This window comes from Herbaspirillum chlorophenolicum (assembly GCF_001189955.1).
Lineage (GTDB): Bacteria > Pseudomonadota > Gammaproteobacteria > Burkholderiales > Burkholderiaceae_D > Herbaspirillum > Herbaspirillum chlorophenolicum.
On record NZ_LFLT01000015.1, the window covers coordinates 57672 to 109532 of the forward strand.

General features: G+C 60.5%; 35 protein-coding genes (1 of these 35 cut by a window edge). 30 read left to right on the forward strand and 5 right to left on the reverse strand.

The window, feature by feature from the left end; genetic code table 11:
• From AKL28_RS11400 to AKL28_RS11525, 26 genes are all read left to right on the forward strand, one after another.
• Positions 1–88: the end of a phage tail protein gene (locus AKL28_RS11400; RefSeq protein ID WP_050468262.1), read on the forward strand. 371 nt of this gene lie to the left of the window's left edge; the window shows 88 of its 459 coding nt (coding positions 372–459); its start codon lies beyond the left edge, outside the window; its stop codon occupies positions 86–88.
• 42 nt (positions 89–130) lie between these two features.
• Complete coding sequence (locus AKL28_RS11405; protein WP_050468263.1) at positions 131–595, forward strand: phage tail protein; 465 nt, start codon at positions 131–133, stop codon at positions 593–595.
• Between the two features lie 5 nt (positions 596–600).
• Positions 601–813, forward strand: a complete 213-nt coding sequence (locus AKL28_RS11410; RefSeq protein ID WP_050468264.1) for a DUF5908 family protein — start codon at positions 601–603, stop codon at positions 811–813.
• On the forward strand, positions 814–1497 hold the full coding sequence (locus AKL28_RS11415) for a CIS tube protein (protein ID WP_050468265.1): 684 nt from the start codon (positions 814–816) through the stop codon (positions 1495–1497).
• A gap of 4 nt (positions 1498–1501) precedes the next feature.
• Positions 1502–3286 (forward strand): type VI secretion system tip protein VgrG, encoded by a 1785-nt coding sequence (vgrG, locus tag AKL28_RS11420; RefSeq protein ID WP_050468266.1) that lies wholly within the window; start codon positions 1502–1504, stop codon positions 3284–3286.
• 43 nt (positions 3287–3329) lie between these two features.
• Positions 3330–3632 (forward strand): PAAR domain-containing protein, encoded by a 303-nt coding sequence (locus tag AKL28_RS11425; RefSeq protein WP_050468267.1) that lies wholly within the window; start codon positions 3330–3332, stop codon positions 3630–3632.
• Positions 3633–3642: 10 nt separating this feature from the next.
• A complete protein-coding gene (locus AKL28_RS11430) occupies positions 3643–4059 on the forward strand; it encodes a GPW/gp25 family protein (RefSeq protein WP_050468268.1) in 417 nt (138 codons plus the stop codon).
• A gap of 39 nt (positions 4060–4098) precedes the next feature.
• Positions 4099–7914 carry a baseplate J/gp47 family protein gene (locus AKL28_RS11435; RefSeq protein WP_082221454.1) on the forward strand — a complete coding sequence of 1272 codons (3816 nt, stop codon included), beginning with the start codon at positions 4099–4101 and terminating at the stop codon, positions 7912–7914.
• The gene (locus AKL28_RS11440; RefSeq protein ID WP_156226303.1) at positions 7886–8683 is read left to right on the forward strand and encodes a hypothetical protein; all 798 of its coding nucleotides are present in this window, start codon (positions 7886–7888) and stop codon (positions 8681–8683) included. Before AKL28_RS11435 ends, AKL28_RS11440 begins: the two co-directional genes overlap by 29 nt.
• A complete protein-coding gene (locus tag AKL28_RS11445; protein ID WP_050468271.1) occupies positions 8680–9015 on the forward strand; it encodes a hypothetical protein in 336 nt (111 codons plus the stop codon). Before AKL28_RS11440 ends, AKL28_RS11445 begins: the two co-directional genes overlap by 4 nt.
• 3 nt (positions 9016–9018) lie before the next feature.
• Complete coding sequence (locus AKL28_RS11450) at positions 9019–11553, forward strand: hypothetical protein (protein WP_050468272.1); 2535 nt, start codon at positions 9019–9021, stop codon at positions 11551–11553.
• A 4-nt stretch (positions 11554–11557) separates the two neighbouring features.
• Entirely contained in the window at positions 11558–16708 is a 5151-nt protein-coding gene (locus AKL28_RS11455) for a contractile injection system tape measure protein (RefSeq protein WP_050468273.1), read from the forward strand.
• Positions 16709–16782: 74 nt separating this feature from the next.
• A complete protein-coding gene (locus tag AKL28_RS11460) occupies positions 16783–18129 on the forward strand; it encodes an ATP-binding protein (RefSeq protein ID WP_050468274.1) in 1347 nt (448 codons plus the stop codon).
• A gap of 31 nt (positions 18130–18160) precedes the next feature.
• Positions 18161–21148 carry a hypothetical protein gene (locus AKL28_RS11465; RefSeq protein ID WP_050468275.1) on the forward strand — a complete coding sequence of 996 codons (2988 nt, stop codon included), beginning with the start codon at positions 18161–18163 and terminating at the stop codon, positions 21146–21148.
• Positions 21149–21210: 62 nt separating this feature from the next.
• A complete protein-coding gene (locus tag AKL28_RS23895) occupies positions 21211–23778 on the forward strand; it encodes an eCIS core domain-containing protein (RefSeq protein ID WP_231602401.1) in 2568 nt (855 codons plus the stop codon).
• A 29-nt stretch (positions 23779–23807) separates the two neighbouring features.
• The gene (locus tag AKL28_RS23900) at positions 23808–25442 is read left to right on the forward strand and encodes an eCIS core domain-containing protein (protein ID WP_231602402.1); all 1635 of its coding nucleotides are present in this window, start codon (positions 23808–23810) and stop codon (positions 25440–25442) included.
• Between the two features lie 86 nt (positions 25443–25528).
• Positions 25529–27670, forward strand: coding sequence for an eCIS core domain-containing protein (locus tag AKL28_RS25030; protein WP_231602403.1), 2142 nt, complete (start codon positions 25529–25531; stop codon positions 27668–27670).
• Positions 27624–29282, forward strand: coding sequence for a tetratricopeptide repeat protein (locus AKL28_RS11485; protein ID WP_169801838.1), 1659 nt, complete (start codon positions 27624–27626; stop codon positions 29280–29282). The genes AKL28_RS25030 and AKL28_RS11485 overlap by 47 nt, the downstream gene beginning before the upstream one ends.
• Positions 29283–29680: 398 nt before the next feature.
• A complete protein-coding gene (locus AKL28_RS11490; RefSeq protein ID WP_050468277.1) occupies positions 29681–30796 on the forward strand; it encodes a patatin-like phospholipase family protein in 1116 nt (371 codons plus the stop codon).
• Between the two features lie 145 nt (positions 30797–30941).
• A complete protein-coding gene (locus tag AKL28_RS11495; RefSeq protein WP_050468278.1) occupies positions 30942–32618 on the forward strand; it encodes a methyl-accepting chemotaxis protein in 1677 nt (558 codons plus the stop codon).
• Positions 32619–32824: 206 nt separating this feature from the next.
• On the forward strand, positions 32825–33370 hold the full coding sequence (locus tag AKL28_RS11500; RefSeq protein WP_050468279.1) for an iron transporter: 546 nt from the start codon (positions 32825–32827) through the stop codon (positions 33368–33370).
• A gap of 139 nt (positions 33371–33509) precedes the next feature.
• Entirely contained in the window at positions 33510–33851 is a 342-nt protein-coding gene (locus AKL28_RS11505; protein WP_050468280.1) for a cupredoxin domain-containing protein, read from the forward strand.
• Between the two features lie 166 nt (positions 33852–34017).
• Positions 34018–34890, forward strand: coding sequence for an FTR1 family iron permease (locus AKL28_RS11510; RefSeq protein WP_050468281.1), 873 nt, complete (start codon positions 34018–34020; stop codon positions 34888–34890).
• A gap of 7 nt (positions 34891–34897) precedes the next feature.
• Positions 34898–36286: a 4Fe-4S binding protein gene (locus AKL28_RS11515; protein WP_414735698.1), complete on the forward strand. Its 1389-nt coding sequence runs from the start codon at positions 34898–34900 to the stop codon at positions 36284–36286.
• Positions 36287–36433: 147 nt separating this feature from the next.
• The gene (locus tag AKL28_RS11520) at positions 36434–36775 is read left to right on the forward strand and encodes a zinc ribbon domain-containing protein YjdM (RefSeq protein WP_050468282.1); all 342 of its coding nucleotides are present in this window, start codon (positions 36434–36436) and stop codon (positions 36773–36775) included.
• Positions 36776–36859: 84 nt separating this feature from the next.
• Positions 36860–37867: a bile acid:sodium symporter family protein gene (locus tag AKL28_RS11525; protein WP_050468283.1), complete on the forward strand. Its 1008-nt coding sequence runs from the start codon at positions 36860–36862 to the stop codon at positions 37865–37867.
• Between the two features lie 90 nt (positions 37868–37957).
• On the opposite strand, the gene AKL28_RS11530 is transcribed toward AKL28_RS11525, so the two are convergent.
• Positions 37958–39007: an NADP(H)-dependent aldo-keto reductase gene (locus AKL28_RS11530; protein ID WP_050468284.1), complete on the reverse strand. Its 1050-nt coding sequence runs from the start codon at positions 39005–39007 to the stop codon at positions 37958–37960.
• 222 nt (positions 39008–39229) lie between these two features.
• Here AKL28_RS11530 and AKL28_RS11535 point away from each other — a divergent pair, with 222 nt between their 5' ends.
• Complete coding sequence (locus AKL28_RS11535) at positions 39230–40492, forward strand: MFS transporter (protein WP_050468285.1); 1263 nt, start codon at positions 39230–39232, stop codon at positions 40490–40492.
• Between the two features lie 24 nt (positions 40493–40516).
• Here AKL28_RS11535 and AKL28_RS11540 read toward each other — a convergent pair whose 3' ends face one another.
• Positions 40517–43723 carry an EAL domain-containing protein gene (locus tag AKL28_RS11540; RefSeq protein WP_050468286.1) on the reverse strand — a complete coding sequence of 1069 codons (3207 nt, stop codon included), beginning with the start codon at positions 43721–43723 and terminating at the stop codon, positions 40517–40519.
• Positions 43724–44283: 560 nt separating this feature from the next.
• Between AKL28_RS11540 and AKL28_RS11545 the strand changes: the two genes are divergently transcribed.
• Together AKL28_RS11545 and fghA are read left to right on the forward strand one after the other, a co-directional pair.
• Positions 44284–45390, forward strand: a complete 1107-nt coding sequence (locus tag AKL28_RS11545; RefSeq protein ID WP_006463992.1) for an S-(hydroxymethyl)glutathione dehydrogenase/class III alcohol dehydrogenase — start codon at positions 44284–44286, stop codon at positions 45388–45390.
• Between the two features lie 14 nt (positions 45391–45404).
• Positions 45405–46256 carry an S-formylglutathione hydrolase gene (gene fghA / locus AKL28_RS11550; protein ID WP_050468287.1) on the forward strand — a complete coding sequence of 284 codons (852 nt, stop codon included), beginning with the start codon at positions 45405–45407 and terminating at the stop codon, positions 46254–46256.
• Positions 46257–46345: 89 nt separating this feature from the next.
• Here fghA and AKL28_RS11555 read toward each other — a convergent pair whose 3' ends face one another.
• The 3 genes from AKL28_RS11555 to AKL28_RS11565 form a co-directional block, all read right to left on the reverse strand.
• Positions 46346–47911 carry a DHA2 family efflux MFS transporter permease subunit gene (locus AKL28_RS11555; RefSeq protein ID WP_050468288.1) on the reverse strand — a complete coding sequence of 522 codons (1566 nt, stop codon included), beginning with the start codon at positions 47909–47911 and terminating at the stop codon, positions 46346–46348.
• A gap of 36 nt (positions 47912–47947) precedes the next feature.
• Positions 47948–49180: an HlyD family secretion protein gene (locus tag AKL28_RS11560; RefSeq protein ID WP_050468289.1), complete on the reverse strand. Its 1233-nt coding sequence runs from the start codon at positions 49178–49180 to the stop codon at positions 47948–47950.
• A 121-nt stretch (positions 49181–49301) separates the two neighbouring features.
• Entirely contained in the window at positions 49302–50810 is a 1509-nt protein-coding gene (locus AKL28_RS11565; protein WP_050468290.1) for an efflux transporter outer membrane subunit, read from the reverse strand.
• A 285-nt stretch (positions 50811–51095) separates the two neighbouring features.
• Between AKL28_RS11565 and AKL28_RS11570 the strand changes: the two genes are divergently transcribed.
• Positions 51096–51710, forward strand: coding sequence for a TetR/AcrR family transcriptional regulator (locus AKL28_RS11570; RefSeq protein WP_050468291.1), 615 nt, complete (start codon positions 51096–51098; stop codon positions 51708–51710).
• Positions 51711–51861: the final 151 nt, after the last annotated feature.

A 51861-nucleotide genomic window follows, 5' to 3' on the forward strand; every position in this document is an offset into this window, starting at 1 on the left:
CGGCACCGATCTCAAGGCCGAAGGCAATGAAGTCGCCATCGAAACCATTGAAATCGTGCACGAGGGTCTGACGATCGCCAATAGCTGACGATCGCCCGGTACGAACGCAGCATTTTCGTGGGTTAAGCGGATGTCTTCTTTGTTTTCGAATGTTTATCCGCCATCGGCGTTTTATTTCAAGGTGGTATTCGGCGCCACGCTGGGCTTGACCGACACGTCCTTTCAGGAGGTGTCGGGCATGTCCGCGGAAATCGAGACCGAGACCGTCGTCGAAGGCGGCGAGAATCGTTACGTCCATACCTTGCCCAAAGGCGTCAAGCATCCTTTCCTCGAACTCAAGCGCGGCATTGCACCGCTGACCTCGCCCCTGGTGGTCTGGTGCAAGTCGGTGTTTGAACTCGGCTTCATGGCGCCGGTGGTGGCTCAGCCTATCGTCGTGCAACTGCTGGACGAAAAGCAGTTGCCGCTGCGCGTATGGTCGTTCGCCAATGCCTATCCGGTGAAGTGGGAAGTGGAAAACTTCGGTTCCACCAAGAACGAAGTGGCAATCGAGAAGATTGTCTTGAGCTACACGTATTCAAACAGGCTGATATAAGAACCATGTCGATCGAAATAAGACAGTTGAGCATCAAGTCCAATGTGACGCAGCAAGCCGATGGCGGCAGCGGTTCCGGCACAACCGTCGGCCGGCCTCGTGCCGGAGGCTGCGGAGGGTGCGGCGATTCGGAAAACAGCGAGGAAGCCCGCAACGACATGCTGGCCGCATGCAGAGAGATGGTGCTGGACTTGCTGAGCCGTTCGCGGGAGCGGTAAATGGGCATCTCTACCGGCCTTAAGAAAAAACTGAGCATCGCCGCGTGCAAGGTCAGCGATGAGGCCATCACCGTCGATACCAGCCAGCCGATGTTTGAAGCCCTGATCAATCCGGCAGGGTATAAACGTCAGCTAAGCATCGCTTACAACAAGAAAAAGACGCTGGGCCAATATGGCGCCTTGCCCAAATTCAGCGCCATGTGCGAAGAGAACCTGACGCTGGAAAACCTGGTGCTCGACGGCACCGGTGTGGTCGAGCTGGTCGGCATGAAAAGCGTCAAGGAAATGATCAACACCTTGTTCGCCGTGACCAAGTACGATGGGCAGAAGCATGAGCCGAGCTATGTGCGCGTGTTGTGGGGCACGTTCATCTTTTTCGGGCGCATCGAAACGATTTCCATCGACTACACCATGTTCAAGCCCAGCGGCGAGCCGCTACGTGCCAAGCTCACCCTTGCTTTCGTCGGCTGGATGAGCAACAAGGAAAGCAGCCTGCGCGCCAACCAGAGTTCGCCCGACCTGAGCCACCTGGTGGAGGTGACGATGGGCGATACGCTGCCGCTGTTGTGCAGCCGCATCTATAACGATCCGTCGTATTACCGCGAAGTCGCCCGCATCAACAATCTCACCAACTTCCGCAATCTCGAGCCGGGTCTGGTACTCCGCTTCCCTCCGCTGGTCTGACACCATGGCCGACTCTCCCAAACTCAACACCAGCGAGGTGCTGAAGATCACCATTACCAGTGACGGCAGCCTCATCGCAGACACCATCAGGATTATTTCCGTGGAGGTGAACAAGGCCGTCAATCGCATTCCGACTGCGCGCATCAGCATCCTCGACGGCGACATGCCCAAGGACGATTTCCCGGTCAGCAACCTTGATGTCTTTGCTCCCGGCAAGGCTATCGTGATCAGCGCCGGCTACGGCAGCAAGGTCGCGGTGGTATTTCAGGGCGTTGTGGTCAGGCACGGCATCAAGATCAGCAACAACAACGAGGCCCGCCTGCAGATCGAATGCAAGCACAAGGCGGTGGCGCTGACCATCGGCAAGAAGAATGCCAATTACGTCGATCTCAAGGACAGTGACATCATCAGCAAGCTGATCTCGCCATGCGGCGCCAGCGCCGATGTCGCGGCGTCCGATACCCAGCATAAAGAGATTGTCCAGTACTACAGCAGCGATTGGGATTTCCTGGTTTCGCGCGCCGAGGCCAATGGCTTTCTTGTGATTCCCGACGACACCAGCGTGATCGTCAAGCCGCCGCAGACCAGCGCTGCGGCCGTGCTGAAAGTGACTTACGGTATCGACCTGATGGCATTCCAGGCCGATATCGATGCGCGCACCCAGTTGCAAAGCGTGGTGGGCGCCGCCTGGGACCCGGGCACCCAGGCCGTGGTGCAGCAGACGGCCAAGCCGGCAAGCTTGTATGAACAAGGCAACCTGAAGGCCGACGACCTGGCTAAAGTGGCGGGGCCGGCGACATACCGGCTGCAGACTGCGGCGCCGCTGGAGAGCGACGAGATCAAGGCGTGGACGGCGGCACGGCAAATGAAGGCGGCGCTGGCCAAGATCCGCGGCAAAATGAAATTCCAGGGCAATGCAAACGCCAAGCCCGGCACCATGATCGAACTGGTCGGCGTGGGCAAGCGTTTCAGCGGCAAGGTGTTCGTCAGTGCGGTCAATCATGAGATCAGCGACGGCAACTGGATCACCGAGGTGGAATTCGGCATGGCGCCGGAATGGTTCAGCGAGCAGCACGGCGGCGATGCCCTGGCTTCGGGCCTGTTGCCCGGCGCCGGAGGATTGCAGATCGGCGTGGTGCAAAAGCTCGACGCCGATCCCGAAGGGCAATACAAGATACAGGTGGCTATTTCAGTGCTCCAAACGGAAACGGCGGGAGTCTGGGCCCGGCTGGCCAGTTTTTACGGTTCGTCCGGGGTCGGGGCCTTTTTTATCCCGGAGATCGGCGATGAAGTGGTGATCGGCTATTTCAACAATGATCCATCGCATCCGGTGGTATTGGGCAGCCTGTATAGCAGCCAGCGCAAAATGCCGTATGAACTCACTGCCGACAACTACACCAAGGCGTTGTGGACCAAGGGCTTGCTCAAGGTAGTGTTCGACGACGAAAAAAAGGTCATCACCATCGTCACGCCGCAAAACAACACCATCGTCCTGAGCGACGACGCCAAATCGATCTGCCTGACCGACCAGAACAGCAACAAGATCGAAATGAACACCAGCGGCATCTTGCTCGACAGTCCCAAGGACATTGTCATTAACGCCAAGGGCAAGGTCAGCATTTCAGCGGTCGCCAATATCGAAAGCAGCGCACAAGCCGATATCAAAAGCGAAGCCCTCAACATCAACAACACCGCCAAGGTCGGTTTTGTCGCCAAGGGGTCGGCCACGGCGGAGCTTTCCGCCAGCGGGCAGACGACCGTCAAGGGCGCCATGGTGATGATCAATTGATGCAGGCGTTGTCCACCACGGATAGAATTTTCAGGAGTTTTTCATGCCGCTAGCAGCCAGAATTACCGACATGCACGTCTGCCCGATGCAAACGCCGGCATTTCCGGCGCCGATTCCGCACGTCGGCGGGCCGATCATCGGCCCCGGCGTGCCGACCGTCCTGATCGGGAAATTGCCGGCTTCGGTGGTGACCGACAATTGCGTTTGCGTCGGTCCCCCGGACTCCATCGTGATGGGATCGAGCACGGTCATGATCGGTGGCAAACCGGCCGCCAGGATGGGCGACAGCTGCGCGCACGGCGGCCAGATTGCGATCGGTTGCCCGACGGTCATGATCGGCGGATGAGGAGCCGGACGTGAACCTCAACAAATCCTTTCTCGGCACCGGCTGGAGCTTTCCCCCGCGCTTCGGCAACCGCGGCGAAGTGGCCATGGTCGAGGAAGAGCGCGACATCCACGAAAGTCTTTTCATCATCCTGTCCACCACGCCCGGCGAACGCATCATGCAGCCGACCTTCGGATGCGGCCTCAAGTCGTATGTGTTCAGCGAACTCAACGAAAGCGTGGTGACCGAGATGCGCGACGCCATCGAACGCGCGATCCTGTTTTTCGAGCCGAGGATCACGGTCGATGCCATTGCCATGGACGAGAGCGGCATCTCTGAAGGGCGACTGGATATCCTGATCGACTACACGGTGCGCGGGACCAATACCCGCAGCAACATGGTCTACCCCTTCTACTTTCTGGAGGGCAGCAATGTGCCCGACAAATAAGCCGGCGCCAGGGCGCTTCGGGCCGTCGATGGTGAGTCGATGAGAAACCTCATCATCAGGGATGGAACCAGCCAGACAATGCGCGCTTTGCCGGCATTGCAGGACGGCTATTTCAATCTCGATGAAATGTCGTTCCACGACTTGTTGACGATGGTGGCCGAATTCGCCTCCCTGGTGTGCTTCTACAATGCGGAAAACCAGCCGGACGGCGACTGGAAACCATTTTTTCACGCCGACGAAACGGTGGTGATGAGCCGGATCCTGGCGTTTAATCTGGCCGGCGCCGTGGCGCATTTCGACGACTGGTGGCGCGGTACGCCGGAACATACCGGCATCGGCGCAGACGGCCGCAATCATGCACAGGATATTCAAGCCTTGCCGGTGACATATCTGGCAACGACGATCGACGGCTGGTACGTGGCGATGCTGGAAGCGCAAAGCGAAAACGGCCTGGCCCTGCGCACGCTCATCGAGAGCGTCATCGTGCAACTGCGCTCCGACAAGTCCGGTTTTCTGGATTCGTTGCGGCAGGAGGGCGTCAGGTTGCCGCTTGCGCCCCTGTGGTGGGCAGACACCGATGCGGCCATCGTGCCGGACGGCGGGCGGCGCCCGCAGGCCTTGCTTACCAAAACGATGGTGCGCACCGACTTCCATGCCTATCTCAAGGCTATCGAGATGATCCGCAAGGAAGCGCGGGCGCGGCTGCCGGCGTCGCTGCTAAGCCAGCAACACGATCCGGCGATCGGCATGCTGATCGCCTTTGTCCGGCAATTCCAGAAACTCAAAGTCAAACTGAACCGCTTTACCCAAAACTACCTGGATTTTTATTACGACAAGATGCTCGGCAGCGTGCCGCAGCCGGTCGCGCCGGACCGCACCTGGGTCGTATTGACAAAAAGTCCGGCCGTGCGTGAAGTGCTGGTGCCGGCGCAGACCGGGTTTTTGGCGGGTCTGGATGAGGCCAGCCGCGACATCGTCTATGCCTCGGCCAACGATCTGGTGGTCAACGATGCGCGCGTGATTGCGCTGCAGACCGTGTATTTCGATCACAACCGCTATAGCGCCCCGGAAAACCGCCTCAGCGACGATCGGCCGGCGGCAGCCGCAACGAATGGAACAACCGCAACGGTCGCAACAACCGCAACAACCGCCGCCCGTACCTGGTCGACCGCCGCCTGGTTCAACTCGCCGATGATCGAAGGCGTCATGGCCGACCTGCAGCAAGCCTATCCGATCCTGGGCGCGCCCAAAAACAGCAGTGTGCAAAATACCTTCGCCGACGCCCGTATCGGTTTTGCGCTGGCGAGCAAGGTGTTACTGCTCAAGGAAGGGCTGCGCAAAATCAGCGTCACGATTGCATTCGACGATGACATGCTGGCGCAGCGCCTCGCGCGTCTGGTGCCTGTCATGTGCGAGGACGACGGCAGCGGCGACGCCGCGCTGGACGAGATCCGCCGGCAAGACGTCTTCCTGAAGGTGTTCCGGCGCATCTTCCAGGTCGCCGTCACCGGCGAACACGGCTGGCTGGAGATACCCGACTACTTGCCGGCCTACGACGACCGGGCGCTGACGCTGAGCTTTGAGCTGCCGCCTCAGGAACCGTCGGTGGTGGCCTACGATCCCGCATTGCATGGCGAGCAGTATGCCGTCGCAACGCCCATGATACGGTTCATCATCAATCCCGGCGCCTACCTGTACCCTTACGGCATGTTGCGCGACCTGACCATCAGCGGCGCGCATATCGACGTGCAGGTCAACGGTTGCCGCGACCTGGTGCTGCAAAACAATATCGGACAATTGAGCGCAGCAGCGCCATTCGCGCCATTCGGCCCCTTGCCGAAACTCGGCAGCTATCTGGTGGTCGGCAATACCGAAATGGCGGGCAAGCAGATTTCGGAATTCAGCGTGGAAGTCGAGTGGGCCGACCTGACCAGGCTCAACGGCGGCTTCGCCACTTATTACGACGGTTATGAAGTCGAGGTCGCCAACGACGACTTCCTGGCGACCGTAGGCGTGCTGGCCAAAGGAAGCTGGACGCCGGCCGCCGAACAGACGCGGCCGACGGTGCAATTGTTTCGCGCCGATGTGCAACCGGGGCAGGGCGAGCGCCTCAACAACCGCGTGACCTGGAACTGCAATCGGGTCGCCCATCTGTTCGAGCCGGACAGCGGGGTATCCATTAAAAAACCGCTGACCTACGGCCCTGGCGCAAAAAACGGCTTTTTCAAATTCACGCTGGCGTCGCCTGCATTCGGCTTCGGCCATGAGACATATCCGCATCTCCTGTCCGCGACGCTGGTGGCGAACGCCCGCACGAAACGGCTACGGCGCCAGCGTCCGGTGCCGCGTACTCCCTACACGCCGCAGATCAATTCGATCTCGATCAGCTATCGCGCCGACAGCGCCATTCATATCGACCGCAAGACAGTCGACGGTTCCGAGCACGACGACCAGTTCATCCATCTCTACCCGAGCGGTTGGGAAGCGCTCGGCGTAGCCAGCTATCCGGCTGCGGCCTTGCTGCCGCGCTTCGATTTTGCGGGGAATTTGTATATCGGCATCGCCGCGCAGGCGCTGAGCGGCCAGCTCACGCTGTTTTTCCAATTGCGGGAAGACTCGCTGCCTTTGCCGTCCGATGCACCGTTGCTGCGGCAGCCGGGCGGCATCGAAGCCGGATTGCACTGGTTTTACCTGTCCGGCAATGAATGGAAAACCTTGCCCAAAAACGCGCTGATCTCCGACGGCACGCAGAATTTCATGACGTCGGGCATCGTCACGCTGCTGCTGCCGGCCGATATCGGCGCGGACAACAGCGTGATGCCGGCCGGTTCGTACTGGCTGCGCGTCAGCGCCGATCACGACCTGGAAAAGTATTGCAGCCTGTATGCCGTTCATGCCCAGGCGGTAGAAGTGCGGCGCGGCGCCGATGTGTCGCCGCAGGTGCCGATGGTGTTGCCGGCAACAGCCATCACCCGCAGCCTTAAACCTTTGCCGGGCATCACAGGAATCGGGCAACCGGTTGCATCCACCGGCGGCCGTGCTGCGGAGACGCGCGCACAGTTGCGCACGCGCGTGAGCGAACGGCTGCGCCACAAGGATCGGGCCGTCTCGGCGGCGGACTACGAGGCCTTGATCCTGCAGTATTTTCCCGAGGTCTACAAAGTCAAATGTTTCGCCAATCTGGCAACCGACCGTGGCCCGGATAATTGCATCCGTCCCGGCCATGCGCTGGTGGTGCCGTTGCCGTATTGGCCGGCGGTGACGCATCAGGATCAGATGCCCATGCTCAACGGCAATCTGATGCAGGAGATCCGTCAATTCCTGCAAGAGCTTGCTTCGCCGTGGAGCAGTATTTCGGTGGAAAACCCGGTCTACGAAAAAATACAGGTGCGCTGCAAGGTCAAGTTTATCGGCGGCATGAGCAACGGCCACCATATCAATCAACTCAATCGGGAGATTTCGGATTTCCTTACTCCCTGGCAGGATGGGCGCGGCTATCGGACGCATTTCGGCTGGCGCATCCGGCAGCACGACCTTGAGGCCTTCATCGGCGACTTGCCTTATGTCGAGAGCCTCTCCGGATTTTCCATGTTGCGTATCGCTTCTTCCGATACGGTGACTTACTCATTGTTCGATACGGCTGCTGCGCCGGACGTCACCGACGACCATTGCGCCGACATCACGCCGCTGTGCCCATGGAGCATCGCCATTCCGGCGGTGCGGCATGCCATTGAGGCGATCGACGACAGCCTGCTGCACGATCCGGTGCGTACTGCGCTCAGTAATCTGGAAATCGGTTCAACCTTCATCATTCCAAAAAACGAAAATGACCAGCAAATCAATGGCGCGGCGTAATCGCGATACGCTAAGAAGCAAGTTCAAGGATGGTGAAATGCCATCGGCATCGGCTTTTTCGGAATTGATCGATTCCATGCTCAATATCGTCGATGAAGGCTTCGACAAGACGGCTGCGGACGGCTTGAAAGTGTCCCAGCTGAACCAGGGCAAGCTGTTGAGTTTTTACCAGAATATAGATATCAAGAGCCCGATCTGGTCGATCCAGCTCGATGGACCGGGGGGCGGCCTGACTTTCGGCAATGGCGCCAATGCCAACGTACTGACCTTGCGCCAGCTCAAAGTCGAGCGCGACGGCGAAGTGAGCGACGGCGATTTCGAACTGGAGATGGCGGGGCGCATCGTCGCCGACGGCCGGCGTGGCCGTGCCGGCCGCCTGAGCGTGCCGGCCGATGGCCGATGGCACGATATCACCGATACGCTCAAGGGCTGCAATGCCTTTGAAATCACCGCAGGCGTGGGCAAGCCTAACAGCGGCAAGTATGCCCTGATGCATGCCTTCGCGATCATGACGTTCAACGGCAAGAGCGAAATCGACTACCGGCAGGCGCATTTCGGCAGCAAATGCAATCGCCTGCAACTCCAATGGGTGCCCGACCCCGATGGCGCGCGCCATGCCTATATCCTGCAAATGCGGGTGGGATGCCCGTACGACAACAGCCGCAATGCCAAGGAAAAGACCTGGGTGTCGTACTACCTGACCAATCTGTGGTTCGATCCATTGATGGAAGACTGCGCCCGCGATCCGGAGCCGAAGGTGAAGTCATGAGCGGGATCGCGGCGCCTGAAACGATGCAAATCGTCCTGACGGCGGAGCAGGGCAATCTGGTGATCGCCGCGCTGGCGGAGTGCCCGTTCAAGCTGGTCTACGAATTGATCGGCAAGCTCAATCGCCAGGCCAACGATGCGGGTGGACGGGCCGCTGCAGGCAAGTACGCCTGCCTGCTGACGGCGGACGAACTGAAGCTGGTCCTCAATGCGCTGGGCAACCTGCCATACCATCAGGTGCATGCGCTGGTGCATGCCTTGCAATTGCAATTGAAGGTGGGGCCGGAGCGTGTTGCCGGGGGGGCCAAAAAGCGCCCGAAGGGAACCCGCTGACCGATGAAGACGCCCGATTACATCGATAAACTGGGGCCGGATCCTGACGGTCTCGATTTCGATGCCTTGAGAAAGGCGGGCATTGCCATGCTGCAGGAGTTATGCGGCGAACGCTGGACTGATTACAATCTGCACGACCCTGGCGTCACCATCCTGGAACAGTTCTGCTACGGGCTGACCGATCTCGCATACCGCTCCGAATTCGCACCGGAAGATTATCTTGCCGGGCCGTTCGGCAAAATCGATTTCACACGCCACGCCCTGCATCAGGCCGACAGCATCCTGCCCAGCCAGGTGCTGACTGCGGACGATTACCGCAAGATCATTTACGACCGCATTCCAGAAATAGAAGATGTATGGCTGGCTTCGGCCGATGGCGACGGCAACGATGCCGGGCCGGCCGTGGCCGGGCTGTACCGGATATCGCTCAAGATCAGGGAAAGCCTGCAAACCGATCTCGGATCGGACGAACAGGCTCGGTTGGAGGCGAGCGTGAAGCAGCGGGTCATCGAAGTATTCAATGCGCACCGCAACCTCGGCGAGGATCTCGGCGAGATCGTCATTATCGGCACCCAGCCGGTGTTTCTGTGCGGCGATATCCAGATTCACAGCCTGCGTGATCCTGCGGCGATCTTTGCGGATATTTACTTCCGCTGCGCGCAGCAAGTCGTTTCCGGATTCCGTACCGAACGCTACCTCGACGCCCGCGATGGCGGCGCCTCTCTGGAAACCCTGTTTTCCGGACCGAAGACCGTGCACGGTCGCATCCTCAGTACCGGATCCGATACGCCAGGCGCGCCGACTCCCATTGCCAGGCTGATTTCGCTGGTGCAGTCGGTCGATGGCGTCACGCACGTCCAGCGGCTGGCGCTGTGCGATGAGAGCGGTCGGTTGGTCGCGGGCGAAAGCGCCGACGGCAAGGTCTTGCGCTTGCGTTTTCCGGATAAGGCGCAGAGCACTTTCCTGCGCCTGCATTTCGCCAGCGGCGGAATCGGCCACTATGACGTGCCATCGGTCGCGAAGAGCACGCAGTTACAGGCGGAAAAAGCGCAGATCGTGCTGGACGATGCGCGCATTGCATTGCGCAAGGCGCGTTTTGAATTCGATACCGTACGCAATACCGTGCAATTGCTGGAGCAGATCGTCCCGGCGCCGCAAGGCGTGCATCGGGCACTGAACGAGTATTACTCGATCCAGCATCAATTTCCTGCCATCTATGGCATCAACCGCTACGGCGTGCCATCGTCGGCGCCGCTGGCGAACAAGGTCAGCGCCCATCAGCTGAAAGCCTACCTGTTCATGGCCGAGCAATTGATGGCCAATTACCTGGAGAACCTGCAGGCGATTCCCCAGGTGTTTTCCATCGACGATCTCGGACAGACGTACTTTTCCCAGGTCATCGACAACCAGGCCTTGCCGGATATAGCAAAACTGTACGTCGATGCGCCGCCGCAGATCGGCGCCATGCTGGCGCGCATCGTGGCCCGCATGGACAAGCCGGAAGACCGCCGCAGCCGCCTCATCGATCTGCTGCTGGCCATGTACGGCGAAGAGTTTTCGCAAAAGTCCCTGCGCCGCTTCAATTACTACGAAGAGCGCCATACGGCGCGCTGGCTGGTCGACAACAAACTGGCGTTCCTGAAGAATATCGCCGTCCTGAGCCGCGACCGCGCCACTGCTTTCGATTACACCAGAGGCGCGACCCGCGCAGACGGCAGTCCCAACCGTCCCGGCCTTCATGCCAAGATCGCGATTCTGCTGGGCTTGCCGCCGACGCCGGAGAACGATGAACTGAGCGGGCAGTTGTTGCACTACAAACTGCGCCTGAGCACTGCCGGGCTGTCGCCGGCGGAATACGAGCGCGCCGCCGCGCATCTGGCCTTGCTGGCGCGCAGCGAAGACGACGGACGCCACGCCGCGCCGAATGGCCAAGTCCTGCCTATGTCCTTGCTGACACAGGGCGTGCGCCTGGAGAACTATATCCTTGAACAGAACGGCGGTACGGTCCATGTGCATTTTCAGACGCACGACAGCCGCCTGGGTATCGTCAAGCTGGGCAGTTATGACGACATGGCCGACGCCGATCTCCAGATGCAGCAATTGCGCGGTTTCATCCGCCATCTCAACATGGCGTCGGAAGGGCTGTTCCTGGTGGAACACCTGCTGCTGCGTCCGCGCGCGCATGGCGCCAATGATGCAGGCAAGCCGGCAGATGATGCTTCGCCAGATTTTTATGCCAGCCGCATCAGCGTGATCTTCCCCGGCTGGTCCGCACGTTTCAGCGATCCGGATTTCCGCAGCCTGGCGCAAGAAACGGTGTGCCGCAATTTGCCGGCGCATTTGTATCCGGAGTTCTATTGGCTCGATTTCGTTTCGATGCGCGATTTCGAGCAGCGCCATCGGATCTGGCTGGACAGCTTACGCAAAGTCATCGGCGATGCCCGAACTGGGCTGGAACGCCTCAATACGGCCTCGGCCAGCCTGACGAAATTCCTCCAGCGCCATCGCGGCGCCGGCGACTTGACGTACTGGGTGTGACGGGATGAGCGCCAGACACCGCATTGACGAGTTGTTGTTCGATATCGCGTTTTCCTCGCCGACGCTGGAAATGACGCAGGCCGATGCATTGCGCGCCCTGGTGGTGGAAAAGTTGCTGCCGGTGATGGGGCAGGTGTTTGATGAATATGCAGACAGCGATGTCGTCTGGCAGATCGACGCGCTGGAGATCGACGTCGGCAACGTGAACGAAGCCGATTTCCCGGCGGCGTTGGCGGAAAATCTCAGGATGGCGCTGGAAAAAGTCTTGCAGGGCGATGTCGCGAAACCGCCTGCGGCGCGCCGTATCCCGCGTAGCCGGGCGGATGTGGAAATGCTGCTGGCTTTTCTTGCCGACGGCACGTTGCCGTGGCAACTGGAGAGCGGCGCTTCCGATGGCGCCGCTTCGGCCGGCGCCGCCGCAGCGATCCATGAAAGCTTGCTGCAACGGGTATTGCAGCATAGCGCCGACGTATTGTTGCCGGCCTTGCGCGCATCATCCCGGCGCAGCGTGCAAGTGGCGCGGTTGGCGCGCCAGTTTCCTGCGGCGCAATTGCAGGCTTTGTTGCAGCATCTGGTTCCTGCCGACGCCGATGTTCTGATACGGCATATCGCTGCGTTGCAGGCATTGCTGCAAGAGGCGGCATTGGAGCGTTCCGCGTGGAGCGAGGCCATGTACGCTGTGTGGGAAGAGATTTTCGCTGTGTGCCTGGAACAGCAGGGGATAACGCCATCTGCGGCTGCCATCCTGCAGTCGGCGCTGGTCAAGATGGCGGCGCAACGACAACAGGCCGTTTTGCAGGTGGCGCGAGAATTGACTCAGCGCATCGAGGCGCGTCGCGGCGGCTTTCCCCAAAACGAGATGGATCGTGCGCTGGCTGTCGTGGCCGATGGCACCGGCACCGGACGGACGACGGCTGCTTCAGCGAACCTGCCATCGGACGACGGATTGCCGGTGATGTGGCGCACGCTGGCTGCGCAACGGTCCGACCTCGGCTTATTGAGGCATCTGATCGGTCAATCGTCTCCGGGCATGTTGCAGGCGTCTCTGAAGTACTTCAACCCGCGCCATGCCGACGCCGCGATCGGACAGCTCGAGACTCTGGAGCGCCTGTTGGGCCGAACCGGTTTTGCTCGCCCGGCAGTCGCGCAGGCGCTGTCCACGGCCTGGGAGAACGTTTTTAGCGTCAGCCTAGTACCGTCGCCGTCTCCGCAGCCGCCTCGCCTGGCGCAGATTCTGGAGCATGTGGTTGCGACCCTGGTCTTTGCACTACCCGAACCGGAGCGGCAAACACGTCCGGCAATCTTGTCGCAACTGCATCAGACCGCCGTATCGGATGGTCGGATGCAGGAGCTGGCTGCGGTCCTGTCGACATTGCAGGATGCGGACAACGTTCGAACTGATGCCGAGGCTCACGCACGCGGCAGCACCGGCAATAGCGACGCCGCATTGATGATGGAAAAATCGGCGAACGACGCGATTCCTCCGGAGGAACGAGCCGGGATGGCATACGAGCCGCCGTCCACCGCGGTCACGGTCAGGAATCAGGTGATTGCAGCGCTGATGGGCGGCAATGCGGGCGATATTTATGACGACTGGCGTACGTTCCGTGATAGCCGGCCGGAGTTGTTGCGTTCTGCGATTTTGCACTACAGCGGCTATGGCGAAATTCGGGAAAAAATCGCTTCGACTTTTCCGCTTTCCTTGCTGGCCGATATGCTGGCCTTGCTGGCGCCGCAGGCTGCGGAATTGACGGAGCATGTCTGGGCCGATCCTCAACTACGTGCATGGCTGGACGACGAAGTCCCGGATGGCGCGGCGCGCTGGAACAACTGGCGGCGAAACTGGTGGCGCGGTGCGATTGCGTATCTGCTGCAGGCGGCGCGTGCGCAGGAGCAACCTGCAACGGTTGCATTCGATGCCACGGCGGCGCCATCGGCGTTCGACATGTCGGCATATCTTGCCGCAGGTATGGAAAGTGCCGCGCCTGCCGATGAGCATCTGGCAGATTATCTGGCGCAACTGCAACTGCCGGAGAGGGCGGCTGGCATGCCGATGCAACATGCGCAAAGACATGAAGAAGAAAAAGACAGCGGGGACAACGCCGCGCACTCCAGGCATCTTCCGCATGATGCTCTCGGCAAGCCTTTCTTGAATGAGCGGCGCAAGGCTGTAATCGGCCTTGTGGAAGAGATTGCCAATGACGGAAATTCCTCGTCGCCCCGGCAAGAAATTCCACAACAACCGTTGCCATCGCCAAGCTCGCTGCCGGTCGACTCGCCGTCACTGGCGCAATTGTTCGAAGCGATTCGCGGCGGCGCGCAACCGTCGCAACGGTGGACATTAAGCGTAGCGCAACTGAAACAACTGCTGCATGAGGCGGTGAGCGAGCGGTCCTTCTTCCAGGCCATTGTCGACCATGCGAGCGTTGCGCGCGATCCGCATACGTATTACGTTCAGGTTTTGCATGCGCTGGCAGAGAACCGGATCGTCGATCTCGAAGCGTTTGCTGCAATCGAAGGGGGGGCATCGCCGTTGCCAGAGACCACGATGGCATCGAGCGGATCGGCCGCATTAGACGGATCGGATGAAGCCAAGGCCGTTTCCATACCGCATGAACCGGAAAATATCGGCGAGCGGGACAAGGCGAAATTGATCGGCCGTCTTGCCAAAGCATTGATGAAAGGAGACCCGGCCCCGCTCTATGCCGACTGGGATGTCCTGCTGCGCAAACATGCGCCGCTGCTGCGCGAGGCATTGCAGCATTACGCCATCCGCGACGATATCCTTGAACGCATCGCCTTGTCTTTTCCGGAAAGCATGCTCTACGACATGATCGCGCTGCTGGCGCCGGCAGCGGCGCCGATATGGTCGCTGTTGCGCGATCCGGAAACCTGGGCTGCGGCGGAGCATGAAGGAGAAGGGCAGAATTCCGCAGTCGATATGATCGCAACGGATAAATCGCTCGCACATAATGTTGCCGTGTTCAAAGCAGAACAAATCGAGAGCGGAGAAATTCCAGGAGCGGCCATGCCGGCCGATTTCTTTGATTGGAAGCGGAAATTATGGCAAGCCGGCTTGCGCCATGTATTGATCCGGGCACAGGAAGAGAACAATCCTGAGAATCCAGCAGCCGGGGAAAATTCTTTGCAGGAGTTGCTGAAGGACATGGAAAAAGATGCGACTGCCGAGCCGTTTTATGGACGTCAGGCAGAAACCTTTTTTGCCATGCTCGCACGCGATGCGGCGCTGAACCAGCAGGCTTGGCAACGCCGTTATCTGGCCAGCTGGCAGAAGCTGGCGGCTAAGTCGCAAGCATCAGGCATCATCGCAGCCGTTCCAGAAAATGAAGAAAATGCGGTACACGCAGCTGTCATCGGCATCACTGCAGAGCCGGGCCATCCATCCCCGACAACGGAAAAAACGGCGACTATCTCCGACAATCTTGACGATTTGCGAGAGATTCTGTTGCATCACCACCGGTTGACGGTGTCTGGCGAGTCCTCTTTATTGATGTCACGAGAGAGTATTCCCGAAGAGGTCGGTATCGATCTTCGGCAGCGCTTTGCACGCCTGAAAAATGTCTCCCTTGGCGTCGGCATGCCGATGGCGGCGGCCGACCTGGCGCGCGTGGTGGAAGCGTTCATTGCCGCTCATGGCGAAACCGCAATTGAGCAGCAACAGACATTCATGCAGGCGATTGCTGCGCAGGCCCCGCAAGCTGCCGGGCGCAGCCGTGAACGCTATTTCCGCTCGGTGTTGCATGCACTGTTGCATGAACAGGCGTTGGATCTGGAGGCGATTGCGGAGAGGAGCGTCGAAGGAAAAATCCTTCCGGAAGATGAAGGCGGCACCGGACCGCATGCAGCGGTGGAACACATGGCAGGGCAGAGGCAGGTTGAAGAGGGCATGCCGGCGGCTGGCGTACATACTGCGGCATCCACGGAATCGGCAGCAGCGACCAATGCCGCCGAACTACGGGGCCCGGTAGAAACTGTCGCGGACAAAGGTCAGGCATACATTGATTTCCTGCTTTCCCCAGGATTCGGCTCCGGCGCAGGCGCCACCCCGGACGGTCTGGCCAACTGGCTGCCGCAGGTTCTCGAAACGGGAGCGCCGATGTTTGTGCCGGTTCTGGCGAAGTTGTCCGGCAATCCGGCTGCAGTCGAGCGTTTTCTCGCGTTGTTGCCGGCCGCCTCGCTTCCTTCATGGTCATCGTGGTCGCATTTGTTCGCCCTGGCCCCGCATTCGCCGACGCAGTTGCAACGCATGCGACGCTACGCCGGGGATGTTGCCGACATGTTTTCCGAATTCAACCGGCAATTGGCGGCCACGCATCTGGCGCGCCTGGAGTGGGCTTTTCTGTTGCCATACCTGTTTGCGGTCGGGCGCGTATTTGAGCCTTCGCGCTTTGCCGGCGAACTGCTCGACTTCCTGGCGCATCGGACCGGTACGCCGGTTTCATCCGCATTGACAGCTCGTCTGCGCAGTCAAATGGGCATCGCCGTCGATGTGCCGCCTACAGGCGCCGGCCGTGGAGCTGCACCCCATGTTGCGGTCGCCGGCGCGGCCGTCAGCACTGGTGCGGACAAGCGTGGCGAGGCTGCGCATGTACCGGCTCCTGCTGCCGGAGAAACCGCTTCTTCAGCTACCCATGCGGAAACGTTTGTGCCCAATGCCGGCGTAGTGCTTTGCTGGCCGTTTCTGTCGCGGGTATGGGCAACGCTGGGATTGACGCAGGCCGATGCCTTCGTCGATGAGGCTGCGGCACAGCGGGCGGCGCTGCTGCTGCAATTCATCGCATATGAGCAAACAGCCGCGCCGGAGTATCAGTTGACGCTCAATAAATTGCTCTGCGGTGTTCATTCGAAAACGCCGATGATATGCGAAATCGAAGTCACGACAGCGGAGAGCGAACTGATCGAGCAAATGCTGTCGGCCATGATTGCGCACTGGAAGATGCTGGGCAATACATCGATTCGCGGCTTGCGCGAGACCTTTCTGCAACGGCCCGGCTATTTGTCGCTCAAGGAGGATGGCTGGCACTTGCGGGTGCGCAGTGGACCTTTCGACATGTTGATGGAAAAACTTCCCTGGAGCATTTCCACGATCCGCTATCCGTGGATGGAAAAGCTGTTGTGGGTGCAATGGGTGTAGTCAATGAAATGGCGGCAATGGCGGCGTTGAAACAACGCTGAAATCGCCGGGGCGAGATAAAAAAAGGGAACGGGATGGATGCGTTGACGGCGAATGCAAAGAGTCTGGAGCGAGAAATCGCCTGGTTCAGCGAAGTGCTGGCCACGCGCTTCCACGGCTATTTCATGCATGAAGGCGGTCCTCATGAAATCGAACGGCACCAGCCGCCGGATGTGAGCGATGATCCTTCGATGTTTGCGGGGGCGGTTCGCGAATACGGCATGAATTTCGACGAACGCATGGTCCTGATTCTTACGCTGCTGCCGCATATTCGTCCGCAGGCGCTGGATTTGCTGTTTACGGCCAACAAGAATACCGAGCGCAGCTATACCGAATTCGGCGGCTGGAAAGGAAAGAACCACGCCGGGCTGTTGCCGACTTGCGAAACCGCCGCGTTCATCCTGGCCGGAGACGATCTGGCGCGGCGTTTTGAAGTGCTCAAGCTATTTGATGCCGATCATTTCTTTACCCGCCAGTCCATCCTGAAACTGGAGCAACGTCTCGATGGCGAGCCCTTCCTGAGCGCTTCGCTCAACGTGGAGAACGACTTCCTGGACCGCTGCACGTCGGGGCTCCAGCACAAGCCCGACTATAGCGCCGGCTTTCCGGCCAAGCGCATCACTACGCAACTGGACTGGTCCGACCTGGTGCTGGCGCCCGAAGTGCTGGAAGAAATCGAACACATCAAGATTTGGCTCAAAGGCGGCGCCGCCGTGATGCAGCGCTGGCATCTGGACAAGAGCGTCAAGCCCGGTTACCGCAGCCTGTTTTACGGACCGCCGGGCACCGGCAAGACCTTGACGGCGACCTTGCTCGGCAAGGCGGCGGATGTCGATGTCTATCGCATCGACTTGTCCAAGATTGTCTCCAAGTACATCGGCGAGACTGAAAAGAACATGGCGAATGTGTTCGACCAAGCGCAGAACAAGAACTGGATTCTGTTCTTCGACGAAGCCGATGCCCTGTTCGGAAAACGGACGGACGGCAGCAGTTCCAACGACCGCCACGCCAACCAGGAAATCGCCTACCTGCTGCAACGGATAGAGGATTTTCCGGGTGTCGTGATCCTGGCAAGCAATCTCAAGAGCAATATCGACGATGCATTTGCGCGCCGCTTCCAAAGCGCCATTTACTTTCCGATCCCGGACGGTTTGCAGCGCCTGCGTTTATGGCAAAACATTTTTCCGCAGCGGCGCCATCTGGCTGACGACGTCAACCTGGAGGATCTGGCGGAAGAGAACACCCTGTCCGGCGGCGCGTTGCTCAACGTGGTGCGTTATGCCGCCATGCGCGCGGAGCGGCAAGCGCGCGACAAGGTGAGCAAGGACGATCTGCTGCGCGGCGTCAAGAAAGAATTTATCAAGGAAGGGCGGACGATCTGACATGAGGATTTCTTCGATAGCTCGGTACGCCATGACGGCGGCCATTGTGCGCTTGATCGTCGTTGCCGGCTGCATGCTGCTGCCGGCTGTGACCGGCAACGCCGCTCCGGCTGCGGATGATGCCGCCGTTGCGCCAGGTATGCCAAGTGCGCCGGTTGCGCCGGTTACGGCCAAAACCCCCGTCAAAGCCCAAACGAAAGCATCTGCAAGCGCCAAGCAAGAAACGGCGCGCCCTCCGTCATGGACGGACAGCAAGCAGATGACGCCGGAGGCGGCCCGGCTGATCGTCAGCAAAGTGGCCTTGCAGCCCGCCGAGCGAGACGGGCCGGCGGTGCAGCTGTTGTCGCAGGATGTCCTGAAAAAATTCACGCCCGCATTGCGCAAGCAGATACAGCAGGCCTTGCTGGAAATCTATGCGGAAGATCCCGCCTACATGCTGGCGTATCGTGAAAGCACGATGCCGCTCTCGGACAATATCGTCGGCCCGATCACCTTGTCATGGCTGAATCGCTTCTGGTTCGAATTCAAGATGGAGCCGTCCGGCAACCTGACCAATGCCTCGGTGGCCGCGCTGTTGCACTTTGCCGCCACGGTCAAGGCGCATCCGGAATGGAAAACCGACCTGATCAGCACAGACCTGGGACATTGGATCGACGGCTTCGATACCGAGGACAGGGCGCGCTATTACCAGATTCGCCTGGCCGGCACCGACGAGCAAATCATCGCCATGCTGCGGCTCTATCACTACGAAACCGACAATACCCGGCAACCGGCGCCGGATCCGGACCGGGCCTTGCTGACCATTTACAGTTACAGCCTGACGGAGAGCGACTTCAAACTGCTGGCCTCGAAGTCGCAGGTGATCGCAAAATTGTCGGCGTTGCAGGACGTGGTTTATCTGAACGAACCCTTGTTCGACGCCGCCGTGCTCGATGCGCTCAAGGATCTCGGAGCACAGGCCGAGTCCTATCTGCCTGCCGCCAGGCTGGCGGCGCATGAGCAAAGTTACCGTCTTACCCTGGGCTCGCTGCAATTGCTCAGGGACGGGAAGGTCGTGCCTGATGCAATCATCAACGAACTGGAGAAACTGTCCGGCACTTATCCCAACGAGGCATTTTTCAGCGAAGCGATCCTTGACGCGACGGCAACAGTCAATGAACCCATCGACCAGTACATGCCGGAGATCGTCAAGGCGGCCGAGTCCAGCACGACGTATATCCTGACGGCGCGCGCGCTGGCCGAGCTGAGCGCCAACCGCAAGAACGAGCCGGTGCCGCAAGTGATCCTGGACATGCTCAAGGGATTGCAAGGCCTCGACTATCCGCAGCAGTGGCTGTTCGACAAGGCCGTAATGGCGCGCTTGCGCAACGGCGTGGGTGCTTGTCCGAGCGGCACGCCGGGCAATGCAAGCTATCGCCGCAAAGTGTCGGCAGAGCAGATGAAGCAGCTTGAGACGGCGATCAGGGATCCCAACCTGTTCGAGCAACTTGACAAGCTGTGGCAGGACAAGGCATGCAGCCCGGCTGAAGCGCTGGCCATGCCGCAGCAGATCGAAGCCTTGTACATCAAGTATCGTGCCTCGATCCGGGAGACCGCGCGCAAGAAGCCGGCCTATGATCCCAAAAAACGCGTGCTGTGGGATGGCGACGGTTGCGGTTGCGTGCTCGACGAACTGGATGGGGAAGTTTACGGTTTTTATCCATTCTGGTTGGCCGGCGCCCGGCAAAAGGTGGATTTCAGCACCTTGTCGCGCATTGCCTACTACGGCCCGACCTTCGACGACAGCGGCGTGCTCCGGCAAGCCAACGACGGACGCGATTTTGTTGCCGCGACAGAGAACGGCGACCTGACGCAGAACGATTTCGTCAACATCGCGCAACGCCACCAGACTGCCGTCGACTGGGTGATCCAGCGCAATGACTGGCGCTCCTGGAGCAAGATGGACAAGGACCGCAAGGAGCTGGTATTCCAGCGCCTGACGAACAACATCGTCAAGCTGATGTCAATCAAGCTCAATAGCTGGAGTGCAACCGTATCGAGCCACTTGCCGTTCGGAGACCGTTTTGTGCCGACCAATGGCGAGGGCGTCACCTTGTTCTTTGACGGCTATCCAGACGACGAAGTATCGGTCGGCGTGTTCAACAAGTTCGTCGACACATTGCGCACCCGGTTGCGCCAGGCCCGGGCCGGCGACATCATCAACGTGATGATGCGGCACTCGGCGCTGGGCAAGGGCGTCTACGACTATTCCAATCTCTATAACCTGATCGCCACCGCCGCCGCCAATCGCAGCGTCGATTTTCTCAAAGCGGTGGAGCGCGATCAGGACAGGCGGCCGCATTTCCTGGTGTTGCTGGAAGAGGAGACCAGCGACTCGAAAAAACAACTGCGCTTGCGCATGGAGAATTCCCTGCATGGCGAGCAGCGCGCGCTGGTGCTGCGTCAGGTGGTGCCGGTGATTACCTTCGACCATGACAACTGGCAGCAACTGCAAGACGACATCATCTATTTCAAGGACAACTTCGGCGGCATCGGTTTCTGGCCGATGTCGATGACGTTGCCACCCGCCGCAGGCGACAAAGCCGCGCTGATTGACGAAGTCCTGTCGACCACGGCCGGCGTGCAACAGTGCGACCTCACCCGCGACATCAGCCAGTGCATCGCCGATTTTTACCAGTACGTACCCGGTGCGCAGGCCTCTCCGGTTTGCAAGACCGTATGCGAAAACCTCTACGCTTTCCGCATGGCGACCAAGCTGGCGTTCATGCTGCTGGTCGCCTGCGCAGCGCTGTATTACTGGTCGTGCCTGTGGCGCGAAACCATGGCGCGCTACCGTCACGCGCCGGCGCTGATCGTCGCGGCAGTGTGGATCTTGCTGGCCATGGCCTTGCTGTTCTGCGACCCGTTCCTGCGCTGGCTGGCACGGGGATACATGATTCCGATTTTTCTGGTGCTGTTCATTATCGGGTTGATTTCCTGGTATCAGTATCTGTTGAAGGCGCGGGATGAACAGCCTTGATATAGAACCGTTCGATTTAGCATATTGACTATAAGAACGAAAAACCTGCAAAGGGAGTCGTGATGAAAACCGACGCGTTGATAAAAAATCAGAATGCGGCCGATACGGCACAGAAGCACGCGATTCAGCCGGCCGGTTTCGTCGATCGGCGTCCCGCCGCGGCCGCACAGCGCAAGCTGGCGGAGATGGCTGCCGGGAGCGGCCGAAGCATACCGTTGGGAGCGACCGGGGGCGGCATCGCGCAGCGCTTGGAAAATCTGGAAGAAGAGGAAGCGACGACACAGGCCAAATCCATCGATGCCCATGACAGTTCGGGGACGGTTCCAGCAATGGGGGGAGGCGCAGGGCGCGCCAACGATACGGGCCTTCCGGATAAGCTCAAGGCGGGCGTCGAGTCGATGTCAGGCATGTCGATGGATCACGTCAAGGTTCATTACAACTCGGACAAGCCAGCCCAGCTTAACGCACATGCTTATGCGCAGGGTAGCGACATTCATATTGCATCGGGGCAGGAGCGGCATCTTCCGCATGAGGCGTGGCATGTGGTGCAGCAGATGCAGGGCCGGGTGCAGCCGACAATGCAGGCCAAGGGCATATCGGTTAACGACGACGACCGGCTGGAAAGCGAAGCCGATGCCATGGGGACTCGCGCAATGCAATTGCAATCCGCGGCAGCGCCGTCAATGACATCGGGCACGAGCGCCGTACCGCTGACGTCGGGCGTGCGGCAACTGGCGAAACAAGACGTGATTGTCAACGGCATCACTCATCTGGTGCCGCTTAGCGGCGGCTCGATTTTCGAGGGAACCAGCGGCCCCGAGGTCGGTAATGGTGAAACGCTGGCCATCGATATCGATGATCCGATCTGGTCGCGGCGCGGCCCCAACCAAGAGATGGAGGGCAATCGCAGAGAGGACCGCCATGCAGAGCAGAAATACGCCTGGTATCCACTGTATTCCGAGAGTGCTTCCAATTATCAGCACGATGGCTGGCTGCATTTGCGCGATGAAACTTTCACCAAGGCCGATGCGCTGTCGCCGCCGATACCGGAAGGGCAGGCCGACGGGCGCCGCGCGCGTGCCGCACCTGCCGCTCCGCCTGAAACCTTCGATCCGTCCAACGTACCGGCTTTTATCCATCAGCAGCGCAACTATCAGAATTACCTGAGTGAACGCTTTTCGATGCAAAGCATCATGACCTCGCACCGTAGCGTAGGCTTCGAATATGAATTCGGACAACACAATCTGGGGCCGGATATCCCGTCCCATATTCCCTTGGCCAGATCGGCGCCATTTTCCCGTCTGTTTCCATTGAACTTCGAATTGGAAACCGATTCGGGGGCAGTGGTCGAGATCGGCATGCCGCCGTTTCTGGTGCCGAACGCCACTGACGGCGGGCCGGATAAGTCCAAGATAGAAGCGATCGATACGACACTCAAAGCGGTGATGGGCGCCTTCGGCAAACAATATGTACCGGTAGCGGCTCTCTTGCCGCGACTGGAGGGAGAAGGCCTGGGTCAATCATGGCAACCGGCTCAGGTGCTGGCGCATGGCGGCACTTATGCGGCGATGGCCTTGCAAGCCCCCGGCCCCGGCAAGCTGCAAGGAGGAAAAGTCTATTCGCAATTGAATATCACACTGACCGGCGAGGAAAGCGCCCGCTTCATTTCGACGGTGCGTAAAGTGATGAAGCCAAATTCCACGGAAGCGGGAATATTGGGACGCGCGTTCGGAATTTTGGACGAAATGGCCGAAAAAACATTCGGCGATCCGGCTCTGGCAACACATCTGAACAAAGCGCTGGCGAATACGCTCGCCATCCCATCGATCCTGCTGGGTACCAGCGGAAAAGCTGGAAAGTTACCGGACGATCTTGATTTGTCCTCCACGATCAAGGAATTGTATTCGCTCTGGATTAAGGATTCCGTGCCCAATATTCTGGCGACGACGGCGACGGACCCGGCCGCATTGGCCGCATTTGCTCCTCATGCGGCGCAAGTAGTACTCGGCCTGCTGCCAGACGTAATGGCGCCATTGCGCAGCCTGCCGTTCGAAAACGATGAAGAAACCGGTGCATGGAGAACCCTGGCGGGGTATGTTGCACAGAATTCCTTTTGCTACGCGGATTATGCGACCTTGGTGGGAATGGCGGCACCCATCCCCGCCGCAAGGACGGGCGACATTCTGGTCAGCGCTTTGGCGTTGCGCAATATGATGGTCGACGACGGCACAGATGCCTTTACTCCAGCCGAGGAGGCGGATCCCAGCGGCGGCGGTGCGCTGGAACGCTATAAGGCGAGACTAGAGGCATTCAAACTCTTGGTCAAAACGCGTAGCGACACGGTGCTCGGCGTCAAGAAACAATTCTTTGACGACATAGAAAAGCAAGTCCGCGATGAAATAGCAGCACTACTCGCATTGATAGGGACGCCGCGCGTCGTGCGCTCGCCGGCAACCAGGTTCGGCAACGAACAATTCGGCAGCGGCACCGGCGTGCGTAAGGACACCCATATCCCCCGCCCTGTCACAGAGGAATCCAGCAGCGGCCTCCGGCATTCAGTGGCGGAAGTGCGCAGCGATCCGGCGATGGCCTTGTTCTATAGCGATCGTTGGGATAAGCCAGGGTCGTAAATCTGATTTTCTTGCGTCAAGGAGAAACCATGCGAACCTATTCATGGAAAAGCAAGTCGAGCGAAACGCCTGCCGGAGGCAAACGGACGCGTATCGTCGATAGCAATTTCCATGATCGCCGCGACAGCGCGGTCGCACAGCGTTCGCTGATGGAGATGGCGCGAGACAGCGAACGCGCGCTGCAACGCAAAGAGAATGACAAAGCAAGCGACCAGGATGATGAGAAGGGCACCGATGCGGGTGGATTGATCAGCATGATGCCGGCGGTGACTGTGCAACGGCAAACGGGGGGAGGTGCGGAAGGGGGCGGTGGAGCGGCCGAGCATCGCAACGACACGGGCCTGCCGGACGGCTTGAAGTCAGGCATCGAGTCGTTGTCAGGCATGTCGATGGATCATGTCAAGGTTCATTACAGCTCGGACAAACCTGCACAGCTCAACGCACATGCGTATGCGCAGGGCCGGGACATCCATATTGCACCCGGGCAGGAACAGCATCTTCCACATGAGGCATGGCATGTGGTGCAGCAGGCGCAGGGAAGGGTAGCGCCGACTATGCAGGCCAAGGGCGTGTCAATCAATGACGACCATGCCTTGGAGCACGAGGCCGATGTTATGGGAGCGCGGGCTCTGCAAGCAAAGCCAGAGCACGGCAATTCGTCATTTGGCGACAGGCGCGTAGTTGGTATTGCACAGATGGCCGGGGTGATTCAGGCAATTAGGGGAACCGTAGCTACAGCGCAAGGCGAACGCGTCAATTTGGTCAGTCGCCATGACGGCACGTTTCTAGACCGGAAGACGGGAAGAATCTTTACGCAGGATTTGAACAATCCTGCCATTTTCCATCTACAAGCCGACGATGTTTTACCTATCGATCAAGGCATCGAGCAAGATGGGGAAGAGGAAGAGGGCGGCATGGAGCAAGATGGTGCCGACATGGAGGAGGAAGAGCCGCAGGGGCCGCTGCGCGCTGCATTCCTCAACGCGCGCCATGCCATTGAACAACATCTCGGTCGCGGCCTGACGGGCCAGGAATGGGATGTAATTGCCGACCACGCCGCCGATGCCATTAATAACATGCGCACATACGGATTGAATCCGGTCACGGAATTGTCCGGTCCTAACGGCGCCTCGTGCATTCCGACATCAGACTGGATATATTCCCTGCTAAGACATGGTCCACAAACTCAGCGCGGTAATGCGGGCGACACCACGACCACGGCGGAAAGATTGGATGCATTGGCTACCGCTATCGAGAATGAAGCGGCAAACAGTATCTACCAGGTGGTATTCAATCCAGCTCATCACGGCTTCGTTGTCGTGATCGTCGGCGACCTGGCGGAAGTTACCCAAAGCTTCGCGAATTCAGAATTGCTGGGGACCAACCTGGAGAACGAGAATTTTACGTTCACGCGCGCCCAAGTGGCGGCTCACCTGCGTAATTTTCTTGATAACGACGAAACCGCAGAAGCGCAAGAAGCGATGTTCGAAGGCCGTATCGATGGCGGTGAGGACGAGGAGACTTATCTTCCGATTCATCCGATTGCCCAGATGCAGTTGAGCTGGAACCGATCCTCGTTGCGCGCCGATGCAGCAACAGCCATCCAAGGTGAGCTAAACACGCGGGCTAATGCATTGTTCCCGAGAGCACACGGTCAACGTTAAACCCAGGGCTTCATTTGTAGTAGTTCGGACTTGATAGACTTGACGACGAGCAATGCTCCTTCCGGTTCAATTGATCAAAGATAGGTATGGCCGAATCCAGCACAAAAAATAAAGCCAATTCATCTCAGTCCGGCAATCAAGTAGCCGACGGGAAGGCTGTTTTCCTGGAAGATAACCGGTCCGCTGCCGCACTCCAGGGGAAGTTTGCCCAAACACTGCCTCAGGCAACGTTTGTGGACAAACGGCCGGAGGCGCTCCAGCTTAGGTCAATCCGCGAGATGATGGATGGCAGCCAGCGTATTGCACAGCTGCGTGCGGCCGGTGCGCCGATGGAGAACAGTTCCCGCTCCAAACGGGATGCCGCCTTCGGCGCCATGACGCCAATGAACAATGACGTTGCACAAGCAAAAACGCTTGGCGAAGATTCAACGCAATCAACTCAACAGCCTGCGCCAAAAACAAACAACACAGGCTTGCCCAATCAGCTTAAAGCCGGCGTCGAATCACTTTCCGGCATGAGCCTGGATCACGTCAAGGTGCATTACAACTCATCCAGGCCTGCGCAACTGAATGCCCATGCGTATGCGCAAGGAAGCGAAATCCATCTTGCGGCGGGGCAGGAAAAACATCTGCCGCACGAGGCCTGGCATGTGGTGCAACAGGCGCAGGGCAGAGTCAAACCGACCTTGCAGATGAAAAGCGGCACGCCTGTCAACGACGACAAGGGGCTGGAACGAGAGGCGGATATCATGGGGCAGCAGGCGCTGGCGGCAGGCTCATCCCCGGCAACAAATGCTCGCGTAGTACAAGGCGCCGGACTTGGCATGCCGGTGCTGCAGCGTTTTTATGTGGAATGCAGCGCCACGGATGAGGGCGCTAAAAGTGCGGAGGATACGGACGGGGGAGAATATTACTATCGCTGGCAGGAAGGCGAGCGTGATCCTGATCGATATGTTACGAGCAGCAGAAACAATATAACCGGCTGGAAATTTCGGAACTTGTATCGCTATCAGCCGCCGGATGAAAAGAAACCGGAACCGGTGGAGGCTCCGGCGAAAGCCCCAGCAGCGGTGGCCGGGGCTGGGGTGAAGCTCACCAAACATGATCGGCGACGGCTCAGAGCGGAAGCCGCAGCAGCGGCTGCGGCTGCGCCAGCGGCAGCAGAATCGGCGCCATTGGCTGCGGCGTCTGGAGAGTCTTCTGGAGCTTCCCCTGCTGCCGCCCCCGCACGGGCGGAGGTGGATGACGCGCCAGCTCGCGCGGAAGCAAAGGCCGTTGTCGAGACGCCGCAGGCATCTCCCACGCTTCCCTCCGGAGCGGAGGCGGCGGCAGGCGATTCGGCGTCTGGGCAAGCATCGGCGGAAGCGTCAGCTCAGAGCCAAGATGTAGAGCCGTTTTTGGCCGGAAAGCCTGCCGTTGTCCCAGCTGGTTCCAAAATCGGGGGAGCGGCAAAGAAACCAGACAGAAGAGCAGCCAAACGGGAAGCGAAAAAGGAGAAAGACCAGGAGAAGCAAGCGCGAGCAAAGGTAAGAGCTGCAGAAAGAGCTGCGGAGAGAGAAGCGACAGATCAAGAGGCCGCAGATAAAAAGAAGAAAAAAGAGGCTGGACGAGCTGATTACGAAAAACGTGAGAAAAAGAAGGAGATAGCAGTACAGGCGGGCACGCGCAATACGCTGAAAACAATCGAAAAGAAGTGGCTAATGGAAGGCGATGGATTTGATGTGGTCACCTCAGGAGGCGGCGCAGGAATGCTTCTTCTCACAGGACTGAAGTATGAGATAAAGGACGAAAAAAGAGCGGCGCATATCTCCTTGCCGCCTGATAAAAGCGGATTGGGTTATGTCTCCGAAGGGCATTTGAAGATTGAAGGCGGACGCAGTGACGGGATTTTGAATCAATACTTTTTTTCGGTTGATGAATCAGGCGGAATAAGAAAAATATCCAATTCGCTGAAGGTGCCTACGAAGAATCCAGGAAAGTGGGCAGATTTGGGTGAGGACGGCAACGCAATATGGAGCGACCTTGAAAAGCGGATGCGACGCCTGATCTTCACGGTCGAGAAGAACACCGCTGAGGAGCGTGATTCAGCCGCCGCCGGGGCCCCCGCAGCCGCTGCAGCAGCCCCGGCTGCCGCAGCATATGGAGGCGCGGCCGACGACGACGCTGCCAGCGGCACTGCCGATGTCGATCGTGATGCAGATGCAGATCGCGACGCCGATGACGCTTAAAACGACTAATGGCGCTTCCATAGCCCCTGCGGACGCCCCCGATATGAGCTGGCATGTGCTGGAACATGCGCGGCCTTTTTCCGCGTCCTTACTATGGCAACTGCAACGCCGTTATTTCAGCGAACGCGGCGCAAGCGCATGGCGGCAAGGAGAGGTGCCGCATTACATCACCAGCAATCCGACTATCGCACAGGCATATGCCGAAACCGTGTTCGCCTTTTATCAGGACCGCCAGCGCCTGGCGCCTGCTGCCGAGCCATTGACCATTTGCGAACTGGGAGCGGGGTCGGGGCGTTTTGCGTTTCATTTTTTGCGTCATCTGGCGCACTTGTGCGCTTCGACGACGGTACCGCTGACGGAGTTTCGTTACGTGCTGACCGACTTTACGCAAAGCAATCTGGACGCATGGCGCAACCATCCGCGTTTTCAGGCGTGGATCGATGCAGGCTTGCTGGACATGGCGCTGTTCGATGTCAATCGTCCCGATACGCTGACGTTACAGATCGAAGGTAGTTCATTGGCGACAGACAGCTTGCAGCATCCGCTGGTGGCAATCGCCAATTATGTGTTCGACGGCGTTCCGCAAGAGTTGTTTTATTTTCAGGATGGCTCGTCCTACGGCTGCGAGATGGCGCTGCTCACGCAAGGCGACCCGTCCGATATGGACGTCACAACGCTGCTTGATCAGGTGCAGCCACACTACACTTATGCGCCGCTCAGTGTTGCGCCTTGCACGGAAGCTGCCGCGCAGGCCTTGTTTGAACATTACCGAACCACGCTGGCGCGGGCGCATGTTTTGTTTCCGCTGGCTGCCTGGCGTTGCCTGACGTTGTTGCATTCGTTCTCGCGCGGCGGATTGCTGCTGCTGTCTGCGGATAAAGGGCAATGCAGGCAGGAGGCGATCGCACTGAGCGCGCCACCGTCCATGGCGCGCCATGGATCATTTTCATTAAGCGTGAACTATCATGCTCTGCTCAGTTGTGCCGAGTCGGTCGGCGCTTTGGGCTTGCGCCCGCCGCATCCGCATCGCAGCCTGGCGATCATCGCCTTGCTGCTGGTACCGGCTCCGACGCAGCATGTGGCCACTTGTGCTGCATATCAACGCCATTTGGCCGAATTCGGCCCGGACGATTTTTATACCCTCGCCAGTTTTCTGGCGCGGGGCATGCACAACATGGGGATCGCTGAAGTGTTGGCGTACATGCGCTTCAATCGTTTCGATGCACATCAACTGGCGCGAATGATGCCGCGTCTGAAGCAACTGGCGCCCGAACTCGGCAGCGGGCATTTCCACGATCTTAAGAAAATGTTCGAGCGCTGCTGGGAAGGCTATTTTCCGCTGGGCGAGGAAAACGATCTGGCATTCGATATCGCTTGCTTGCTGTATGAGCAGAATGACTTTCTCGGCGCGCTGACCTACTTCGTGCGTACCGAGGATATCTATGGCTGCAATCCCGGCGTCTTGTACAACATGGCCGCCTGCCATCAGCAACTGGGGCAGTACCGGCAGGCGCGTGCGCTGCTTGAGCAGGTATTGCAGCTCACGCCGGATAACGAGGGGGCGAGGACTTTGCTCGCGGACTTGCAGGAAGATGCAGCTCCCGATGTGTGAGTAGCGCGCAACCAAGCGTGGCGCCGCAATGGTCGGAAAAGTAAAAGTGAAATCTTGCTGGCGTTTCAGGCCAATAGATTGAAAGCGCGTCCACTGGAAATGCTGCAGTGCAAGATGATCTATCCGACTTTCCTTACGGCATGATTACAAACCATTGGTCTTACCGGTGAACGATCGTTCACTTTTCCTTGTGGGCTATGCCAGGCCAAGCTTATTAAATTTCTGAATGCCTGATATGCGGGAATAAAATCGCCCGCCCCGAGAATCATAAATTGCTTTGCGGCTATATTTGCGACGTACGCGATAGTTACGTCGGGAGGCAATGACTCCCTAAGCAACTTCATGCAGCGCGATGGTGGGGAAACCTGGCGGGCAAACGCGCATACAGGGGGATTTTCATGGGCAATTCGCAAGGGCAGGGGAAAAAGGCTCTGGTGATCGGGGGCGGTGCGCCGAATTCGACGCTGATCGCCGGGGCATTGGCGGCATTTCTTTCAGAGGGCGTCGAGTTCGACGTCATTTCAGCGTCCGGCGCCGGGGTCCTGATGGGGCTGCTTTACACCGCGCCGCGCGATGCATCGCCGCGTGAAGCGCTCATGCGCTGGGCCGAGGTTGGTGTGGCCGACAGCATCTACAAGCTGTTCCCGGTCAACTACAAGGTGTTCAAGAAGCCCGGATCGCAAGCCGAAAGCTACCGCGATTCGATGATGGCGCAGCTCAAGACCTTGCCCAGCATGGGGGTGAATCCGTTCGCCGAGATCTTCACCCACCATTTTGCTGAAGCCTCGGCCAAATGGAACGACTGGATGCATCTGCTGATGTCGGCCTTGTCGCCATCCGATCTCAACTCGGGCAGCCTGGGCCTGTGCGCGCACCTGCCATTCCTCGAGCAATCCATCGACTTCGACACCGTCGCCAGGATGGGGCCGGAGTTCTACATCAACGCCTACAACATCGACCGCCACCGCATGCAGGTCTGGGGCAAGCGCGAGATTACCGCGGCCCATGTGCGGGCATCGCTGTCGTTTCCCTTTCTCTATGCGCCGACCGAGATCGATGGCGAGAACTACATCGAAGGCGCGGCGCTGGATACCCTCAACTTCAATCCATTCATTCCGGGCGCCAACGGCGAGCCGCCGCTGCACGACGATGTCGACACGCTGGTTGTGCTGGACATCCTGGGCGAGGATCGCCTGATCAGGAAGCCGCGCAATCTTTACGATGCCTGGGTGCGTTCCATCATCACGCCGCTGGTCAAGATTTCCAAGGCCGAGCAGCGTCTGTTCGAACTCGAACACAATACGGACCCGGCCACCGGAAAGCCGCGCCGCAAGATGCTCAAGGTCGACCTGATGAAGGATGTGCCGCAGCAGCATTGGCCGGAGATATTGGACTGGTCTTCTTCCAACATGCAACTGCTGTTCGATGTCGGCTACCGCGCCGGCCTCGAATTCTGCCGTACGCACGGCGATGCGCTGGGCGTGCAGGAGAGGGCGGCGCCGCTGGCAGCATAAACGGCATCCTTGCCGACCGCCGGAAGTTCAATCGCGCAAGGCGGCATAAGAACCGGCCAGCGCCTCAGGCATGGCGAGTGCGGAGACAAAAACGGCTCCGGGACGCATTCCTGGTTTTACTCACTTATTTCATGGACTTTTTATCATGACGATCACCAAGCGCCTGATCATTACTTTATCGACAGCCTTGCTAGCGCTGCTGTTCGTCGGCGTCGACGGCCTGTGGCAATTGCAGCGTGCCCAGCAACGGCTGGATACGATCCAGAACCGCATCATTCCCGGCATCGAAAGCCTCAATGCCCTTAAGGGCTTTATTGCCGATTCGCGTCTGGCCGGCTATCGCCTGTCGGTGTTTGCCAACCTGCCCGACAAGACCACCCTGCAAAAGGCAGTCGATGCAGCCAATAAATCCCTGGATGACGAATTCGCACGCTATGACCGCGAGCGCGTGTTCAACGATGATGACCGCAAGCTGATGGAGATCGACAAGGCCAACGTCGAAGCCTACCGCAAGGCGCTGGTGCCGTTCTTCGCCGCCGCTTACGCAAATGACATGGACGCCGTGCGCGCCACGCTGGAAGCCGGTACGCCGCTGGCCCTTACTGCCGCCGCGGCCAAGAAAGGCATCGACGACCACATCGTCGCCAGCGGCAAGCTGATTGCTGCGATACGCACCGAGAGCGACGAGGCCTACGCCTTCGCCTTCCGTACCATGGTGGCGGTGATCGTCGTTGCGGTGCTGCTGACCGCATTGCTGGGCTTCCAGACGCTGCGCCATGTGAGCCGCAGCCTGTTCCGGATCCAGAACACCTTCGAGCATGTCAGCCAGACACTGGACCTGTCGCGTCCGGTGCCGGTCGAGCGCATGGATGAAATCGGCCGTACCGCCACCGCGTTCAACAAGCTGCTGGCGCGCATTGTGGAAGTGGTGACCACCACGCGCAGCTCGACCGATTCCGTTACCGTTGCCGCACGCCAGATCGCGGCCGGCAATGCCGACCTTTCTTCCCGTACCGAGCAACAGGCGGCAGCGCTGGAAGAGAGCGCATCGAGCCTGGAGCAGTTGACTTCGGTCGTGCAGCAAAACACCGAGAATGCGCGCGAAGCCAACAAGCTGGCGCTGTCGGCATCGAACATCGCTTCGCAAGGCGGCGATGTGGTGCGCCAGGTGGTCGAGACGATGAACTCGATCAACGACTCCTCGCGCAAGATCGTCGACATCATCGCCGTAATCGACGGCATCGCTTTCCAGACCAACATCCTGGCGTTGAACGCAGCCGTGGAAGCCGCCCGTGCGGGCGAGCAGGGCCGCGGCTTCGCGGTGGTGGCTTCCGAAGTGCGTTCGCTGGCGCAGCGTTCGGCGGCAGCGGCGAAGGAAATCAAGATGCTGATCGACGACTCCGTCGACAAGGTCGGCACCGGCAGCAAGCTGGTCGAGCGTGCCGGCGTCACCATGAGCGAGATCGTCGACAGCGTCGAACGCGTCACCCAGATCGTGGGCGATATCGCTTCGGCCAGCGAAGAGCAGAGTTCGGGCATTTCGCAAGTCAACCAGGCGGTTTCGCAGATGGATCAGACCACGCAGCAAAATGCCGCACTGGTGGAAGAGGCGGCCGCTGCGGCACAGGCGTTGCAGCAGCAGGCAGAGACGCTGGAGCGGGTGGTGGGCGTTTTCAAGCTGGATGCCAACCGCCTGGCCAATCCAGTCGCCGCGGCGCCGGTCATGGCGCGCAGTTCCATCAACATCACGCCGCAAAGCGCACGCATCAAGAGCGATGCTTCCAATGTGAAAAAGCTGGAAATGGAGTTGGAGGAGTTCTGATCCAACCAATTGGCTGAGGGACAGAAACGAAGCAATCCATTGTTCCTGCAGCAAGAAAAAGCTCCTCGATGAGGAGCTTTTTTCATTCTGGGAAGGACATTCGGCAATCGGGTCGCCTGGTTTCCATCCGGACACGCAGCGGCTATTTATATAATGATATAATTAATGCTAATCATTATCATTTGATTGACCAGGAGAACACTAAGATGATTGGTATCAAGAAACTCGCTGTTGCCGCCGCCTTGATGGCATGTACCGCAGGTGTGGCCATGGCCGCCGAATACCCGATCGGCAAGCCGCAGATCCAGAACGGTTTCGAAGTCAATGCCGTCTACCTGCAACCGGTCAAGATGGAGCCGGACGGCATGATGCGCAAGGCGGAAGAGTCCGATATCCACCTGGAAGCCGACGTCCGCGCCGTGGCCAAGAATCCTAACGGTTTCGCCGAAGGCGACTGGATGCCTTACCTGGTAATCAAGTATGAGCTGACCAAAGCCGGTTCCACCAAGACCATCAAGGGCGACATGATGCCGATGGTCGCCAACGACGGCCCGCACTATGGCGACAACGTCAAGCTGGAAGGCCCGGGCAAGTACAAGCTGAAGCTGACCATCTCCTCGCCGGCTGCCAATGAGCATGCCCACTTCGGCCGCCACGTCGACAAGGAAACCGGCGTCGGCCCATGGTTCAAGACGTTTGAATTGACTTACGACTTCACCTTCGCCGGTATCGGCAAGAAGGGCGGTTACTGATCCGTGCCGGTTCTGTGACGGGGGGAGCTTCCTGTCGCCGGACCGCGCGGTGCCGTAATTGTGCTGTATCGAATACCGGCTGCCTGGAGGCCATGATCCTCAGTGCAGCCGGCTTCTATTTCAGAGTTCTGGAGCGCCCATGTTTTTACGCAAAGCCCGACTGATGCTCGGCGCAGTGCTGCTGCTGGCAGGAGCCTCGCTGGCGTCGGCCTCCGATTTGCCGACCTTCAAGCTGGAAATGCAGGACGGCAAGCTGATCCCGCCGCGCATCGAAGTGCCGGCCGGCCAGCGCATCAAGATCGAGATCCACAACATCGGCAAATCCGCCGCCGAGTTCGAAAGCATCGAACTGCGCAAGGAAAAGGTGTTGGCGCCGGGCGCCCAGTCCTTCGTGGTGATCGCCCCGTTGCGTCCTGGCGAGTACAAGTTCTTCGACGACTTTCACCTGAACATGCCGCAAGGCGTGATCGTCGCCAAGTAAATCGGGCGGGCTCGACACCGCACCGGATCGCGCCCGGATGCGGCATTGAACAAGGGCGGTACGCCGCCCCATGCGCGAGACGCGAGGAGCAACGGCGTCGACCCGGCAGCCATGCGGCCGAGCGGAATGTATTGAACGAAGCAAGCTTTGCAAGGGAAGGTTTTCAATGGGACAGGTCATGTTCATCGTCTGGCGCGAAAGCGTCGAGGCGCTTCTGGTGGTCGGCATCCTGTATGCCTGGCTGAAGAATGGCGATATCTCCGCGCGCCGCGGCTTGCCGTACCTGTGGAGCGGCGTGGCGGCCGGCGTGCTGCTGGCACTCGCATTGGGCGCGGCGCTGCTGGGCTTTTCCGAGCTGCTGGCGGGCGACGCCCAGACGTATTTCCAGATTGCCATCGTACTGATCGCCTCGGTGTTGATCGTGCAGATGGTGTTCTGGATGCGCAAGCACGGCCGCACGCTCAAAAAGGACATGGAAAGCTCGATGCAATCCAGTGTCGAGAGCGGCAACTGGTGGGGCGTATTCGTGCTGGTGGCGCTGGCCATCGCGCGCGAGGGCAGCGAAACCGCCGTGTTCCTGTACGGCATCGGCCTGGGCCAGCAGGAGGCCAGCACGGCCTCGCTGGTGCTGGCCGGCATCATCGGTTTCGGCCTGGCCTTCCTGACCTTCTATATCCTGCAACTGGGCGGCAAGATCTTCTCCTGGCGCCGTTTCTTCCAGGTCACCGAAGTGATCCTGCTGCTGCTGGCGGCCGGCCTCCTGGTCACCGGCGTGGAAAAGCTGTTCGATGTGCTGCTGGAAAGCTCCGACGCACTGTCCTCGGCCGACTGGACCATGACCCTGACGGCGCCGGTGTGGGACACCTCCTGGCTGCTGGACGATTCTTCCACCATCGGCAGCCTGCTGTCGACGCTGACCGGCTACCGTGCACGCCCGGCGCTGCTTTCGGTGATCGTCTATGTGGTTTATTGGGTTGTGATATGCTCGGCCCTTTACCGCAAACCGAAGCCTCAGCCCAAGAGGCAAGAAGCAGTCTGAGCCCGCTATGAATACCTGTACGCAATCGCCGACCCTGCTCTCGCGTACGGGCGATTGGATGCGCCGCAACGGCGCATCCATTCGCGGTTTGCAGTGGATCGTGGTGGCGGTGTACGCCATCCTGATCCTGGTGCCGGTGTTCCTGCCGCTGCCTGACGAAACCGCCCACCTCTGGTCCAACATGACGCTCATCGCCCAGTTTGCCTTCTGGGGCATCTGGTGGCCGTTCGTGCTGGTCAGCATGGTCCTGATGGGGCGCGTATGGTGCGGCGTGCTCTGTCCGGAAGGCGCGTTGACCGAATTCGCCAGCAAACACGGCCGCGGCAAGGCCATTCCCAAATGGATGCGCTGGGGCGGCTGGCCTTTTGTCGCTTTCGCGCTGACCACGGTCTACGGCCAGATGGTCAGCGTCTACCAATATCCCAAGGCAGTGCTGCTGGTGCTGGGCGGTTCCACCGTCGGCGCCATGATCGTCGGCTACCTGTATGGCCGCGACAAGCGCGTCTGGTGCAAGTACCTGTGCCCGGTCAATGGCGTGTTCGGCCTGCTGGCCAAGCTGGCGCCGCTGCACTACAAGGTCAACGAGGATGCCTGGCGCGCCTCCTACCATCCCCAGCACAAGATCATCCCGATCAATTGCGCGCCGCTGGTGCCGTTGCGCAACATGAAGGGCGCCTCGGACTGCCATATGTGCGGACGCTGCAGCGGCCATCGCGATGCCATCGAACTGACCTTCCGTGCGCCGACGGTAGAAGTGGTCAAGTTCGGCAAGACCCAGAACAACCTGTGGGAAAGCGCCCTGGTGCTCTACGGCCTGCTGGGCATCGCCATCGGTGCGTTTCACTGGACCGCCAGCCCCTGGTTCATCGTCATCAAGCAGGCTATCGCCACCTGGCTGATCGACCATGACATCATGTGGCCTTTCGGCACCCAGGCTCCCTGGTGGCTGCTGACCAATTATCCGCAACAAAGCGATGTCTTCACCTGGCTGGACGGCGCCATGGTGGTGGGCTACATCATGGCTACCGCACTGGTGCTGGGTACCGGGATTTCGCTGCTGTTCGCCCTTGGCACGCGCCTGCTGGGCAAATGGGAATGGAGCCGCTTCAACCACCTGGTGCAGTCGCTGATTCCGCTGGCAGGTTGCGGCGTGTTCGTCGGCTTGTCGGCGACCACCATCAGCCTGCTGCGCGCCGAGCACTGGCCGGTGTACTGGGCCAACGACGTGCGCGCCGCGCTGTTGTCGGCGATGACGCTGTGGAGCCTGGTGCTGGCCTGGAAGGTGGTGGCGCGCTATGCCACGTCCTGGCCGCAGCGCCTGGTCGCCATGGCGCCGCTGGTTGGCGGTCTGGCCTTGGTCAACTATGCCTGGCTGCTGATGTTCTGGCTCTGGTGAGATTGCGGCGCTGAACGGCTTGGCAAAACGGCAAATTCCCATCAAGGGGTTTGCCGTTTTTTTATTGCCCGCCTGAGCCTGCTCAAGGCCGGCTTGGGCTCGGCGCGGTACAATCCCGCCTTTCTATTTTCTGTACAAGAGTCTGCCATGAGTACGTTGCCTGCCTGCCCCCAATGCCAATCCGAATTCACGTATGAGGATGGCGGCATGTTCGTGTGTCCGGAATGCGCGCATGAATGGTCGGCGCAGCAAGCCTCGCCTGCCGTCGAAGAAGCCAAGGTCTGGCGCGATGCCGCCGGCAACGTCCTGCAGGATGGCGATACCGTTACCGTGATCAAGGACTTGAAGCTCAAGGGCGGAGGCGGCGTGGTCAAGATGGGCACCAAGGTGAAGAATATCCGCCTGGTCGATGGCGACCATGACATCGATTGCAAGATCGATGGTTTCGGCTCGATGGGACTCAAGACCGAGTTCGTCAAGAAGGTCTGATCGATTCCCGGGCGGCCCCTCGCGGGCCACCTTCTCGCATCCAGAACAAGCACCAAGAATCCGGAAACAGTAAACGACAACGCCATGGCCCGCCCACGCTTCATTCCCGACAACATGACCTTGCTGCTGATCGCCGTAGTGGCGACGGCGTCCATTTTCCCCTGTACAGGCGATGTCGCCATCGGTTTCGACTGGCTGACCACGTTCATGATCGGGCTGCTGTTTTTCATGCACGGCGCCAAGCTCTCGCGCGAGGCGGTGGTGGCCGGCATGACGCACTGGCGCTTGCATGCCACGGTGCTGCTGTGTACTTTCGCCATCTTCCCGCTGATCGGCCTGGCCGCAAAGCCGCTGCTCACTTATTTCATCACGCCCGAGCTCTACCTCGGCTTGCTGTTCCTGTGCGTGCTGCCATCCACTGTGCAGTCGTCCATCGCTTTTACGGCCGTCGCGCGCGGCAATGTGCCGGCGGCGATCTGTGCGGCTTCCGCATCCAATTTGCTGGGCATCTTCCTCACGCCGCTGCTGGTCGGCATACTGGTGGTGGCGCACAACGGCGACGGCCATTCTTCGCTGGGGTCGATCCTGAAGATCGTCTACCAACTGTTGCTGCCTTTCGTTGCCGGCCAGGCGCTGCGTCCCTGGATCGGCGCCTGGATCGAGCGCAACAAGTCCTGGCTCAAGTTCGTCGACCAGAGCTCCATCCTGCTGGTGGTCTACGTCGCGTTCAGCGAGGCGGTAGCGCAGGGCCTGTGGCATCAGGTGCCGCCCACCATGCTGGTGTCGGTGCTGGTGATCAATGCAGTGCTGCTGGCCGCCATCATGCTGATCACCACCTACGGCAGCCGCCGCCTTGGCTTCAACAAGGAAGATGAAATCACCATCGTCTTTTGCGGCTCCAAGAAGAGCCTGGCCAGCGGCGTGCCGATGGCCAAGGTGCTGTTTTCCAGCGGAGCGATCGGCATGGTGCTGCTGCCGGTGATGCTGTTCCATCAATTGCAGTTGATGGTGTGCGCGGTGCTGGCGCAACGCTACGGTGCGCGCGAGGAAGAGGTGCAGGCAGCCGTCGCAACGGAAAGCGGCGGCGATTGAAATGGATGCCATACCAATGCCATGAAAACAAAACCGGCCATCAGGCCGGTTTTGTTTTTGGTGCGGGGCGTGCGAATCAATGCATCCGCATCAGGGGGCCGGATTCGGCTGGTCCTTGTGGATCGCTTCGATGCCGGCGATCACTTCATCGCTCAGTTGCACTTGCAGGCTATCCAGGTTGCTGCGCAACTGATCCAGGGTAGTGGCGCCGATGATGTTGGAGGTCAGGAACGGGCGGCTGTTGACGTAGGCCAGCGCCATCTGTGCCGGGTCCAGCCCATGCCGCTTGGCCAGCGCCACGTATTCGGCGGTGGCGCGTTCGGCTTGCGGGCTGGTATAGCGTACGAAACGCTCGAACAGCGTCAGGCGGCCGGCAGCGGGGCGTGCGCCATTCAGGTATTTCCCGCTCAACATGCCGAAGGCCAGCGGCGAATAAGCCAGCAGGCCAACCTGTTCGCGGTGCGCGAACTCGGCCAGGTTGATCTCGAAACTGCGGTTGAGCAGGTTGTACGGATTCTGGATGGTGACCACGCGTTCCAGGCCATGCTGTTCGGCAGCGCGCAGGAATTGCGCCACGCCCCATGAGGTTTCGTTGGACAGGCCGATATGGCGGATCTTGCCGGCCTGCACGAATTCGGAGAGCACCTTCAGCGTTTCTTCGATCGGCACGGTCTTTTCATCGGCCACGTGCTGGTAGCCGAGCTGGCCGAAGCTATTGACGGTGCGGTCGGGCCAGTGCAATTGGTAGAGGTCGACGTGGTCCAGTTGCAGCCGTTCCAGGCTGCCGTGCAGCGCATCGGTCAGGCCCTTGCGGTCGAGGTCGTTGACGCCGCCGCGGATGTGGCGCGGGTTGTGCGGCTTGCGCGCAGGGCCGGTGCATTTGGTGGCGATCAGCAGCTTGTCGCGCAGGCCGGACTTCTTCAGCCAGGTACCCAGATAGCGTTCGGACAGGCCCTGGGTTTCCGCTTTGGGCGGCACCGGATACATTTCCGCCACGTCGATCAGGTTGATGCCACGCTCTACCGCCAGATCGAGCTGGGAATGGGCGTCGGCTTCAGTGTTCTGCTGGCCCCAGGTCATGGTGCCCAGGGTGATCAGGCTGACCTTGGCATCGGTGCGGCCAAGTTGGCGATACAGCATGTATTTCTCCTTATCGTGGTCGGCGCAGGTGCGACGCGCCGGATCGGGTAGTATATCTGCGCCGCTTCTTCATTGCAGGACGCGGCCGGACCGGCGCCAAGACCGGTAACCGGATACGCCGAAACCCGGAGCCATCCTGCCTGCTGCGTGCAATGCATGCGATAGGAAAGCGGCTTCCGCCACAAGAAAATCATTTCCGCCTGCCATCGCGTCCATCGCTTCATGTCATCCACATCCACTCCCACTTCGGGCCAGGCCGAGGCCGGCCAGCTCCTGCGCCACCATACTGCGTTCAAACTGTTCTGGGGCGCCAGCGTAGCTTCCACCATCGCCTTGCAGATGCAGATCGTGGCCGTCGGCTGGCAGGTCTACCAGCTTACGCACAGCGCTTTCGACCTCGGTATTGTCGGCCTGGTGCAATTCATTCCTTCGCTGATCCTGGTGTTCGTGGTCGGCCATGTGGCCGACAAGCATGATCGCCGCAACGTCGCGCGCCTGAGTGCGCTGGTGGAGGCGCTGGCGGCGGCCACGCTGGCGTTGGGCAGCATCGGCGGCTGGCTCAATCGCGACATCATTTTTTGCATCGTCTTCGTGATCGGCGCCGGGCGCGCTTTTTCCAAGCCCACCATGTCGGCCATGCTGCCCAGCCTGATGCCGCCGTCGCTGCTGCCGCGCGCGGTGGCGGGATCGGCTTCGGCCACCCAGTTCGCCATCATCATCGGCCCGGCGGTGGGCGGTTTTCTCTATGTGGCTGGCCCGGCCGTGGTGTATGCCAGCAGCTGCGTGTTGTTCGCGCTGTGCAGCCTGATGCTGTCGCTGATCAGGCGGCCGCCATCGGCTACGCCTGCACCGGCGGCCAAACCGACCGGCGCCAGCCTGTCCTCGGTGTTCGCGGGGCTGGCCTTCATCCGCAGCAAGCCGGCCATCTTCGGCGCCATCTCGCTGGACATGTTCGCCGTATTGCTGGGCGGCGCCACCGCGCTGCTGCCGGTGTACGCGCACGACATCCTGCAGACCGGTTCGGTCGGACTGGGTTTGCTGCGTTCGGCGCCTGCGGTGGGGGCGCTGACGGTAGCGCTGTTCCTGGCGCGCAATCCCTTGCGCGGAAGGGTGGGGCGCACCATGTTCATCGCGGTGGGAGTGTTCGGCCTGGCGACCATCGTATTCGGCCTGTCGCGCTCTTTCGCCTTGTCTTTGCTGGCGCTGGTCGTGCTGGGGGCATCCGACATGATCAGCGTGGTGGTGCGCTCTTCCTTCGTTCAGCTGGAAACGCCGGACAACATGCGCGGGCGCGTGAGCGCGGTCAATTCGGTCTTCATCGGCACTTCCAACCAGTTGGGCGAGTTCGAGTCGGGCCTTACGGCGGCCTGGTTCGGCGCGGTGCCGGCGGTGCTGATCGGCGGCATCGGCACCATCCTGATTGTGCTGTTGTGGGTACACCTGTTCCCGGCGCTGTACCGGGTGGATCGGCTGGTTTCGAAGTAGGTGCGGCGGTGGTAGCCGCGTTTCCTAGCGGATCTCGCCGCCGGCCCGGAACAGCCGCATCTCTTCCTGAGTGGCTGCCGGCTGCTGCGCCAGCAGCAATTGCAGGAACTGGGCATAGGGAACAGGCTTGCTGAAGTAATAGCCCTGATAGTCGTCCGAGCCGAATTCGCGCAGCGCATTCAATTGCTTTTCGGTTTCCACGCCTTCGGTCACTACCTTCAGGTTCAACGCATGGCCCATCGCAATGATGGCCTGCACGATGGCGCTGTCGTTGGGGTCGTCCGGGATGTCGTTGATGAAGGACTTGTCGATCTTCAGCGTATTGACCGGGAAGCGCTTCAGGTACGCCAGCGAGGAATAGCCGGTGCCGAAATCGTCGATGGAGATGGTGAAGCCTTCGGCGCGGATGCCGTCCATGATCGCAATCGCCTGGTCGCGGTTGTGCATGACCATGCTTTCGGTGATTTCGAATTCCAGGCAGGAGGGCGGCGTGCCATGGTGTTCGACCACCCGTTTGATGTCGTCCAGCAGGTTGGCGTCGCCGAACTGGCTGCCGGCCAGATTGATCGAGATGCGGCCGAATTCCAGGCGGCGCTCCAGCAACTGGCCGACATCGTGGCAGGTGGCATCCAGCACCGCCAGGCCGATCTGGTCGATCAGGCGGGTCTCTTCGGCCAGCATGATGAATTCCCCCGGCGGCAGCAGGCCGCGCACCGGATGTTGCCAGCGCACCAGCGCTTCGGCGCCGACGATGCGCGCGCTCGCCAGGTTGACCTTGGGCTGGTAGTGGACCACGAACTCGCCGCGTTCGATGGCGCGCCGCAGCTCGGATTCCAGCGCGATGCGCTCGACCGTGTTGGTGTTGACCTCGTCGGAGAAGAAGCGGTAGTCGTCCTTGCCGTGGTGCTTGGCGCGGTACATGGCGATGTCGGCATTCTTGATCAGCGCTTGCGCATTGTTGCCGTCGCCGGGATAGGTGGCGATGCCGATGCTGGCCGAGAGCGTGGCTTCCTGGCCATCGATGATGAAGGGCTTGCGCGCTTCGGTCAGCAGTTTTTGCGCGATCTCGCCCAACTGTAGCGGATCGTCGAAATCGTCCACCAGCACGATGAATTCGTCGCCGCCCACGCGCGCCAGGATGTCCAGCTCGCGCAGGCTGCCGCGGAAGCGCTGGGCGATTTCCTGCAACACCGCCTCGCCGGTCTCATGGCCGAAGGTGTCGTTGATGTTCTTGAAACGGTCCAGGTCGAGCAGCAGCACTGCCACCATGCCGTCGCGGTGTTCGGCGTGGGTGATTGCGTTGCTCACGTGCTGGGTGCACAAGAAACGGTTGGGCAGCCCGGTCAGTTCGTCATAGTGCGCCAGGTGGCGGATGCGCTCGTCGGCGCGGCGGCTCTCGATGGCCACGCTGGCCAGGTCGGCGGCGATGTTGGCCAGTTGCAGGTATTCGCTGCTGGGCGCCTGGTTTTCCTTGAGCAGTGCGGAAAATACGCCGAGCAGCTGGCCTTCCTTGCCAAGGATGGGCCAGGCGCCGCAGGAGGGATACGCCTCGGTGTCGATCAGCGGGCGCAGGTGTTCCATCATCGGATCGCGGGCGATGTCGGTGACGATGCAGGGCGAGCGCCGCAGCGCCGCTTCCGCCGCCACGCCGTTGCCGTGGCGGATGGCCATGCCCCGCAGCATGTGCACTATGCGTTCCGGATGGCGGTGGCTCAGCACTGTGGTGAAATGCGTGGCGTGCTCGTTCACCAGCAGGATGCAGCATGAGCTGTAGGGGATCTGCGAATCGGCGAAGCTGACGATTTCAGAGAGGATGCCGTCCAGGTCCTCGTCGGCCATCACCATATGCAGCACGCGGTTCTGTTCGCTTTGCAGCAGTTCGGCGCGCTTGCGGGCGGTGATGTCACGCAGGATGGCGAAGATCGCATAGCCGCGGTCGAGTTCGGCGCGGTGAAGCGTGACGTCGGTATAGATGATCTTGTTGCGGCGTACCGTTACCCACTCGAATTGCTGGGGCTGTCCGGAGAGCGTTTTGGCGACCAGGTCATCGATGTCCGGCTGCTCAATGTGCAGCGACTTGTGGCGCGAAAACAAACCGACCTTGCGGCCGATGATGCGTTTCTTATCCAGCACGCCGAAAAAGCGCACCGCGGCTGCGTTGCAGTCGAGATAGCGCAGGTCGGCCGAGATCAGCACGATCGGGTCGTTGCCGTCTTCGTATAGCTTGCGGTAGCGGTACTCGCTGACCGAGAGCGCATTGTCGAGGCGGCGCTGGTAGCGGTAGTAGATCAGGAAGGATACCAGCGCGATCAGGATGAAGCCGAGGATGCCGGTGGCCAGCAGGATACGGTTTTCGGTCCGGCTGCGCCACGGGGCCAGCACGTCGTCCATGCGGCGCGCATACACCACCAGCATCGGCCAGTCCTGCAGCCGCTTGTAGGTGAACAGCAGCTGTTCGCCGGTCAGGTAGGAGACTTCCTCGAAGCCGCCTTCCTCCGGGCCGCTGCTGATCCTGGCCATGCTCTTGGCATCCCTCATGCTGGTGTTGAGCCAGCGTTCTTCGAAGGGCGAACGGATCATCATCGAACCGTCGTCGCTGCGCAGCGAGACGATCGCCTTATAGTTGGTGATGTGCTTGTAGAAGTCGAAGAAGTAGGCGGCGCGCAGTTCGGCCACCAGCATGCCGGCCGGGTGGGCGGCGCTGTCGTACAGGTTCATCGCCACCGGCAGCACCAGTTCCCGGTTGTAATGGCTGCGGGTGAGCTGGCCGACGAACAGGCGCGGACGCGCCGGATCGCGGTCCGCATATTTCAGCTTGAGGTCGCCGGCGACGTTTTCCTGTTCCAGGGGCAAAAAGGAGCTGGCGCGGCTGAACCCGGTGGGGTCGACATAGCGCAGCGCCAGCACCGCCTGCTGCTGCTGTTTTTGATCGACGAGCAGGCGGTGCAGGCCGGGGCCGTCGCTGAGCAGGTCGTGGTCGGCTTGATGGATGGCCGCCGAGGTTGCCGACAGCATGAGGTCGATGTTGCGGAAGGCGCGTTCGGCGTGTTCCTGCACGCTGCGCACGGCGACCATCGAGCTGCTCTTTTCCGCCTCGATGGTCAGAAGACGATCCTGGCGGATCTCCCACCATGTCTGGATGACGATGAACGAGCCGACGAAAGCGACGAAGATCAACAGGGTCCTGAGGGTGCTGCCGGCTCGTCCGGCGGTCTTTTTCTGTTTTCCCATGTAGACGAAGATTGAAAACAACGGTGGTTATGCAGCTTCCCGCCGCTAACCGTTAATTGCCCGGAATGCGTCAATGCGCCTCGACTGCGGCGCGCTGTTTCATCGGATGTTTTGTTGCCGTTTGTTTGGCAGGTCAGTGCGTCTTCCCGTTTGCACCCATATCCGCGTTCTTGCAGGAAGAGGGGATGCCTGGCCGGTGGCTGATTTTCGTCTTGTTGCTTTCCATGCCACTGGAAATGTCATCCGTGTTTTCTTGTCTGCGTACGGCTTGGTGCTTTTATTGGGGTGAACCTTACCGCATGCGACGATCTTTGTCATTATCACTACGCGGGAGAATGTGTTCCCGGGGGCTATTTCATGGCCGGCGGAAAGTTTTCATCAGAGAGGCGGCGCAGCCCATTTCTGTTTGCGATGCGATAATACCGCCTTGGTTTCGCGCGAACATCTGGGGTTTCCCGCCGTTTCCGGCGCTCTCCAGGCGATTCTGCCATGTGTGCCCTGGCCGCGGGCGGACCAGTCGCGAAGTTATTTCACCATCATTGACAAAGGACAACATCCCTATGAAAACAAGAGCAGCGGTAGCATGGCAGGCGGGCAAGCCCTTGACCATCGAGGAAGTCGAACTGGGCGGCCCCAAGGCCGGCGAAGTGCTGGTTGAGATCAAGGCCACCGGCATTTGCCACACCGATTACTACACGCTGTCGGGCGCCGACCCCGAAGGGATCTTCCCCGCCATCCTGGGCCATGAAGGCGCCGGCGTGGTGGTCGATGTCGGCCCCGGCGTGAAGTCGCTGAAGAAGGATGACCACGTCATTCCGCTGTACACCCCGGAATGCCGCGAATGCAAATTCTGCCTCTCGCAAAAGACCAACCTGTGCCAGGCGATCCGCGCCACCCAGGGCCGCGGCCTGATGCCGGATGCGACCAGCCGCTTCTCGCTGGACGGCAAGCCGCTGTTCCACTACATGGGTACCTCGACCTTCTCCAACTACATCGTGGTGCCGGAGATCGCGCTGGCCAAGATCCGTTCCGACGCGCCTTTCGACAAGGTCTGCTACATCGGCTGTGGCGTCACCACCGGCGTGGGGGCGGTGCTGTTCACCGCCAAGGTGGAGGCGGGCGCCAACGTGGTGGTGTTCGGCCTGGGCGGCATCGGCCTGAACGTGATCCAGGCGGCCAAGATGGTCGGCGCCAACAAGATCATCGGCGTGGACCTGAACCCGGCGCGCGAAGCCATGGCGCGCAAGTTCGGCATGACCGACTTCATCAATCCCAAGGATGTGCCCAACGTGGTCGATGCCATTATCGGCCTGACCGACGGCGGCGCCGACTACAGCTTCGAATGCATCGGCAACACCACCACCATGCGCCAGTCGCTGGAGTGCTGCCACAAGGGCTGGGGCCAGTCCATCATCATCGGCGTGGCGGCGGCCGGCCAGGAAATCTCGACCCGTCCGTTCCAGCTGGTGACTGGTCGCGTCTGGAAGGGTTCGGCTTTCGGCGGCGCGCGCGGACGCACCGACGTGCCCAAGATCGTCGACTGGTACATGGAAGGCAAGCTCAACATCGACGACCTGATCACCCACAAGCTGCCGCTGGAGCGCATCAATGAAGGCTTCGACCTGATGAAGAGCGGGGAGTCGATCCGCTCGGTGGTCGAGTTCTGATGAAAGGAACGGGCATGCTGGAGACCATCAGCGAGCATGGCTGTTTCGGCGGCGTCCAGGGCTACTACCGCCACGAGTCGGCGGAGATCGGCTTGCCGATGCGCTTCTCGGTGTTTGTTCCGCCGCAGGCCAAGGCGGGCGACAAGCTGCCGGTGCTGTTTTACCTGGCCGGCCTGACCTGCACCGAGGAAACCTTCATGATCAAGGCCGGCGCGCAGCGCGTGGCGGCTGAGCTGGGGATCATCCTGGTGGCGCCGGATACCAGCCCGCGCGGCGCCGGCATCGAAGGCGAGAGCGATAGCTGGGATTTCGGCGTGGGCGCAGGTTTTTACGTCGACGCCACCCAGGCGCCGTGGGAGAAGAACTACCGCATGTATTCGTACGTGGTGCATGGCCTGCGCCAGGCCATCTTGCGCGAATTCCCGGCCGATCCGCAACGCATCGGCATCTTCGGGCATTCGATGGGCGGCCACGGCGCGCTGACACTGGCGCTGCGCAATCGCGACATCTACCGTTCGGTGTCGGCGTTCGCGCCGATTGCTGCGCCCGGCAAATGTCCCTGGGGCCGTAAGGCGCTCGGCAATTACCTCGGCCAAAAGCGCGAGGCCTGGAAGCAGTACGACGCCAGCGAGCTGATGCGCGGATTGCGTTCGCCATTTCCGCAAGGCATTCTGGTCGACCAGGGGCTGTCGGACAAATTCCTGGCCGAGCAGCAACTGTTGCCGGAAGAGTTCGAGGCAGCCTGCAAGGCCGCATCGCAGCCGCTCACGCTGCGCCGGCATGAAGGCTACGACCACGGCTATTACTTCATCTCCACCTTCATGGAGGACCATTTGCGCTTCCACCACCGGATCTTGGCGGGTTGAAGACGTAGGCATCACACTGCAAAGAAAAAGCGCCGATCCGCGAGGACCGGCGCTTTTTTCATGCTGCCGGCGAGACCATGAACAGGTTCTTAGTGTGCGGCAGAAGCTTCCGCGGCGCCTGCACCGCCCTTGGACGGCTTGATGATCCAGATCAGCGGGATGATCACCAGGAAGATCACGGCCGATACATAGAAGATGTCGTTGATCCCCAGCATCGCCGCCTGGAACGTGATGGTGCGCTCGATCATGCCGGCGGTCTGCTGCTGGTCCAGGCCCAGCAGGCTGCTGATGCTGTTGACGGTCTGCTGCATCCAGGGGCTGTACGGCGTGGCATGCTCGGTCAACTGCGCGTGGTGCATGATGGTGCGGTTGTTCCAGGCAGTGGTCGAGATCGAGGTGCCGACCGCGCCGCAGAACACGCGCACGAAGCTCGACAGGCCGGCCGCGGCCGGAATGCGTTCGGGCGGCAAGCCCGACAGCAGCAGCACCGTCAGCGGCACGAAGAACATCGCCGTCGGGATGCCCTGCAGCAGGGTCGGGGCGATCACCGTCCATTGGTCGACATCGAGGTTATAGCGCGAGCGCAGCCAGAACACCAGGGCGAAGCCGATGAAGGAGGCGGTCGCAACCTTGCGCGCATCGACCAGCGGCAGGAAGCGCCCGATCAGCGGCATCAGGATCACCGCGAAGATGCCGATCGGCGCGGTCGATAGGCCCGAGTCGATCGAACGGTAGCCCAGGTATTGCTGCAGCCACTGCGGCAGGATCACCAGGTTGCCGAAGAACACGCCGTAGCCGATCGAGATCGCGATGGTGCCGCCGGCGAAATTGCGCCGGCCGAACAATCGCAGGTCCACCACCGGGTGGTCGTTGTTGAGCTCCCAGACGATGAAGTAGGCGAAAGCTACCGCAGCGATGATGGCCAGGGTGACGATGGTGGATGAGGAGAACCAGTCCAGGTCCTTGCCCTTGTCGAGCATGATCTGGAAGGCCGCCACCCAGGTCACCAGCAGCGCCAGCCCGATCTTGTCGATCGGCAGCTTGTGGGTCGGGGTTTCACGCGAGCGGTAGATGGCCAGCGTGACGCCGGCTGCGATCAGCCCCACCGGGATGTTGATGTAGAAGATCCACGGCCACTTGTAGGCATCGGTAATCCAGCCGCCCAGGGCAGGGCCGGCCACCGGCGCCACCACCGCCGTCATGCCCCATAGCGCAAGCGCGAACGAAGACTTGGATTTGGGGTAGGCCCCCAGCAGCAGCGACTGCGACAGCGGCACCATCGGTCCCGCCACCAGGCCTTGCAGCACGCGTGCGGCCAGCAGGATCGGCAGGGTGGGGGCCAACCCGCACAGCCAGGAGGCCAGCACGAACAGCAGCACCGAGGTGACGAACAGGCGCACCGCGCCCAGGCGCTGGGTCAGCCAGCCGGTAAGAGGAATGGAAATCGCATTCGCCGCCGCGAACGAAGTGATCACCCACGTGCCCTCGTCGACGGAGACGCCGAGGTTGCCCGAAATGGTGGGGATCGCCACGTTCGCGATCGACGAATCGAGCACGTTCATGAACACCGCCAGCGATACCGACAGCGTGCCCAGCACCAGGTTGGCGCCGGTCAGCGGTGGTGGCGGTGTGTAAGGAGTAGGGCTGTTCGCCATAGACGGTTCTGTACGGATTCAGGTCAGGTATCGCGATCAGGTATGCGGGACGGCCACGACTGCGGCTGCCTTGCTCTTTTTCGGCATCGGCAGTCCGCTGGCGTTGTCGCTGATGATGCGTTCGACAATGGCGTCGGCCTGCTTGCCCAGATCCTCATAGACGTTGGTCTGGTAGTTGACCGGAGCGTTTTCCAGCTGCTTGCCGTCGCCATGGATATCGACGGTGGCGGTGGTGGACAGGCCGATGCGCAGCGGATGCGCGCGCACTTGCTCGGGGTCGAGCGCGATGCGCACCGGAACGCGCTGCACCACCTTGATCCAGTTGCCGGTGGCATTCTGTGCAGGCAGCAGCGAGAACGCGCCGCCGGTGCCGGCCGAGAAGCCGACCACGGTGCCCTTGTATTTCACGTCGGAGCCGTAGACATCGGCCACCACTTCAACCGGCTGGCCGATGCGGATGTGTTTCAACTGGCCTTCCTTGAAGTTGGCGTCGATCCAGATCTGTTCCAGCGGCACGATGGCCATCAGCGGGCTGCCGGCGGCGATACGCTGACCGACTTGCACCGAACGCTTGGAGACGAAGCCCGACACCGGCGCCACGATGTTGACGCGGGCATAGTTCAGGTAGGCGTTGCGCACAGCGGTGGCGGCTTGCTGCACATTGGGGTGCTCGGTCACGCTGGTGTGGTCGGTCAGCGCGCGGTTGGCGGCGGCGGCGGCGCGCGTCTGGTCGAGAGCGGCGGTGGCGCTCTTGAAGGCGTCGCGGGCGTGCGAGACGTCTTCGGTCGATACCGCGCCCGAGGCCAGGCCGGCCTGGCGGCGCTGCAGGTCGTCCTTGGCGCGCGCCAGGTTCGATTCGGCTGCGGCGACGTTGGCGGCCAGCGTGTCGTTGTTGAGGAACAGCTGGCGGGTCTGGCGCACGGCCTGGGCCAGCGCGGCTTCAGACTGCGACAGCGCCAGCTTGGTATCGGCCGCATCCAGCGTCACGAGCTGCTGGCCCGCGGCGACCACCTGGGTATCGTCGGCCTTGATGGACGTGACGGTACCGCCGACCTGGGCGGAAATCTGTACGATGTTGCCGCCGACGTAGGCATCGTCGGTCTCTTCGAAGAAGCGGCCGTGCAGGAACCAGTACAGGAAGCAGACGGCAGCGATGATGACCAGGGCCAGCGTCAGCAGGAACAGCTGGCGCTTGCGCTTGCCGTTCCCATTTCCGTTGGCGTTTTGGTTGGGAGCGCTCGTGGCGTTCGAGGTAGTGCTTTCACTCATGGATTACTCCGTTTGATTTTTTTCGTAGCGATTGTCAGGCTGCGCCGCCTTGGCCGGCACAGCGAGCCTGCCGCCGGCCGGATGGATGAGAGTCCGGCGGCAGGCCATGTCAGGTATCCGTTCAGGGCTGTTTCGGCTGTCCTTGTCCGGGCTTGTCGGCCAGTGCGAGGCCGGCATGCTGGGCCTCGAAGCCGCCGCCCAGCGCCTTGTACAGCGCCACCTGCTGGTCGCGGCGCGCCGCTTCCAGGCTGACCATGGCCTGGCGCTGCGCCAGTACCCCGGTTTCGGCGGACAGCAGCGTGAGCTGCGACACCAGGCCGATGCGATAACGCTCCTTGGCCAGGTCGTAGGCGCGTTCGGCCGCTTCCAGCGCTTCACGGCGGATCGGCAGCTGGCGCTCGGTCGAGTGGATCGAGGCGATCTGGCGCGCTACGTCCGCATAGGCGTCGTTGACGGTCTTGTTGTAGGTCGCCACGGCCAGGTCGTAATTGGCGTATTCGCCCTTGAGGCCGGCGCGCAGGGCGCCGCCTTCGAAGATCGGCAAGCTGATGGCCGGTCCGAAGGCGATCGACTTGCTGGCCGCCGTGAACGGATTGGTGTTGAGCAGGGTATCGAAACCGATGGCCGCGCTCAGGTTGATGTCGGGATAAAAGCGCGACTTGGCTACGTCGATGCCTTGGGTCGCGGCCTCCACCTGCCAGCGTGCGGCCACGATGTCGGGGCGGCGGCCCAGCAGGTTCAGGGGCAGGTCGGCCGGCAGGCCGGGTGTGGCGAGCCGGGTCATCTGCGGCGCGGCCAGTTGCAGGCCGCGGTCGGGACCGTGGCCGGTGAGGGCGCCCAACTGCTGGCGGGTCAGCGTGATCTGGCCTTGGCTTTGCTCAAGCTGGGCGCGGGCATCGGCGCTGCTGCTGCGCGATTGGTTGCGCTCGATCTGGGTATCCAGGCCGGTGCGTACGCGCTCTATGGTGATCTTTTGCAGCGCGTCGCGCTGGTCGACGGTGCGCTGCAGGACATCTTGCAGCGCGTATTGCGCCGCCAGCTGGCTGTAGGCAGAGACGATCGAGGCGGTCAGCGCCAGGCGCGCTTCCTGCCCGCTGGCTTCGGCGGCCTTCTCGCTGGAGATGGCTTGCGCCAGCGCGGCATGGTTCTTGTTCCACAGGTCGAGTTCGTAGCCGATGTTGATCATCGCCTTCTTCTCGTTGAACCAGTTGCCGCCATACGGCTCGGGATAGATCGTGGTGTTGGAGAACTGGTTGCGGATCAGCGAGGCGTCGGCGGTGACCGTGGGCAGCAGTGGCGCGCCCTTGGCCTCGGCCATGGCGCTGGCGGCAGCGATGCGCGCCTGTGCCTGCTGCAGGTTGGGGCTGGAGGCCAGCGCTTCTTCGATCAGGGCATTGAGCTGCGGATCGCCGAACTGCTTGACCCAGTCGCTGCCGGGCCATTGGCCTGCGGTTTGCTGCTGTGGATCCGACAAGCTGCGCTGCGTGGCAAAATCGCTTGCCTGGGCAATGTGCTTGTCGCTGCCGATGCCGCTGAAACTGGCGCAGCCGGACAGGCCCAGCAGGCCGATCATGGCGACGCAAGCGGCGATCGCCCGCGGCCGGAAGGCGGGCGACATGGTGCGTTTCATAGAATTCTCCACGTTGAAATTTTGGCGATGCGAGTTTTTTGGGGATCTCGTTAATACGTTGCTGCGGGTTTGTCTCGCGTGGCGACGGCATTTCCGGATCGGGCGTCAGGGCAGGTCCGGCGGGGAAATCCGGTCACCTGCACACTGTTATGCGAGTCCGCTGCATCATGCCGCCGTGTGGCTGGCGAGTAAAAACTCATTTTTGTATTATACTCTGAGACACGAACAATAACTCATGTTGCGAATTCGCGTCGGAGAGCGGCGAATTCTTTACTGAAGCTGACAATGAAACTGCAACCTCGCAAAGAACCTCGCCAGGCACGTTCCCGGGCGATGGTCGACACTATCCTTGATGCCATGTCGCGCGTGCTGGTGGAGCGCGGCTATGCCAAGACCAATACCAACCTCGTGGCCGAGTCGGCCGGCATCAGTGTCGGTTCGCTGTACCAATACTTTCCCAACAAGGACGCGCTGATCTTCGCGCTGCGCGAACGCCATGTGACGCGCATGCTGGCGCTGTTCGAAGACGTGGCCGCGCACATCGACGGCGCCGGCTCGCTGAACAGCGATTTCGAGGCGCTGATCGATGCGCTGGTCGCGGCCCACCTGGTGGAGCCCGAACTCAACCGCATCCTGGAAGAAGAGTTTCCCGCCTATAACCTGCCGGTCTCCACCGAGATCCGCCAGCGTTTCTTCGACGCCATCCGCGGCGTGCTGGAAAAGCATCGCGGCAGCATCACCACACCCGACCTGGACGTGGCGACCTTCGTCCTGCAACGCATGCTCAAGGCGCTGATCAACGCCGTCGTGCTGACCGGCCCCGGCGGCCTCTCCGCAGGCAGCGTGCGCCCGGAAATCCTGCCCGCCGTGATCGGCTACCTGACCGCGCCGCGCAGCTAGTGTCCTGAGTTGCTAATTCGCTGCGGAAGATTGGCTCAATGCGCGCCATGCGTCGTTGCAAATCCTCGCGATAGTCCCGCTATCGCTGCGGTTTGCGCCTAGCCTGACGCGCATTGAGCCAATCTTCCTGATGCAACGAATTAGCAACTCA

Coding starts and splice junctions, on each gene's coding strand:
- AKL28_RS11405 (WP_050468263.1), top strand. CDS start 131: ATGTCTTCTTTGTTTTCGAATGTTTATCCGCCATCGGCGTTTTATTTC.
- AKL28_RS11410 (WP_050468264.1), top strand. CDS start 601: ATGTCGATCGAAATAAGACAGTTGAGCATCAAGTCCAATGTGACGCAG.
- AKL28_RS11415 (WP_050468265.1), top strand. CDS start 814: ATGGGCATCTCTACCGGCCTTAAGAAAAAACTGAGCATCGCCGCGTGC.
- vgrG (WP_050468266.1), top strand. CDS start 1,502: ATGGCCGACTCTCCCAAACTCAACACCAGCGAGGTGCTGAAGATCACC.
- AKL28_RS11425 (WP_050468267.1), top strand. CDS start 3,330: ATGCCGCTAGCAGCCAGAATTACCGACATGCACGTCTGCCCGATGCAA.
- AKL28_RS11435 (WP_082221454.1), top strand. CDS start 4,099: ATGAGAAACCTCATCATCAGGGATGGAACCAGCCAGACAATGCGCGCT.
- AKL28_RS11440 (WP_156226303.1), top strand. CDS start 7,886: ATGACCAGCAAATCAATGGCGCGGCGTAATCGCGATACGCTAAGAAGC.
- AKL28_RS11445 (WP_050468271.1), top strand. CDS start 8,680: ATGAGCGGGATCGCGGCGCCTGAAACGATGCAAATCGTCCTGACGGCG.
- AKL28_RS11450 (WP_050468272.1), top strand. CDS start 9,019: ATGAAGACGCCCGATTACATCGATAAACTGGGGCCGGATCCTGACGGT.
- AKL28_RS11455 (WP_050468273.1), top strand. CDS start 11,558: ATGAGCGCCAGACACCGCATTGACGAGTTGTTGTTCGATATCGCGTTT.
- AKL28_RS11460 (WP_050468274.1), top strand. CDS start 16,783: ATGGATGCGTTGACGGCGAATGCAAAGAGTCTGGAGCGAGAAATCGCC.
- AKL28_RS11465 (WP_050468275.1), top strand. CDS start 18,161: ATGACGGCGGCCATTGTGCGCTTGATCGTCGTTGCCGGCTGCATGCTG.
- AKL28_RS23895 (WP_231602401.1), top strand. CDS start 21,211: ATGAAAACCGACGCGTTGATAAAAAATCAGAATGCGGCCGATACGGCA.
- AKL28_RS23900 (WP_231602402.1), top strand. CDS start 23,808: ATGCGAACCTATTCATGGAAAAGCAAGTCGAGCGAAACGCCTGCCGGA.
- AKL28_RS25030 (WP_231602403.1), top strand. CDS start 25,529: ATGGCCGAATCCAGCACAAAAAATAAAGCCAATTCATCTCAGTCCGGC.
- AKL28_RS11485 (WP_169801838.1), top strand. CDS start 27,624: ATGTCGATCGTGATGCAGATGCAGATCGCGACGCCGATGACGCTTAAA.
- AKL28_RS11490 (WP_050468277.1), top strand. CDS start 29,681: ATGGGCAATTCGCAAGGGCAGGGGAAAAAGGCTCTGGTGATCGGGGGC.
- AKL28_RS11495 (WP_050468278.1), top strand. CDS start 30,942: ATGACGATCACCAAGCGCCTGATCATTACTTTATCGACAGCCTTGCTA.
- AKL28_RS11500 (WP_050468279.1), top strand. CDS start 32,825: ATGATTGGTATCAAGAAACTCGCTGTTGCCGCCGCCTTGATGGCATGT.
- AKL28_RS11505 (WP_050468280.1), top strand. CDS start 33,510: ATGTTTTTACGCAAAGCCCGACTGATGCTCGGCGCAGTGCTGCTGCTG.
- AKL28_RS11510 (WP_050468281.1), top strand. CDS start 34,018: ATGGGACAGGTCATGTTCATCGTCTGGCGCGAAAGCGTCGAGGCGCTT.
- AKL28_RS11515 (WP_414735698.1), top strand. CDS start 34,898: ATGAATACCTGTACGCAATCGCCGACCCTGCTCTCGCGTACGGGCGAT.
- AKL28_RS11520 (WP_050468282.1), top strand. CDS start 36,434: ATGAGTACGTTGCCTGCCTGCCCCCAATGCCAATCCGAATTCACGTAT.
- AKL28_RS11525 (WP_050468283.1), top strand. CDS start 36,860: ATGGCCCGCCCACGCTTCATTCCCGACAACATGACCTTGCTGCTGATC.
- AKL28_RS11530 (WP_050468284.1), bottom strand. CDS start 39,007: ATGCTGTATCGCCAACTTGGCCGCACCGATGCCAAGGTCAGCCTGATC.
- AKL28_RS11535 (WP_050468285.1), top strand. CDS start 39,230: ATGTCATCCACATCCACTCCCACTTCGGGCCAGGCCGAGGCCGGCCAG.
- AKL28_RS11540 (WP_050468286.1), bottom strand. CDS start 43,723: ATGGGAAAACAGAAAAAGACCGCCGGACGAGCCGGCAGCACCCTCAGG.
- AKL28_RS11545 (WP_006463992.1), top strand. CDS start 44,284: ATGAAAACAAGAGCAGCGGTAGCATGGCAGGCGGGCAAGCCCTTGACC.
- fghA (WP_050468287.1), top strand. CDS start 45,405: ATGCTGGAGACCATCAGCGAGCATGGCTGTTTCGGCGGCGTCCAGGGC.
- AKL28_RS11555 (WP_050468288.1), bottom strand. CDS start 47,911: ATGGCGAACAGCCCTACTCCTTACACACCGCCACCACCGCTGACCGGC.
- AKL28_RS11560 (WP_050468289.1), bottom strand. CDS start 49,180: ATGAGTGAAAGCACTACCTCGAACGCCACGAGCGCTCCCAACCAAAAC.
- AKL28_RS11565 (WP_050468290.1), bottom strand. CDS start 50,810: ATGAAACGCACCATGTCGCCCGCCTTCCGGCCGCGGGCGATCGCCGCT.
- AKL28_RS11570 (WP_050468291.1), top strand. CDS start 51,096: ATGAAACTGCAACCTCGCAAAGAACCTCGCCAGGCACGTTCCCGGGCG.